The 57,671-nt window shown below is 44.5% G+C and carries 34 protein-coding genes and 2 pseudogenes (1 of these 36 only partly in view); 14 read left to right on the forward strand and 22 right to left on the reverse strand.

Going from position 1 to position 57,671, the window contains the following annotated elements; genetic code table 11:
* The 3 genes in view from A4V03_RS18230 to A4V03_RS18240 are tightly spaced (at most 37 nt apart) and all read left to right on the forward strand, a layout consistent with a single transcriptional unit that may run on beyond the window.
* Positions 1–91, forward strand: the final stretch of a protein-coding gene (locus A4V03_RS18230) for a succinate dehydrogenase/fumarate reductase cytochrome b subunit (RefSeq protein WP_004311073.1). It extends 614 nt beyond the left edge of the window; only the last 91 of its 705 coding nucleotides appear in the window; the start codon falls outside the window, past its left edge; the stop codon is at positions 89–91.
* 37 nt (positions 92–128) lie between these two features.
* Positions 129–2,108 carry a fumarate reductase/succinate dehydrogenase flavoprotein subunit gene (locus tag A4V03_RS18235; RefSeq protein WP_065539842.1) on the forward strand — a complete coding sequence of 660 codons (1,980 nt, stop codon included), beginning with the start codon at positions 129–131 and terminating at the stop codon, positions 2,106–2,108.
* Between the two features lie 36 nt (positions 2,109–2,144).
* Positions 2,145–2,900, forward strand: coding sequence for a succinate dehydrogenase/fumarate reductase iron-sulfur subunit (locus A4V03_RS18240; protein WP_004298485.1), 756 nt, complete (start codon positions 2,145–2,147; stop codon positions 2,898–2,900).
* A gap of 179 nt (positions 2,901–3,079) precedes the next feature.
* On the opposite strand, the gene A4V03_RS18245 is transcribed toward A4V03_RS18240, so the two are convergent.
* Entirely contained in the window at positions 3,080–4,855 is a 1,776-nt protein-coding gene (locus A4V03_RS18245; protein WP_065540500.1) for an oxaloacetate decarboxylase, read from the reverse strand.
* Between the two features lie 320 nt (positions 4,856–5,175).
* Positions 5,176–5,505, reverse strand: a pseudogene (locus A4V03_RS18250) (HU family DNA-binding protein); the annotation flags it as partial.
* Between the two features lie 185 nt (positions 5,506–5,690).
* Here A4V03_RS18250 and A4V03_RS18255 point away from each other — a divergent pair.
* On the forward strand, positions 5,691–7,442 hold the full coding sequence (locus A4V03_RS18255; RefSeq protein ID WP_065539843.1) for an AAA family ATPase: 1,752 nt from the start codon (positions 5,691–5,693) through the stop codon (positions 7,440–7,442).
* Between the two features lie 255 nt (positions 7,443–7,697).
* On the opposite strand, the gene dprA is transcribed toward A4V03_RS18255, so the two are convergent.
* Genes dprA through A4V03_RS18275 form a run of 3 tightly spaced genes read right to left on the reverse strand, consistent with a single transcriptional unit; the run spans position 7,698 to position 10,557 of the window.
* Positions 7,698–8,822, reverse strand: coding sequence for a DNA-processing protein DprA (gene dprA / locus A4V03_RS18265; RefSeq protein ID WP_065539844.1), 1,125 nt, complete (start codon positions 8,820–8,822; stop codon positions 7,698–7,700).
* A complete protein-coding gene (locus A4V03_RS18270) occupies positions 8,819–9,220 on the reverse strand; it encodes an acyl-CoA thioesterase (RefSeq protein WP_007757582.1) in 402 nt (133 codons plus the stop codon). The genes dprA and A4V03_RS18270 overlap by 4 nt, the downstream gene beginning before the upstream one ends.
* Before the next feature lie 47 nt (positions 9,221–9,267).
* A complete protein-coding gene (locus tag A4V03_RS18275) occupies positions 9,268–10,557 on the reverse strand; it encodes a peptidase U32 family protein (protein WP_065539845.1) in 1,290 nt (429 codons plus the stop codon).
* Between the two features lie 124 nt (positions 10,558–10,681).
* Between A4V03_RS18275 and dusB the strand changes: the two genes are divergently transcribed.
* On the forward strand, positions 10,682–11,677 hold the full coding sequence (dusB, locus tag A4V03_RS18280; RefSeq protein ID WP_065539846.1) for a tRNA dihydrouridine synthase DusB: 996 nt from the start codon (positions 10,682–10,684) through the stop codon (positions 11,675–11,677).
* 106 nt (positions 11,678–11,783) lie between these two features.
* Here dusB and A4V03_RS18285 read toward each other — a convergent pair whose 3' ends face one another.
* On the reverse strand, positions 11,784–12,749 hold the full coding sequence (locus tag A4V03_RS18285) for a phosphatase PAP2 family protein (protein ID WP_065539847.1): 966 nt from the start codon (positions 12,747–12,749) through the stop codon (positions 11,784–11,786).
* On the reverse strand, positions 12,740–13,747 hold the full coding sequence (locus tag A4V03_RS18290; protein ID WP_065539848.1) for an NAD-dependent epimerase/dehydratase family protein: 1,008 nt from the start codon (positions 13,745–13,747) through the stop codon (positions 12,740–12,742). The genes A4V03_RS18285 and A4V03_RS18290 overlap by 10 nt, the downstream gene beginning before the upstream one ends.
* A 224-nt stretch (positions 13,748–13,971) precedes the next feature.
* Between A4V03_RS18290 and rnr the strand changes: the two genes are divergently transcribed.
* The 8 genes from rnr to A4V03_RS18330 all read left to right on the forward strand — a co-directional run bounded on the left by rnr (position 13,972) and on the right by A4V03_RS18330 (position 30,584).
* Positions 13,972–16,128: a ribonuclease R gene (rnr, locus tag A4V03_RS18295; RefSeq protein WP_065539849.1), complete on the forward strand. Its 2,157-nt coding sequence runs from the start codon at positions 13,972–13,974 to the stop codon at positions 16,126–16,128.
* Positions 16,129–16,146: 18 nt separating this feature from the next.
* A complete protein-coding gene (locus A4V03_RS18300; protein ID WP_024986758.1) occupies positions 16,147–16,626 on the forward strand; it encodes a pyridoxamine 5'-phosphate oxidase family protein in 480 nt (159 codons plus the stop codon).
* 133 nt (positions 16,627–16,759) lie between these two features.
* Entirely contained in the window at positions 16,760–20,722 is a 3,963-nt protein-coding gene (locus A4V03_RS18305; RefSeq protein ID WP_065539850.1) for a hybrid sensor histidine kinase/response regulator transcription factor, read from the forward strand.
* Between the two features lie 523 nt (positions 20,723–21,245).
* Entirely contained in the window at positions 21,246–22,064 is an 819-nt protein-coding gene (locus A4V03_RS18310; RefSeq protein ID WP_065539851.1) for a glycoside hydrolase family 16 protein, read from the forward strand.
* Between the two features lie 20 nt (positions 22,065–22,084).
* Positions 22,085–25,273: a SusC/RagA family TonB-linked outer membrane protein gene (locus tag A4V03_RS18315; RefSeq protein WP_065539852.1), complete on the forward strand. Its 3,189-nt coding sequence runs from the start codon at positions 22,085–22,087 to the stop codon at positions 25,271–25,273.
* An 11-nt stretch (positions 25,274–25,284) separates the two neighbouring features.
* A complete protein-coding gene (locus tag A4V03_RS18320) occupies positions 25,285–26,961 on the forward strand; it encodes a SusD/RagB family nutrient-binding outer membrane lipoprotein (RefSeq protein WP_065539853.1) in 1,677 nt (558 codons plus the stop codon).
* A gap of 20 nt (positions 26,962–26,981) precedes the next feature.
* Positions 26,982–28,244, forward strand: a complete 1,263-nt coding sequence (locus A4V03_RS18325) for a hypothetical protein (RefSeq protein WP_065539854.1) — start codon at positions 26,982–26,984, stop codon at positions 28,242–28,244.
* A 45-nt stretch (positions 28,245–28,289) separates the two neighbouring features.
* Entirely contained in the window at positions 28,290–30,584 is a 2,295-nt protein-coding gene (locus A4V03_RS18330; protein ID WP_065539855.1) for a glycoside hydrolase family 3 N-terminal domain-containing protein, read from the forward strand.
* 283 nt (positions 30,585–30,867) lie between these two features.
* Here A4V03_RS18330 and cysK read toward each other — a convergent pair whose 3' ends face one another.
* The 10 genes from cysK to A4V03_RS18390 form a co-directional block, all read right to left on the reverse strand.
* Positions 30,868–31,815, reverse strand: a complete 948-nt coding sequence (gene cysK / locus A4V03_RS18335) for a cysteine synthase A (protein WP_065539856.1) — start codon at positions 31,813–31,815, stop codon at positions 30,868–30,870.
* A gap of 121 nt (positions 31,816–31,936) precedes the next feature.
* Positions 31,937–32,278, reverse strand: a complete 342-nt coding sequence (locus A4V03_RS18340) for a cupin domain-containing protein (RefSeq protein ID WP_024986753.1) — start codon at positions 32,276–32,278, stop codon at positions 31,937–31,939.
* 29 nt (positions 32,279–32,307) lie between these two features.
* A complete protein-coding gene (locus tag A4V03_RS18345) occupies positions 32,308–33,108 on the reverse strand; it encodes an alpha/beta hydrolase (protein ID WP_065539857.1) in 801 nt (266 codons plus the stop codon).
* Between the two features lie 409 nt (positions 33,109–33,517).
* Entirely contained in the window at positions 33,518–34,810 is a 1,293-nt protein-coding gene (locus tag A4V03_RS18350; protein WP_065537499.1) for an ISAs1 family transposase, read from the reverse strand.
* Between the two features lie 1,614 nt (positions 34,811–36,424).
* The gene (locus tag A4V03_RS18365; RefSeq protein WP_065540501.1) at positions 36,425–38,929 is read right to left on the reverse strand and encodes a glycoside hydrolase family 31 protein; all 2,505 of its coding nucleotides are present in this window, start codon (positions 38,927–38,929) and stop codon (positions 36,425–36,427) included.
* 36 nt (positions 38,930–38,965) lie between these two features.
* On the reverse strand, positions 38,966–40,744 hold the full coding sequence (locus tag A4V03_RS18370) for an endo-dextranase (RefSeq protein WP_065539859.1): 1,779 nt from the start codon (positions 40,742–40,744) through the stop codon (positions 38,966–38,968).
* Positions 40,745–40,758: 14 nt separating this feature from the next.
* A complete protein-coding gene (locus A4V03_RS18375) occupies positions 40,759–42,273 on the reverse strand; it encodes a SusF/SusE family outer membrane protein (protein ID WP_065540502.1) in 1,515 nt (504 codons plus the stop codon).
* 36 nt (positions 42,274–42,309) lie between these two features.
* The gene (locus A4V03_RS18380) at positions 42,310–43,773 is read right to left on the reverse strand and encodes a RagB/SusD family nutrient uptake outer membrane protein (RefSeq protein ID WP_369882224.1); all 1,464 of its coding nucleotides are present in this window, start codon (positions 43,771–43,773) and stop codon (positions 42,310–42,312) included.
* A 42-nt stretch (positions 43,774–43,815) separates the two neighbouring features.
* Positions 43,816–46,815, reverse strand: coding sequence for a SusC/RagA family TonB-linked outer membrane protein (locus A4V03_RS18385; protein ID WP_065540503.1), 3,000 nt, complete (start codon positions 46,813–46,815; stop codon positions 43,816–43,818).
* 212 nt (positions 46,816–47,027) lie between these two features.
* The gene (locus A4V03_RS18390) at positions 47,028–48,677 is read right to left on the reverse strand and encodes a DUF6377 domain-containing protein (RefSeq protein WP_065539861.1); all 1,650 of its coding nucleotides are present in this window, start codon (positions 48,675–48,677) and stop codon (positions 47,028–47,030) included.
* Between the two features lie 231 nt (positions 48,678–48,908).
* On the opposite strand from A4V03_RS18390, the gene A4V03_RS18400 reads away from it, so the two are divergent.
* Positions 48,909–50,636, forward strand: a complete 1,728-nt coding sequence (locus A4V03_RS18400; protein ID WP_065539863.1) for an ATP-binding protein — start codon at positions 48,909–48,911, stop codon at positions 50,634–50,636.
* 504 nt (positions 50,637–51,140) lie between these two features.
* Here A4V03_RS18400 and A4V03_RS18405 read toward each other — a convergent pair.
* The 5 genes and pseudogenes from A4V03_RS18405 to A4V03_RS18425 all read right to left on the reverse strand — a co-directional run.
* Positions 51,141–51,902, reverse strand: a pseudogene (locus A4V03_RS18405) (hypothetical protein); the annotation flags it as partial.
* 53 nt (positions 51,903–51,955) lie between these two features.
* On the reverse strand, positions 51,956–53,623 hold the full coding sequence (locus A4V03_RS18410) for an arylsulfatase (protein WP_065539866.1): 1,668 nt from the start codon (positions 53,621–53,623) through the stop codon (positions 51,956–51,958).
* The gene (locus A4V03_RS18415; protein WP_065539867.1) at positions 53,620–54,807 is read right to left on the reverse strand and encodes a family 43 glycosylhydrolase; all 1,188 of its coding nucleotides are present in this window, start codon (positions 54,805–54,807) and stop codon (positions 53,620–53,622) included. Before A4V03_RS18415 ends, A4V03_RS18410 begins: the two co-directional genes overlap by 4 nt.
* A 47-nt stretch (positions 54,808–54,854) precedes the next feature.
* Entirely contained in the window at positions 54,855–56,408 is a 1,554-nt protein-coding gene (locus A4V03_RS18420; protein WP_065539868.1) for a sulfatase family protein, read from the reverse strand.
* Between the two features lie 26 nt (positions 56,409–56,434).
* Positions 56,435–57,565, reverse strand: coding sequence for an alpha-L-arabinofuranosidase C-terminal domain-containing protein (locus A4V03_RS18425; RefSeq protein ID WP_065539869.1), 1,131 nt, complete (start codon positions 57,563–57,565; stop codon positions 56,435–56,437).
* Positions 57,566–57,671: the final 106 nt, after the last annotated feature.

Consider the following 57,671-nt stretch of genomic DNA (forward strand, 5'->3'; position numbering starts at 1 on the left):
TAACATCTATTCTACAATCGTTGTACTCGGTTTCGCACTGGTAGTAGTGGTATTCTTCGTGAAAACACTGATTTGTGGCGGTGCTTGCTAAATAGTAAATTGTAAATGATTAAATTGTAAATAATATTATGATCAAGATAGATTCAAAAATTCCAGAAGGCCCGGTGGCTGAGAAATGGACCAACTATAAAGCTCACCAGAAATTGGTGAACCCCGCTAATAAACGTCGTTTGGACATCATCGTTGTGGGTACGGGTCTGGCAGGTGCTTCTGCCGCTGCTTCACTTGGTGAAATGGGTTTCAGAGTATTCAATTTCTGTATTCAGGATTCTCCCCGTCGTGCACACTCTATCGCTGCACAGGGTGGTATCAATGCTGCAAAGAATTATCAAAATGATGGTGACTCCGTTTACCGTCTGTTCTACGATACTGTAAAAGGTGGCGACTATCGTGCCCGTGAAGCAAACGTATATCGTTTGGCTGAAGTGTCTAACGCTATCATCGACCAATGTGTAGCGCAAGGTGTTCCTTTCGCTCGCGAATATGGCGGTACACTGGATAACCGTTCTTTCGGTGGCGCACAGGTATCCCGTACTTTCTACGCTAAAGGCCAGACTGGTCAGCAGTTGCTGCTGGGTGCTTACTCTGCATTGAGCCGTCAGGTAAACGTAGGTACTGTTAAACTGTACACCCGCTACGAAATGCAGGATGTTGTCATCGTTGACGGACGTGCCCGCGGTATCATCGCAAAAAATCTTGTAACAGGCAAATTGGAACGCTTCGCCGCTCACGCTGTAGTAATCGCTACCGGTGGTTATGGTAACGCTTACTTCTTGTCAACCAACGCTATGGGTTGTAACTGTACAGCTGCTATCTCTTGCTACCGCAAGGGTGCTGTATTCGCTAACCCTGCTTACGTTCAGATTCACCCGACTTGTATTCCGGTACATGGCGACAAGCAGTCTAAGCTGACTTTGATGTCCGAATCTCTCCGTAACGACGGTCGTATCTGGGTTCCGAAGAAGAAAGAAGATGCTGTAAAACTCCAGAAAGGCGAAATCAAAGGAAGTGATATTCCGGAAGAAGACCGCGACTATTACTTGGAACGCCGCTATCCGGCATTCGGTAACCTGGTTCCGCGTGACGTTGCCAGCCGTGCCGCTAAAGAACGTTGCGACGCTGGTTTCGGTGTAAACAACACAGGTTTGGCCGTATTCCTCGACTTCTCTGAAGCTATCAACCGTTTGGGTATCGACGTTGTTCTTCAACGTTATGGCAACCTCTTCGATATGTACGAAGAAATCACTGACGTTAACCCGGGCGAACTGGCTAAAGAAATCAGTGGTGTGAAATATTATAACCCGATGATGATTTATCCGGCTATCCACTATACAATGGGTGGTATCTGGGTAGACTACGAACTGCAAACCACTATCAAGGGTCTGTTCGCTATCGGTGAATGTAACTTCTCTGACCACGGTGCAAACCGCCTCGGTGCTTCTGCATTGATGCAAGGTTTGGCTGACGGTTACTTCGTATTGCCTTACACCATCCAGAACTATCTGGCAGACCAGATCACTGTTCCTCGTTTCTCTACCGATCTTCCTGAATTCGCTGAAGCTGAAAAAGCCATTCAAGCTAAGATCGACAAGCTCATGAGCATCCAGGGTAAAGAATCTGTTGATTCTATCCACAAGAAACTGGGTCATATCATGTGGGAATACGTAGGTATGGGACGTACGGCAGAAGGCTTGAAGAAAGGTATCGCCGCACTGAAAGAAATCCGCAAGGAATTCGAAACGAACTTGTTTATCCCCGGTTCTAAGGAAGGTATGAACGTAGAGCTTGACAAAGCAATCCGTCTGTACGACTTCATCACTATGGGTGAGCTTGTTGCTTACGACGCATTGAACCGTAACGAAAGTTGTGGTGGTCACTTCCGTGAAGAATACCAGACTGAAGAAGGAGAAGCAAAACGTGATGACGAAAACTTCTTCTATGTAGCATGCTGGGAATATCAAGGTGACGATGAAAAGGCTCCGGTATTGCACAAAGAACCGCTGGTATACGAAGCTATCAAGGTTCAGACCCGTAACTACAAGAGCTAATCGGTGAAGTTAAACATTTAAAAGAATTAGAAGAAAATGGATAAAAATATATCATTTACACTGAAGGTATGGCGCCAAGCTGGTCCGAAAGCTAAAGGTGCTTTTGAAACCTACCAAATGAAAGATATCCCCGGTGATACTTCCTTCCTCGAAATGCTGGATATCCTGAACGAACAGCTCATCAGCGAAAGAAAAGAACCGGTAGTATTCGATCATGACTGCCGCGAAGGTATCTGCGGTATGTGTTCTCTTTACATCAACGGACACCCGCACGGTCCTGCAACAGGTGCTACTACTTGCCAGATTTATATGCGTCGTTTCAACGACGGTGACACCATCACTGTTGAACCTTGGCGTTCGGCTGGTTTCCCGGTTATCAAGGACTTGATGGTAGACCGTACGGCATACGACAAGATTATGCAGGCTGGTGGTTATGTAAGCGTACGCACAGGTGCTCCGCAGGATGCTAACGCTATCCTGATCGCGAAGCCTATCGCTGACGAAGCTATGGATGCTGCTTCTTGTATCGGTTGCGGTGCTTGTGTAGCTGCATGTAAGAATGGTTCTGCTATGTTGTTCGTTTCTGCAAAAGTTAGCCAGTTGAACTTGCTGCCGCAAGGTAAACCGGAAGCTTTGCGTCGTGCAAAAGCTATGTTGTCAAAGATGGACGAACTGGGATTCGGTAACTGTACAAACACTCGTGCTTGTGAGGCTGAATGTCCGAAGAATATTTCTATCAGCAACATCGCCCGCTTGAACCGCGACTTCATCATCGCAAAATTAAAAGACTAGAAATTGCTAGATTTCAATAGCGAGAGCTTAATTTGATTAATGACAGAATCCCCTGCCGGCTAGTCCGACAGGGGATTTCTTTTTATTATCTATGAATTGTCATTAATTACCACTATTATTAAAGAATCATTATGAGTCTTTATTAAGTGTCGCTTATACCCTAACTCTTTATAAAAGGCCTACGCAAAAATATCACTCCGTAAAATATAACCAATAACATCTCCTTTATGTACATTAGCACCTTGCTGTGCACATATCTCCACAACCCTTCCGGTAAATCCGGTCAGAATCTTTTCATATTCTCCCCACGGGGTAGAAAGATAACAAAAGACTTCGTCATGCTGATATTTACGTCCGATGAAAGGAGCAATGGATGGTCCCTCCACGGAAACTTCCCAAAGTACCTGCCCGTTATCAGGAGCAATGACCGGGTCTGCCTTGGCACGCTTCAATTTCTTAATTTCCTCTTCCGAATATCCGTTCTTTACCATTGCCGCATCCTTAGCATGTTGTAACTCTTCCTCGAAACGCTTTTTGGCAACCCCAGATTTATAATCACGATACTGGCGATCGTGCATGGCCAGTTCGAAAAGTTCCTCGTCATCCTCTCCATATTCCCAGCCATTTTCATCCATTTCCTTCCGATATTCATCCAAAGCATCCGGATAATTCAACTGCGGGTCGGTATCGACAAATTCATATCCTTTAGATTTCGCCAACTCTACAATCTCCGGTGCGAGCTTACCCGGAAGACGTCCACTTTTACCCAGAATCATATCCCAAGTGTGGTTATCTATCATTGTCCAGCGATCTTCCCCTTTTACCTGCTGCATAAGATTCATTAATGCAACATTCTTCACATACTGGCTGAAAGGAGTCACCAAAGGAGGATAACCCAGCTTAGGCCATACATATTCCACTTCATCAAAAAGCATCACAAGCAGATCATCCAGACTAAGCTCCGGCTCATTCTTACTCCTTAATATCATATTGATACCGGAATGCACTCCTTTCAAATCTGCCATCATAGACCCCATCATACCACCCGGCAAACCACATTTCAGTAGAAGTGAAGACATGTATTTATTGGTAGGATCCATAAAATAACCCAGAAAATCATCAATGAATTCTTGCGTCATAGCGCGAGCTTTCATATATGCTTTCATATTTATGTCGGGAACCTGGAAGCCTAAATCTTTCAACATAGCCTGCACAGAGATTACGTCCGGATGCACTTTGCCCCAAGACATCGGCTCCATAGCCACATCAATGATGTCCGCACCATTTTCGCAAACCTCAAGAATAGAAGCCATAGACAATCCCGGTCCGCTATGACCATGATATTGAATCAATATATCCGGATGTTTCTCCTTGATAGTCCTGACCAATTCTCCTAACATACCCGGACGACCGATACCCGCCATATCCTTCAAGCATATTTCAGGTGCACCGGCCTCAATCAGTTGATCGGCAATTCGGTCATAATACTCAACAGTGTGTACAGGAGAATAGGTGATACAAAGAGTTGCCTGCGGAATCATACCTGCTTCCAAAGCATATTTAATAGAAGGAATGATATTTCTTGTTTCGTTCAGTCCACAAAAGATGCGTGTGATGTCCACTCCTTGCGCATGCTTGACTTTATACATCAATTTACGAACATCTGCCGGAACCGGATACATGCGCAACGCATTCAATCCGCGATCGAGCATATGCGTTTGAATACCCGCTTCTTTAAAAGGTGCGGTAAAAGCACGGACAGCCTTATTAGGATTTTCACCGTACAACAGATTTACTTGCTCAAAAGCACCGCCATTCGTTTCAACTCTGGCAAAACAGCCCATCTCAATAATCAAAGGAGCAATACGGACAAGCTGATCAACCCGAGGTTGATATTTACCGGAAGATTGCCACATGTCCCGATAAACAAGACTGAATTTAATTTCCTTTTTCATCATAGCCAATAATAAGTGATTTTTTCTTCGGTTAACTTCACATATACAAATATAACGGATTATTTTGACATATAGTCAATAAAACGCCTTAATAAGCTTATCTAAAAAGATGTTTTATATCATAATGACAGAATAAAACAATACTTTACATGTAACTACCCTAAATAACAAATCAAATTGTTTTAGGTTCGCATTTATTCTTTTAAGAAATCCTTTATTAACATATACATAAATAGAAGATGCACAGATCACCGATCATAAATCGATTCTCTGTGCATCACTACTACTCTAAAGCCACTTGTAAGACAAAACCAACTAAATTATGCAGCCGGATCCGGTGCTTCCCCGTTATCTCCCTTACCATCATCGCCGGAATCAGGATTGCCACCATTATTACCACCATTACTACTTCCATCTGTATAATCCGTCTCAATTTCCACACGACAGGTGATACTCATATCTTCCAACGTATCCTTAAAGATTTTTCCCGGATAAAAGATAATCTTTCTTTGGATGATGGACTTCGATGAAATATCCTTCTCATCATCCGCACTCTTGGCACGGATAGTGGGACTGAAGATTTCGAACTCACCCAACTGAACGCTCTTTCCGTCGTCAATATCCTCAGCCATCTTGTCTACCAGACCACTAAAGAAAAAACATATTCTTTATCCTATTGGTGTGAGATTCCCACGATTTTCATTTATATTTGCTTTCCTATTAAGTTTCCCCAAATAGAAGTGTGCAAAGAAGTTATGGAATGTTTGTTTGGAGAAGTAACAAAAAGACCCTACCTTTGTTTGTATTCAAAGTGAACTTTTAAAAGGCATAAATTATGGAAGAATATATAGCACCGCGCAGAAAACGTATCCCATACGGTATGATGAACTTCGCAGTCATCCGCCGCGACGACTGTTATTATGTGGACAAAACCCGGTTTATTCCCATGATAGAAGAGGCAGACAAGTTTTTCTTCTTCATCCGCCCGCGCCGTTTCGGCAAAAGCCTCACAATAAATATGTTGCAGCACTATTATGATATACTTGCCAAGGATAAGTTCGAAGCGCTGTTTGGCGACCTTTACATCGGAAAGTACCCAACCCCTGACCGAAATAGTTATCTGGTGCTGTATCTCAACTTCTCCGGAATAGTCGGTGAACTGCACAATTACCGAAAAGGGCTGGATGCGCATTGTGGCACGACCTTTGAAAACTTCTGCAAAATATATGCCGACTATCTGCCACAAGATACGTTGGAAGAATTGCGGACAAAAGAAGGAGCAGTGGAACAACTGGACTTTCTCTATCAGGCATGTGCACGTGCCGGACAGAGAATTTATCTCTTTATTGACGAATATGACCATTTCACCAATGCCATCCTATCGGACATAGAAAGCCTGCACCGCTATACGGACGAAACACATGGCGAAGGTTATCTGCGCGCCTTCTTCAATAAAATCAAAGCCGGAACCTATTCCAGCATCGAGCGGTGTTTCATCACCGGCGTAAGCCCCGTGACAATGGACGACCTCACAAGCGGTTTCAATATCGGAACCAACTACTCGCTCACACCGGAATTCAACGAGATGATAGGTTTCACGGAAGAAGAAGTGCGCCAAATGCTCACTTACTATTCCACCACCAGTCCGTTCAACCACAGTGTAGACGAACTGATAGAAATAATGAAACCCTGGTATGACAACTACTGCTTTGCGGAAGAATGTTATGGCGAAACCACTATGTATAACTCCAATATGGTGCTATACTTCGTCAAGAATTATATCCAACGGGGCAAAGCCCCCCGGGAGATGGTAGAAGACAATATCCGTATCGACTACGAAAAATTACGTATGCTCATCCGGAAGGACAAAGAGTTTGCCCATGATGCCTCCATCATACAGACATTGGTGAGCGAAGGTTACGTCACCGGAGAACTGAAAAAAGGTTTCCCTGCCGTCAATATCACCAATCCCGACAACTTTGTGAGCCTGCTCTACTATTTCGGTATGCTCACCATTAGCGGCACGTATAAAGGAAGGACCAAACTCACCATTCCTAATCAGGTAGTCCGCGAACAAATATACACTTATCTGCTAAGTACCTACAACGAAGCCGAACTCAATTTCAGCAGTTACGAAAAAAACGAACTTGCCAGCGGTCTTGCCTACGATGGCGACTGGAAAGCCTATTTCGGTTATATTGCCGACTGCCTGAAACGCTACACTTCCCAGCGCGACAAGCAGAAAGGCGAATTTTTTGTCCATGGCTTCACGCTTGCCATGACGGCACAAAACCGTTTCTACCGTCCTATTTCCGAACAGGACACACAGGCAGGCTATGTCGACATTTTCCTCTGTCCGCTACTGGATATCTATTCTGACATGAAGCACAGTTACATTGTGGAACTGAAGTATGCTAAGTATAAAGACCCCGAAAGCCGCGTGGAAGAACTGCGACAGGAAGCTATTGCCCAAGCCAACCGCTATGCTGACACTGATACGGTGAAAAGAGCAGTCGGCACTACACAGCTTCATAAGATTGTGGTTGTGTACAAAGGAATGGATATGCCAGTATGTGAAGAAATTTAAAGCAACTCCAGCAATAAATCCATATAGAATCTCGAACATCATTGGGAATAGAAGCACATTGTGCTCGTTAACAGTGAAAATCCGTAAAAGAATTCAAAAGAGAAACAAATACAATAAAATTATTTGGAAAGGACAAGACAAAGGCTTACATTTGTCATGTGATTTTTTTCATAGTATTAGATTTAAGGTTAACAAAGGTTGGAGCAAGGCGTTGCTCCTTTTTTTATGTCTATATGTGAGATTAGTTCATGTGAGTTAATTCAATAACTGATACATTCCTCCTGCCAATACACGAATCACCCCTTTCATTTCCAGTTCGAAAAGAATAGCAGCCATCTTATTTACGGGAATATCTGCTTCTACCACAAGAGAATTGATTTGCAGATTTCCCAGTTTCTCCAAAATAGCGACTATCTTCTGTTCTTCTTCAGACAATTCGATAAAAAGACTACGTTGCACACTTACCTTTTCTGAAAGAGTCGTCGGCATATTCCAGCCCATAGCCTGCACAAAATCTTCGGCAGATAATAACAGGGATGCTTTATTATCCCTAATCAACCGATTACATCCTTTCGAATATTCATCACTCGTGCGACCGGGGAAAGCGAAACAATCGCGATGATAACCTTCAGCAAGTTCGGCTGTAATCAATGAACCTCCCTTTTCTGCCGACTCAATGACGATGGTAGCATCACACATACCGGCAACAATACGGTTTCGACTGATAAAATTATGGCGATCGGGATTCGTTCCGGACAGAAATTCGGTCAGTAATCCCCCTCTTTCAAGCATATCGACAGCCGTTTTCCGATGGACATGAGGATAAATACGATCCAACCCATGAGCTAAAACACCTACCGTAGACAGTTCATTAGCCAACGCTTCACGATGCGCATGAATATCGATTCCATAAGCAAGGCCGCTGACAACCAGCACATCAGGACAAAGCGTTTTCAAATCCCGCAAGAAGGAGGCACAGATGTGGGTTCCATAATCCGTGGCATTGCGGGTTCCTACCATATTTATTACATGAAGGGAATTTAGATCGGCATTTCCTTTAAAGAAAAGAACAACAGGGGCATCTTCACATTCCCGCAAACGGGAAGGATAAGCTTCATCATAAAAGGACAGACAGGAGATCCGATTCTTCCGGATAAATTCATATTCCTGTTCGGCGCGGGCAATAGCTTGCGGACAATCCAATGCCTCTATCACCCGTTGACTTACTTCAGGAATACGTTCCGGTATTTCTTTGCGCAGGCGGAAAACATCAACGGCATTGCCCATTCCGTCTATCAGACGTTTCGCCCCTATGTGCCCGATACCTGGCACCATTGTCAGAGCAATACTATAAATTTGTTCTTCTTCGGAGCTGTTCATTTCAGGTAGGGGGCAAAAACATTATCGAACAATTCGCTGTCACTTAAACGTCCGTTTACCACACATACCGTTTCAACAGTGGATTTCACTACTACTTTATTATCATTCTTACGGAAGATATCCTGATAAAATACATATTTGATACCTTCCTTTTTCATATATAGTTTCGAGACAAACTCATCTCCGCTTTTCAATGGAGTCTTGAATGCCATACTAATGCGTGCCACTACCGGATCGACTCCTTGCTCATGAAGTGCAGCAAAACTGACACCCACCGAAGTTAAAAATTCATGACGGGTATGTTCCAGATAGTGCTGATAGTTAGCATTATTGACAATACCTTGAAGGTCACATTCGTAATCGCGAACCTTCATTTCCAATTCATAGATATAGTTCATTTAATTTGAGAATTAAGGATTAAGAATTGAGGATTGAGAGATAACGGTCAGCCTCTTTTTTGCTCAATATCGAGCCCTTTGAACTTCTTCAATTCTTCGGTCGATACCAGTTTATACAGCTTGTCACTGGGACGTATCTTATCCGATTTCATGGAGAAATGCTGTCCTTTCTTCACTGTTTGCACAGGTTCCAAGTCAACACGGGCTTCTTCCAAAGTCATAAATAGGGCACCGGTAGTCGGTCCTGTTATGAGAAGCTTATCGCCTACACTTACTTCAGCAGCTTCTACCAGGAATTCGGAAACTCCGATATTAGAGAAGTATTTGATACCCTTACCTACATAAATCTTACGTTCCGTAGCTGCCGAACCATAATTCCTGGTCCATTCGCCCAAACGCTGTCCCAAGTAATATCCATCCCAAAAGCCACGGTTGAATACGGTTTTCAGGCGTTCATCCCAAGCCGCAATCTTTTCGTCGGTGAATGTTCCATCTAAATAAGCCTTGATAGCTTCTTTATAACATTCAACCACCGTACGTACATACTCAGGTCCACGGGCACGACCTTCAATCTTGAATACACGTACACCGGCATCCAACATTTTATTCATAAAATGGATGGTCTTCAAGTCTTTGGGAGACATGATATACTCGTTATCAATATCCAATTCCACATCCGTTTCCTTATCACGAACCGTGTAAGAACGGCGACATACCTGCATACAAGCACCGCGATTGGCAGAATGATTCATCTCATGCAAAGAGAGATAGCATTTACCCGATACTGCCATACAAAGCGCACCGTGGCAGAACATTTCGATACGAAGTTGTTCGCCGCTCGGACCACAGATATGTTCTTCCTGTATCTGACGATAAATCTCGGCTACCTGCTCCAGATTCAACTCACGGGCCAATACTACCACATCTGCGAATTGCGCGTAGAATTTCAATGCCTCCGCATTGGAAATATTCAATTGAGTGGAAAGATGCACCTCCTGCCCTATCTGACGGGCATAATTCATCACTGCCACATCAGCCGCAATCACCGCAGAAATTCCGGCTTCCTTGGCTGCATCGACAATGGTATGCATCAGAGGGATATCTTTATCATAGATAATCGTGTTGACCGTCAGATAACTCTTCATCCCGTGCTCATCACACGTACGGGCTATTTCCCGCAAATCATCAATGGTGAATGTATTAGCCGAACGGGCACGCATATTCAGGTTTTCTATACCGAAATAAATAGAATCGGCACCTGCCTGAATGGCCGCAGCAAGAGATTCGCGCGACCCCACAGGAGCCATTATTTCAAAATCTTTCAAACTAAGACTCATAGAATATATACTTATTTGTATCAGTTAAGCAAATGAATGCGTACAAAGGTAGGCTTTTTTCCGTATTTTTGCAGCGAAAACAAGAAGTTACTTCAATCATAAACAATAAATAGCAGGCTCGTAAATGAAAATAGCCCATATAGATTTAGGAAAAAGCCCTATCTTACTTGCCCCGATGGAGGATGTAACCGATCCGGCTTTCCGCCTGATGTGCAAGAAATTCGGAGCAGACATGGTGTATACCGAGTTTGTATCGAGTGACGCACTGATACGTGCTGTCAGCAAGACTGCACAGAAACTAAGTATCAGCGATGCAGAACGTCCTGTCGCCATCCAGATATACGGAAAGGATACGGAGACAATGGTGGAAGCTGCCAAGATTGTAGAACAGGCACAACCTGACATTCTGGATATTAACTTCGGCTGCCCGGTGAAAAGAGTAGCTGGAAAAGGAGCTGGAGCAGGTATGCTACAAAATATCCCCAAGATGCTGGAAATCACCCGTGCTGTAGTGGATGCGGTGAAAATACCCGTAACAGTGAAGACTCGTTTGGGATGGGATGCAAACAATAAAGTAATTGTAGAATTAGCGGAACAATTGCAAGATTGTGGCATAGCCGCATTGACTATACATGGTCGTACCCGCGCGCAGATGTATACCGGAGAGGCAGACTGGACACTGATAGGCGAAGTGAAGAATAATCCGAGAATGCATATTCCCATTATCGGTAATGGAGACGTGACCAGTCCTCAACGCTGTAAGGAGTGTTTTGACCGTTATGGAGTAGATGCTGTAATGATCGGTCGCGCCAGCTTCGGTCGTCCATGGATATTCAAGGAAGTAAAACACTATTTAGAGACAGGTGAAGAATTACCTCCACTTAGTTTTGAATGGTGTATGGAAGTACTTCGTCAGGAAGTGGTAGACAGCGTCAATCTGCTTGATGAGCGTAGAGGCATTTTGCACGTACGCCGTCATCTGGCCGCAAGTCCTCTATTCAAGGGAATCCCTAACTTCCGCAACACACGTATTGCGATGTTAAGGGCAGAAACAAAAGAAGAACTTTTCCGGATATTTGATGAAATCACTTCCCAACGCAAAGAAAATCCGGAAACTTAAATCAACACCTATTATACCTATTCTTCAGGAGCTTGTACTTGTTCCTGAAGAATAACCTGGTGTAATCAAATAACATGATGTAATTAAAAGTCAAGGTCTTTGGTTTCTATTTAAACATCGGCTGCGCAAACCACTTTTTAAACATCCAAGTTACGACCACATACAACAGGAATGCAGAGAAGAAACCAACAACGGCATCAATCACATAATGCGCCTGAATATATACGGTAGCCCCACAGAGCAACATATAGAAAGGTATAAGACAAGCAAACAGCTTCTTGCTGCCGCGCCAAGCCATAATCATCAGAATAGTAGAAATGCCTACATGCGAACTGGGAAATGCCGCCGTAGGACGTTCACCCACTTGCTGCGAGCTTTCCACCAGACTATAAAAGAATCCGTGCTGATAGCCCGGCCCGGGAAGTAACTCCTGATTATAATTGAAATAATCACCGATAGCAGGAAAAATACCTTTAGATACATTATCAATACCAATGGCAGGAAAATAAAATTGAGGGCCTGCAACAGGAACGAATATATAAATCAGATAGTAAATAAAGAAAGAAGTGACAAGCACAAAAGACATCTTTTCGAACCACTCAAACTTATAAATGAAATAGAATAGAGTCACAATCAGCATCATCGGATAATAAAAGAAATATCCCATATTGAATGCCTCGCTGACTATAAGATGTGGAAACGTATGGCAGAACCAAATAGCAGGCTGCCCATTGAAAATAAACTGCTCGGCAGTTGCAAATACATGATCTAAATTCGGGAAGAAACGATTGAATTCGAAAGTATCCGGATACCAGTAAGACAGCAGGCTCATCTGAATGACAATACGCACAAACGCCGAAAATTTACAGGGAGCAAGACGATAAAGATACATCAATAAAAAAGTCATAGCCGCGATCATCGCCCTATCCAGCAACATGTGCCATGGATGATCCATCCGCTGAAACAGGAACAGAATCAATATGGAAGTCAACAGATTATAAATCAATGTAATCTTTTCCACAGCAAACAACCCTTTCCGGGTTTCTACGCGCTTAAATAAGTCTAAAGCCATCCTTCATTTTTATACCAGGCAATGGTTTCCCGAACTCCCTTTTCCAAATCATACTCGGGCACATACCCCAGTTCATCCATTACCGGGGTTATATCGCATTGCCAGTTGCGTTGTTTCATTATCTTATATTTATCCGAATTCAGAGTACTGCTCCTCCCGGAACGTGTAGCAATGAATTCAGCGAACAAAGATATAACTTTTAGCACAATTAATGGACATTTCAAGTGAAGAACAAACGGATTACCCAATTCTTTTTGTATCAAATCCGAAAAGGCACGGCTTTTATAAACTTTCCCATCTGTCAAGAAATACGCCTTACGAACCACTTTTTTCTCTATTCCCAGGAAAATAGCCTGCACAATATCTTTCACATACACAAAGGTCAAGTCCTGACGACGGAAACCGACCGAGAAATCAACATGTTTCTGAATAGATTTCGCCATCAGATAGTAATCGGCTTCACGAGGTCCATAGACCCCTGTAGGACGATAAATGACATAAGGGAAGCCGGGCATACTCTGAATATACAACTCCGCTTTCAGTTTGCTCAATCCATAAGCAGTATTGGGCATCGGAGAGTCGTCCGCTTTTATCGGAGTATAGTCTTTCTCACGTACAGGTCCGAACACACTCAATGTACTGATATAGATAAACTGTTTCGGAACCATATCCAGCTCCTTCAACGTATCGATAAAATATTTGGTCTGAAGATAATTCACATAGTCAAAAGAGTTCTTGTCGGGGCATTTTGTAACACCGGCACAATGAATGATATAATCAAATTTGTTGTAAGTGCCTTTATGACCGGAGAGTTGGGCACGAAGTTCATCAGGGTGCGCAAAATCCAGTTCCAGAAAGTGGATTTCCCGGTTTTTCAAATACTGCTTGCTACTCGTAGGACGAATCCCGGCCCACACACCAAACTTTCGCTTCAACGCTTCCTCCACGATGAAACTGCCGATAAAACCACTCGCGCCTGTAATTAAAATACTTTCCATTATTACTTTTCAGATCCTACATGAATATTAATTGAAAGAATATGATGCCACAAAGATACGATAAATATAAAATAAAAATCTTCCAAAGCAATATATCTCTATCAAATTAAATACTTTACAGAAAAGCAAATCAAAAAATAAACAGACCTTGACAACAAACTAACCAAAAATTTGTTTACTTTGTATCCTATCAATGATTGAACTACTAATAAATTCCATATAATATGGCAAAAAAGAAAGAAAAGAAAGAGAAAAAGGCCGGCAAAAGAATGAGTAAGAAAGAGCTGGCAGCATTATTAATAGACTTTTTCCATGCCAAATCCAGCGAGACCTTGAGTATGAAATATATATTTTCGGAATTGCGTCTCACTACCCATCCGCAAAAAATGTTATGCGTCGATATATTACATGACCTTTTAGCTGACGATTATATTTCTGAAATAGAAAAAGGAAAATTCCGTCTCACCAATCATGGGACAGAGATGGTAGGCACTTTCCAACGGAAAAGCAATGGCAAGAATTCCTTTATTCCTGAAGGAGGAGGCGAGCCGATATTTGTAGCCGAACGCAATTCGGCACATGCCATGAACAATGACAAAGTAAAGATCACCTTCTATGCCAAACGGAAAAACAGAGAGGCAGAAGGAGAAGTGATAGAAATACTGGAGCGTGCAAACGATACTTTCGTCGGCACACTGGAAGTGGCCAAGTCATACGCATTCCTGGTGACAGAGAACCGTACATTAGCCAATGATATTTTCATCCCGAAAGATAAGCTGAAAGGCGGAAAGACCGGAGATAAAGCCATTGTGAAAGTAACCGAATGGCCGGACAAGGCAAAGAATCCTATCGGACAAGTAATAGATATATTAGGTCAGGCCGGCGACAACAACACAGAGATGCACGCCATTCTTGCGGAGTTCGGTCTGCCGTATGTATATCCGAAAGCAGTAGAGAAAGCTGCGGACAAGATTCCTGCCGAGATTTCAGCAGAAGAGATTGCCAAACGCGAAGATTTCCGTAAGGTAACAACTTTCACCATCGACCCGAAAGACGCCAAAGATTTTGACGACGCACTTTCCATCCGCAAGCTAAAGGACGGATTGTGGGAAGTAGGCGTACACATTGCCGACGTGACACATTACGTAAAAGAAGGCAGCATCATCGACAAGGAAGCAGAAAAGCGGGCAACTTCCGTTTATTTGGTAGACCGTACCATCCCGATGCTTCCCGAACGGCTGTGTAACTTCATTTGTTCACTCCGCCCGAACGAAGAGAAACTAGCTTTCTCCGTTATCTTCGATATTACGGAAAAAGGAGAAGTCAGAGACTCACGCATCGTACATACGGTTATCAACTCCGACCGTCGCTTCACCTACGAAGAGGCGCAACAAATCATAGAAACAAAAGAAGGAGACTTCAAAGAAGAAGTACTCACATTAGATACGATTGCCAAAGCACTGCGCGAAAAACGCTTCTCTGCAGGAGCCATTAACTTCGACCGCTACGAAGTGAAGTTCGAAATTGACGAAAAAGGAAAACCAATCAGCGTCTACTTCAAGGAGTCAAAAGATGCCAATAAACTAGTGGAAGAATTCATGTTGCTCGCTAACAAGACCGTAGCAGAAAAGATAGGACGTGTGCCGAAGAACAAGAAAGCCAAAGTGCTTCCTTACCGTATCCACGACCTGCCCGATCCGGAGAAGTTGGAGAACTTGTCACAGTTCATCGCACGCTTCGGCTACAAAGTGCGTACAAGCGGAACGAAGACTGATATTTCAAAATCCATCAATCATTTATTGGACGACATACACGGAAAGAAAGAAGAGAACCTGATAGAAACCGTATCCATCCGTGCCATGCAGAAAGCACGTTACTCAACCCATAACATCGGCCACTACGGACTAGCATTCGAATATTACACTCACTTTACTTCTCCCATCCGCCGTTTTCCGGACATGATGGTACACCGTTTGGTGACGAAGTATATGGACGGAGGACGCAGCGTATCCGAAGCTAAGTACGAAGACCTCTGCAACCACAGCTCGAACATGGAACAAATTGCAGCCAATGCCGAACGTGCTTCCATCAAATATAAACAGGTGGAATTTATGAGCGAACGTCTGGGGCAGATTTACGACGGTGTAATCTCCGGCGTAACCGAGTGGGGACTTTATGTAGAACTGAACGAGAACAAATGTGAAGGTCTGGTGCCTGTCCGCGACTTGGATGACGACTACTACGAATTCGACGAGAAGAACTATTGTCTTCGCGGACGCCGCAAAAACAAAACATACAGTTTGGGAGACGCTATTACTGTTCGGATAGCTCGTGCCAATCTGGAAAAGAAACAATTGGATTTTGAATTGATAGAAAAGTAAATTCACCAAACAGCCATTATGAAAACTGTCATTATTGAAGATAAACAACGAATCGAGTCCATTATTCTCCATTGCGATGCCTGTTTTGTAGGCATTACTGATTTGGAAGGTAATCCCTACGTAATCCCGATGAACTTCGGCTATGAGAATGGCACCCTATACCTTCATTCGGGTCCTGAAGGCAGCAAGTTGGAGATGTTGGAACATAATAATAATGTATGCATCACTTTCAGCGTCGGTCATAAACTCGTATATCAGCATGAGAAAGTAGCCTGCAGTTACAGCATGCGTTCCGAAAGCGCCATATGCCGTGGAAAAGTGACATTCATAGAAGATATGGACGAAAAACGCCGTGCACTGGATATTATCATGCGTCATTACACGGATAGTGAGTTCAGCTATTCCGATCCTGCGGTACGTAATGTCAAAGTATGGCAAGTACGTATCGATCAGATGACGGGAAAAGTCTTCGGTCTGCGAGCCAACGAAAAGCCATGAAGCGGTTTTCCGGTTTTCGACAATACGGCTTTACATAGGAACATTTACTGAATATTCCTTCTAATTTCACACCCTATCCTGTTGGGATTTTCTAAAGAAACTTTATCTTTGTGATGTCAACAATTAAAAGAATATGGTTCGTTTTAATCTTGTTATCACCTTACTACTAATGATAAGCATGGCTGTCAAAGCCGAACTGACCAACCGGATGTTCGATGTCAGGCATGTAGGCTATGCAGAAGGCCTTAGTAGCCAACGTGTTTTCTCGATTGTCGAAGATGGAGACGGCGCTATGTGGATTGCTACAAAAACCGGAATAGACAGATACAACGGTCATACGGTAAAGAACTATGATTTGCCGGGCAGTTTCTATTATGGCGATCTTGCCGGACGCAGACTTTACTTATTGTACGACGCACAACAAGGACTGTTTGCCTACGACCATACCGGACGAATTTACCAATACTCCCCCATCCAGGATCATTTTGAACTAGTCCTCCACCTGGGACAATTGATTCAGGAAGAAGTCATCTTGAACAAACTCTGTCTGGATAGTGACGGAACCTGGTGGATGGGAGCGGATAAAGGACTATACAAGCAAGAAGCGGACCATCGTATAGTTGCCGTACTGAAAGGACAATATGTCAACGACATCGCATTGGCCGGCGAGTCGCTTTATGTGGGTACTTCTAACGGAGTCTGGCAACTGTCACACGCCCTGCCGGATAAGAAACGCCAACTGCTGGAGGGGTGGAATATACAAACATTGTTCTGCGACAAACCGAAGAAAGAACTCTGGATAGGCACATTTGGCAGCGGTTTGTCGGTGATGAACCTCGACACTTCCAAAGTGCTTGCGTTGGAGGGACAAGGGAGCACGTTCCTTCATCCGATACGGGCAATTACAGACTATGATGTACATACCATACTCATAGGCGTGGACGGTGGCGGTGTGTATGCGATAGACAAGGATACCAAGCAAGCCCGTTTACTGATGAATACCAAAGATGACACAGATACTTACCTGCGCGGAAACGGTGTATACGCCGTAACCAGAGACGATCAGGGCAACATCTGGATAGGCAGCTATACGGGAGGCGTATCCGTGGCTATCCTGCTGAAACATCCCATTTCGATATTCACACACGAAAAAGGAAATACCCATTCTCTCATCAGCAACAATGTAAATGATATTGAAGAAAACCCGGATGGCAGCCAATGGTTTGCTACCGATGATGGAATCAGCATCCGGAACACCCTGTCAGGCACCTGGAAACACGTGCTGAAAGAAATCGTAACCATTTCTCTCTGCACATCCGAGAATGGGAACGTATGGGTAGGAACGTACGGAGACGGAGTGTATCTATTGGATAACAACGGACGCGTGTTACGCCATCTCACCAAGCAACAAGGACAATTGACCACCAATTATATTTTCTCCGTCAGACAAGACATGGAGGGAGACTTATGGATAGGAGGTCTGGACGGATGCCTGATCATGTTTGAAAAAGAAAAAGGCAGCAGACGGTCTTTCGACGTGAATTGGGTACAGTCTATTGAGCCTATCGACCGAAACCGGATAGCGGTGGCTACCGTCAACGGCTTCTTTCTGGTGGACAAACATACAGGGAATATACAGCACTATGCCAATTCCCAGGAATTTCACAATCAGAATGTCAGTGCTTATATCATCTCTATGCTGTTCAATGACGACGGAACCGTGTGGCTGGGAACCGAAGGGGGAGGATTGAACCTATATGACATGAAAAACCGGACGGTAAAGACTTTCACTGTTCAAGAAGGATTGCCGTCCAACGATATATATAGTTTGCAGCGAGACGACAAGAAACGCTTGTGGGTCAGCACCGGAAAAGGAATTGCCTTGATAGACAGCCTGCACGTGTCGAACCTCAACTATGCAGGCAACATAGACAAGGAATATAACAAATCCTCATTTGCCCGGTTGATGAACGGCGAGTTTGTGTATGGTAGCACGGATGGCGCTGTCTTTATCATGCCACTCGACATTTCAACCGTAGACTACTGGACGCTCTTGCGTTTCACGGGGCTGACGGTTGATTATCAAAACGCCAAGGAAGAAGAATCGTTGAAACCTGCCATCCATGATATGCTTGCCGACCGTGCGGTGCAGCTCGGCTATAAACACAACTCGTTTACCGTTTCTTTTGAATCTATCAACTATCGTTTCCAGCGCGACATTGTCTATCAGCATATTTTAGAGGGGTATGACAATGACTGGAGCCAACCATCTGCCGAGGGGAAGGCATCCTACACCAAGGTATCACCGGGCACTTATCTTTTTAAGGTGCGCAGCCTGCGGCGCAGCGACGGAAAAACTATCGCCGAAAGCACCTTAGAAGTGAAAGTGAACCAGCCATGGTGGAACTCGTGGTGGGCTTGGACTGTTTACCTATTTATAATAGGCTTCGTTTTCTATTTCATCCTGCGCTATAAGAGCAATCAGCTCCAAAAGAGATATGACGAAGACAAAATACGTTTCTTTATCGACACGGCACACGACATTCGCACGCCGGTGACGCTTATCATGGCACCTCTGGAGGATTTGAACCGGGAACAGGATCTCTCAGACAAAGCCCGTTATTACCTGAATCTGGCCCATGAAAGTACCCGGAAACTCCATTCGCTCATCACACAGTTGCTCGAATTTGAGAAAGTAGACGCCCACAAACCATCTTCTTCATCGGTTCCGCTTTGTCTGAATGAAGTTTTGCTGAAAGAAGTCTCCGTCTTCCGGTCCTTTTGCGAGAAGAAGCAGTTGACACTGAATCTGACCCAACCCGACGAATCTGTTTTCGTTGCGGCAGACAAACACCTGATAGAGATGTTGCTTGACAATCTTCTCTCCAATGCCTGCAAATACACCATGCCTCAGGGAGAAATCAGTCTGGATTTGAAAACCACGAAGCGCAAAGCCGTCCTTTCGTTGAAGGATAACGGAATAGGCATACCGAAGAAAGCGAAAAAGCATATCTTCTCCGATATTTACAGAGCCGAGAATGCCCGGCAGTCACAAGAAGAAGGAACCGGATTCGGACTGTTGCAGGTGCAGCGCATTGTAAAAATGCTGCATGGTAAAATCACGTTCTGTTCCGAGGAGGGCAAAGGAACTACTTTCACCGTCACATTGCCGCGAACTACCACCATAGCCGAACCCATGTCGCATGAGCCATCCCTCGAACACCTTGCCGACACATCGGATAATAACAGCCCCGAGACGGATAAAATAAAAGATCCGGACGACCGGAATACATTGCTCATTGTAGAAGACCACGAAACTCTCCGTCACTACCTCCGTCAGACCTTTGAACACCTCTATCGGGTGATTGATGTTGCCGACGGACACGAAGCTATCGCCTGTCTTGCCAATGAATATCCGGACATCATCCTCTCCGACGTCATGATGCCCGGCATACGGGGTGACGAACTTTGCAGAATGGTCAAGGAAAATCCTGACACATCGGGTATTCCCGTCGTTCTGCTGACGGCAAAGGCTAACCACGAAGCAATAGTGGAAGGATTGAAGAAAGGCGCGGACGATTATATCCCCAAACCATTCAGCACAGAGATACTGAAACTGAAAGTACAAGGATTGATTGACAACCGAAACAGGCAACGACAGTTTTTCATGCGGCAAGCCATCGCTCAAGTAGAAGCGGGCGGCAAACGCGACGACAATGAAAACAATGAAAGTGTCGACAACAAGAACGTAACGACAGCAAGCGAAACAATGACCGAAGGCGACCGCCGGTTTATCATGAAAGCTACCCGGTTTGTTCTTGAACATTTGGATGAACCCGATTTCAACATCAATCTCTTGTGCCATGAAATGGCAATGAGCCGGACACTGTTCTACAGTCGCCTTAAGTCACTGACGGGAAAAGGACCGCAAGAGTTTATCCGTATCATCCGGTTACAGAAAGCTGCCGAACTGCTGAAAGAAGGTAAAAGCGTAACCGATGTCGCCGCCGAAACCGGATTCGTCAACACAAAGTATTTCAGTTCATTGTTCAAGAAACAATTCGGGATGCAGCCGAGTAAATATAGTGGTAAGTAGACAAGCATTAATGTTCGGTTTTTGAATTAAAACTAGCTCGTTTCTACACGTTTATGAATATATTTTATTCATTACCCCAATATGAAGAATCAGCCTTCTTATTACTGATAAACCACCGTCTTATCGTATCCTTCATTTCTATTTATTAATCGCCGACTGGGGTTGTCCATCTGGCTGACTCTAGTCGGCTGCTTGGACAACTCCAGTCGACCAGGTGGACAACTCCAGTCGGCTTCTCAGATACAAGCCGTTCAATTGACCAAGATTGACAATGCCGATGCGAAGGTTACAGGTTGTGAAAGTACATGCAAACTGTGGGGATTACCTCATTCTTTATAACAACAATCTTCGATAAAAAATGGGTAAGACAACGTCCGTTCGATAAAAATCAGCGGATTTGTCAGCAATCAAACCTAATATGTCAGCAATCTGACCATCGCATCAGCCGGATATTAACATCTTTGCACCAAGCTTTACAAGTATAAAGCACAATCTTACGTTTAATCTTTAAAATGCTAAAACGATGAAAAAAGTAGCACTAGTCCTATTTTTATCCGTTTGCTTCGCGCAACAATCCTGTTCGTCGGACTCTATTGGAACGGAACCGGAAGAAAATCCACAAGACATTCTTTTTTTTAAAGACGATTTCAACTTTTTCGACGAAAAAGTATGGACAAAAGAAACTCATGAACCCGGCTGGACCAATCAGGAGCTGCAAGCATACGATGCCGCCCATGTATCGGTTGGAAAGGACGGGAACAAATCGGTTCTGATTCTTACCGCCGAACGCAAAGGAAATAAAATCTATTCAGGCAGGGTCAATTCAAAAGGAAAAAAGAGTTTCAAGTATCGCAAGATAAAGGCAAGCATCAAGCTTCCCCAAACCAACGGCGGGCTGTGGCCTGCGTTCTGGCTGATGGGAGACAACGACAAAGAATGGCCGGCATGCGGAGAAATAGACATTATGGAAATGGGAGAACAGAGCGGAATGGCTGCGGGCGATTCGGAAAAACAAGTGAACACCGCCATTCACTATGGTCCCAGCGTAGCGGCTCACGAACAGCAATACTACAAAGCCAATGTTGCCAACAGCCTGCAAGACGGCAATTATCACACCTACTCTCTGGATTGGGATGAAAACAGCCTGACAATATCCGTCGACAACGTCAAGTTTCATACGTTCGACATTAGCTCGAACACATACTTTCATGACAACTTCTACATCTTGTTCAACCTCGCTGTGGGAGGTGCGTTTACAGGGATTACCGACATTAATAAACTGACGGGCCTGAAAGACGGTGAGAAAGTGAAGATGTACATCGACTGGGTGAAAATATTATAGGAATCTTAAATATACATGCTATGAATATGGAAAAATGTAAGTATCTACTGTTTTGCGGAACACTCGCCCTTTGGATGGCGGGAGGTTTCCAGCAAGTGTATGCAGCAACGGAACCAAGTTCCCAGGCTATTCAACAACAAAGTAACAAGGTAACCGGAAAAGTGAGCGATGCCACAGGGCCCATCATTGGGGCTTCCGTAGTGGAGAAAGGAACTGCCAACGGAACGATTACCGATCTGGATGGAAATTTCAGTTTGAATGTAAAAGCGGGAGCTACGCTCGTTGTCAGCTATGTGGGTTATAAATCCGAAGAGGTAAAAGCGGAAAGAGGTCCTTTGAACATCACCTTGAAGGAGGATGCCAAAGCATTGGATGAAGTCGTAGTTACCGCCCTTGGCATCAAGAGAGAGCGCAAAGCGTTGGGCTACGGCATTGACGAAGTGAAAGGCGAAGCCTTGACCAAAGCCAAAGAAACGAATGTTATCAACTCCATGGCAGGACGTGTGCCAGGCTTGGTAGTCAGCCAGACTGCCGGTGGTCCTTCCGGTTCTACGCGCGTTATTCTGCGAGGCAGTACCGAAATGACCGGCAATAACCAGCCTCTTTATGTAGTGGACGGTGTACCTCTGGACAATACCAACTTCGGCAGTGCCGGTACAAACGGTGGCTTCGACTTGGGCGACGGTATTTCGAGCATCAATGCCGATGACGTAGAAAACATGTCGGTATTGAAAGGCCCTGCGGCGTCCGCACTTTATGGTAGCCGTGCCAGCCACGGTGTTATCTTGATTACAACCAAGCGCGCCAACAAGGATAAAATCAGCGTGGAATATAACGGAACGCTGACTTTCGACACCCAACTTGCCAAATGGAACGATGTGCAACAAATATATGGTATGGGAAGCAACGGCACTTATAGCTATGATGCCATATCCAACACAAACAAAAGTTGGGGCCCCAAAGCAGACGGTTCAAACATGCTGAAGTATTTCGACGGCGTGGAACGCCCTTTCCTCATTGTCCCCGACAATACGTCCAACTTCTTCCGCACGGGTATCACCGCCACCAACTCCGCCATTGTAGGTGTGAACAGCGGAAAAACCGGAATTCGCTTTACCTATACGGATATGCGCAATAAAGACATTGTTCCCCAAACGCACATGAGCCGTGACATTTTCAACCTGCGTGCCAATACGTCTGCGGGCAAGGTAGACTTGGATTTCAGCGTCAACTATACACGGGAAGACGTGAAGAACCGTCCGGCACTGGGCGACAGCAAGTCTAATATCGGTAAAAACCTGATGACCCTCGCCACCACCTACGATCAGGAATGGCTGAGAACCTATCAGACTGCCGACGGCGAATATTCCAACTGGAACGGCATGGATCCCTACAACGTGAATCCGTACTGGGATATCTATAAGAACTTCAATAAATCCAAGAAAGATTTGTTCCGCATGAACGGCAAGGCCGTATGGAACATCGACCCACATCTGAAACTTCAGGCAACGTTGGGCGCCGAACTCAACTGGTTCACGTTCGATGATTACAAAGCGCCTACCACTCCCGGATTCGAAGCCGGAAGACTTCAAAACAGTGCTTTCCGCAACCGCATGTACAACTTTGAAGTGTTGGCTCTCTACAACAACCATTGGGGTGATTTCGATTTCAACGCTACATTAGGCGGCAATGTATATAAGGTGAACAACCAGACTACCGTTACCACCGCTCAAGACATGAAGATACGCGATGTCCCTTCACTGACGAGCTTCAACGAAATCAGTGTAGTGCCCGGCAGTTACCGCAAACAGATTAATTCGGTTTACGGAGCAGTGAACGTGGGATGGAGACACATGCTTTACCTCGATGCCACGTTGCGTGGCGACCAATCGTCTACCCTTCCCATTGGCAACAACATGTATATGTATCCTTCTTTCTCCGGTAGCTTTGTATTCTCCGAGCTGACAAAACTGGGCGACCTCCTGCCTTACGGAAAGGTGCGTATGTCATGGGCGCAAGTAGGTAGCGATACCGATCCTTATCAATTGGGACTCGTCTATACGAAATCCAAATATGCGTATCCCGGATATACCATCGGATATATCGATAACGGAACCATCCCCAACAAAGACTTGAAACCAACCAAAACAAACTCCATGGAAATGGGATTGGAATTGAAATTCCTGAAGAACCGTATCGGACTGGATTTCACCTACTATTCTCAAATCAGTAAAAACCAGATTATGGGAATGGCAAGTTCCTGGACAACCGGTTATAACTATCGCCTGATTAATGCCGGCAAGATAGAAAACAAAGGTATTGAGATTGCCCTCAGCACACGACCGATTCAAACACGCGATTTCTCCTGGGACATTAATCTGAACTTCTCCAAGAACAGCAACAAGGTAAAAGAACTGGATGGCAAATCGGATATGTTTGAACTGGAAAAGGCGTCCTGGCTCGACGTTCAGATAGCCGCTAAGGTAGGTGAGAACTTTGGTTCTATTGTAGGCCCGGACTTCCAACGGAACGAAAGGGGAGATATTCTGATTGACCCGCAAACCGGTCTGCCGCAATATGACAAGAGCAACCACGTACTGGGTAATGCCTCTTGGGACTGGACAGGTGGATTACTCACCAACTTTACCTACAAAAATCTTTCGCTGGTAGCGGTATTCGATGTGAAAGTAGGCGCCGACCTCTATTCCATGTCTGCCCGTGCTGCTTACGAATCAGGTAAAAGTCCGGAAACATTGGCAGGCCGCGACGCCTGGTATCGCTCGGAAGAAGAAAGATTGGCAGCCGGCATTGCAAAAGGATCCGACAACTGGAAGCCGACAGGCGGATTCGTGGCTCCGGGTGTCATCGACAACGGTGACGGAACGTATCGCCCCAACGACATCTACATCAATCCGGAAGACTACTGGATGAGCGTTTGCCGTAATGCGCCTTCTATGTTTATTTACGACAACTCATACGTGAAATGCCGTGAACTGACGTTGAGTTACAATGTGCCCAAATCCTGGCTGAAGAATGTAGTAAGCGGACTGACCGTTTCGTTCGTTGCCCGCAATCCGTTCATCGTATGGAAAAATATCCCGAATATCGACCCGGATTCAAACTACAACAATACCACCGGTATGGGACTTGAATACGGTTCGTTGCCTTCACGCAGAAGCTATGGTTTTAATGTAAATGTGAAATTCTAAAAAGATATACCATGAGACAATCTAAATACATCACAATCATCACGATGGCATGTGCCCTGTTTTTCGCTTCTTGCAGCGATGAATACATGGAAAACATGAATACCGACCCTTCCAAGGCCGCTACCATCGACCCGAATGCGCAGCTCACCACTGCCCAACTGCAAACGTACGGAGACCTTAGTATGATGGAAATCTACCGTAACTACCATTATGCATTCACCCAACAACTGATGGGATGCTGGAACACCACCAACTACGGCGGTCGCCATACGCTAGACAATAATGAAATGAGCCGTATCTGGACATCGTTCTACACTCAATCCCTGAAGAATATCATTGATGCTCAATATCGCACAGCCGAAGATGCAGAGAAAGTGAACATCAACTCTGTGCTCCGCATTTATCGGGTTTATCTTATGTCTATCATCACCGACACTTACGGAGACGCTCCTTTCAGTGAAGCCGGCCTGGGATTCCTCGAAGGAAAGTTCAATCCGAAGTATGACAAACAGGAAGATATTTACAACGCTTTCTTTCTGGAGCTGGAAGATGCCGTCAATAAAATCGATCCGACCAAAGATAAAGTGACAGGTGACCTCATCTATGCCGGTGACGTAACTAAATGGCAACAACTGGCAAACTCGCTTCGCCTTCGTTTTGCCATGCGAATCTCCAATGTCAATCCAACAAAGGCGCAAACGGAATTTGAAAATGCTTTGGCTGCCAATGGGGGTGTAATAACGGACGCCTCAAGCGATGCGCTCATCAAATACATGACAATCGCATTTAGTTTCGGACAAGAAGCTTACTCTGATTATCGCGGAAATTCATTGTCACAGTTATTGTTCGGCAACGACCCCGCCAATAATCCAAGTTACCTCTGCTCCACTTTCTTTAATCAGTTATACAATTCCGGTGATCCCCGTACATTCAAAATTTCCCGTTGTTATTATGACGGCTTGATGAGTGCCACCAGTCCCGACAATCGTGTCGACATCACCCAGGAGATGATTGAAAAAGGGATTGATTTCAGTCCGCGCGACCCGGGTGCCTACTCGTGGGAGCCATGGCCTACAGGATACGACAGCGATATTTGTAAGGAATTAGCCGTTAACAACCCTTCTGTTACAGCAACCATGGCTCGTGAGGTGGAACCCAAACTTGCCAATAATTTCCTAAAAAGCGACAATCCGGGCGTAGTGATGACCTCTGCAGAAGTGAAATTCCTGATGGCGGAAGCTACCGTGAAAAAATGGAATGTCGGCAGTGTGTCAGCAGAAGATCTTTACAAGCAAGGAGTGCGTGCGGCTATGGATTTCCTGACAGACAACTACGGTTGCACGGCTACTACTGATGCAGAGTTTGATACATTCATTCAAGATAAAGGGGCGTTCGGACATACGGACAATCAGAAACTTGAAGCTATCAATACACAGGCCTGGATTCTTCACTTCACCAATCCTGCCGAATGTTGGGCAAACGTGCGTCGTTCCGGTTATCCGAAGTTGAAATCACCGGCAGAATATGGGTTCGGACAATACCTCACCGGTGGAACGGAAATTCCGGTACGTCTCTGCTACCCTGTATTGGAATCTTCCTATAATAAGAAAAGCTACCATGAAGCCATTGAACGCATGGGAGGAACAGATAATTGGCACAGCCTTCTGTGGTGGGATACTGAAAACTAACTATTAAACAATCATCCATTATGAAAAAGATATATATTGCACTATTTGCCCTACTCGCTGTAGGCTCCACATTTACTGCATGCACCGAGGAAGAGCCGTTCGCTACGGTGACGGAAAATGATGATCCGCATATCCTTGCCCCAGTGTTCCCCGACAGGACGAACGGCCAATTGGCTACATTCGCCAACATCAGCCGGGATGCGAACTTATCCATAGCGCTGACCGTGACTCCGAAAGATTACACCACAGTAACCTGGTTCATTGATGGGCAGGAAGTAGAATCGGGTACCGACTCCGACAAGGAAATCAACCGTAGTCTGAAAGCCGGTACGTATAATTTGAAAATAGAAGTGGAAACTGTGAAAGGGAAGAAGACTTCCCGTGAAGGATTAGTGGTGGTCAACCCATTGGCTGATGACCCTCAATCTAAAGAAGTAGCCTTTGAGAGAATGGTATCTCCCGGCAAGACTGCCCGTTTATATGGCAGTAATCTACAGAAGGTAACGGCCATCCTCTTGGGAGGAAGCACGATTACCGCTCCCACTTATGTTGAATCGGCAGACGGGGACTATCTGGAATACACCGTCCCGACAGGCGTAAACGAAGGCAATTACCGCATCGTTTTGCAAGATGCTGACGGCAATGAATATGGAGCCGACATGGTGAAAGTAACCAATGCTTCCCTTATCATTGCGGGAGCTAACCGGGCTACTGCCAACGTAGATTGGACCATTTCCGGCATCAATCTCGAAAACATCGCTTCTCTAACCATCGACGGGCAGACGGTATCTCAATTCAGCAACCAATCCTCTACAGAAGTTACGCTGACTTGTCCGAATTTGTCTGATGGAAGCTATACGCTGACAGGCAAAACCCGTAGCGGAGAGGCGGTACAGTTCTTAAACGACAATGTTACGACTACCGAACAGACTGTGACCGTATCTACCGAAATAACGCTTTGGTCAGGACACCATTACGTTTCGTGGGATAAGCCGGACGGTGACCCCAACAAGAGTTTCGGTTTGATTCCAATGGATGTGTTTGCCGATATCACAGCCGGGTCGATATTGAAAGTAGTCTACTCCATAGAACCAACCGCCGAATATCATCAGATGAAACTTGCCACAGGCTGGTGGACTGACCTGACAGATAAGATAGAATTTACGGAAAACGGTGAATACACACTAATACTGACACAAGACATCTTGAATAAGATTCAAAATGAAGCCGGATTCTTATGTGTAGGACATGGCTATTATGTAGACCTGGTAACCATAAAGTAATGAATACCAGATTGAATAAATAATACTACTTAAAAACAAATCATAATGAAACTCAGAAATATTATATTAATGACCGCATCTGTCGCAATGACTGCCTGTTCCAAACAGGCAGTTCCCACTGCCATTCCTGAAGACGCAAGAATAGAACAACAAGTGGAAGAGCTTCTATCAAAGATGGACCTCGATGCCAAGATTGGGCAGATGACCGAGCTTGCCATTGATGTATTAGGAGAGACGATAAATGGTGAATTCCAATTGGACGAGGCAAAACTCCACAAAGCGATTGCTGAATACAAGGTAGGTTCGTTTCTCAATGCTCCCGGCCCGGTAGCACAAAGCCCTGAAAAGTGGAACGAGATTATCGGTCGAATACAAGAACTGTCGATGAAGGAGATTGGCATTCCATGTATCTACGGTCTGGATCAGAATCATGGTACTACCTATACATTGGGCGGCACGCTCTTTCCTCAAAATATCAATATGGGTGCTGCCTTCAATCCGGATTTGACCTACGAAGCGGCACGTGTAACGGCTTATGAAACAAGGGCTGGCAATTGTCCCTGGACATACTCTCCCACCGTCGATATGGCACGTGATCCCCGTTGGCCACGTGTATGGGAAAATTATGGAGAAGACTGTTTAGTCAATGCCATTATGGGCAGCACTGCTGTCCGAGGCTTCCAAGGAGATGATCCAAACCATATTCCCGCCGACCGAATCGCCACCTCCGTGAAACATTACATGGGATACTGCATGCCACGCACCGGCAAAGACCGTACACCGGCTTATATATCGGTTTCCGAACTGCGTGAGAAACACTTTGCACCGTTCAAGGCTTGTGTGGAAGCAGGTGCACTGACTATAATGGTCAACAGTGGTTCCATCAACGGAAAGCCTGTGCACGCCGACCGCGAACTCCTTACACAATGGCTGAAAGAAGACTTGGGATGGGACGGAATGTTAATCACCGACTGGGCGGACATCAACAATCTTTATACCCGCGAACATGTGGCGGCAAACAAGAAAGAAGCCATCGAAATGGCAATCAATGCAGGTATAGACATGGCTATGGAACCGTATGATCTCAATTATTGTACACTGCTAAAAGAGTTAGTGCAAGAGAAAAGAATACCCATGAGCCGTATTGACGATGCCGTCCGCCGGGTGCTTAGACTTAAATTCCGTCTGGGGCTGTTCGCTCATCCGAACACTTTATTGAAAGATTATCCTCTCTTCGGCAGCAAGGAGCATGCACTTATCGCACTTCATGCAGCCGAAGAATCGGAAGTATTGCTAAAAAATAAAGATCATATTCTTCCGCTTCCTCAAGGGAAAAAGCTACTGGTAACCGGTCCGAACGCTAACTCTATGCGCTGCTTGAACGGTGGCTGGAGCTATTCGTGGCAAGGACATCTGACCGACAGATTTGCTGACAAATATAACACCATTTACGAAGCAATCTGCAACAAATTCGGAGCCGGTAATGTCCGTCTGGAACAAGGCGTAACCTACAAACCCGAAGGTGCTTACATGGAAGAAAATGAACCGGAAATTGAGAAAGCTGTGGCCGCTGCCCGCAACGTGGATATTATTATCGCCTGCATCGGTGAAAATTCGTATTGCGAAACACCCGGCAATCTTTCCGAACTTGCCATCTCTGCCAACCAAAGCAAACTGGTAAAGGCACTTGCCGCTACGGGAAAACCGATCATCCTGATACTCAATGAGGGTCGTCCCCGCATTATCAACGAGTTGGAACCATTGGCTGATGCTGTTATTGACATTCTGTTACCCGGAAACTATGGTGGTGACGCATTAGCGAACATTCTGGCAGGAGACGTGAACCCCAGTGCCAAGATGCCTTACACATATCCTCGACACGAAGCAGCACTGACTACCTACGATTATCGGGTGAGTGAAGAGATGGACAAAATGGAAGGAGCTTACGACTACAATGCGGTAGTCTCCGTTCAATGGCCTTTCGGATACGGATTGAGCTACACCACTTTCGAATACAGCAACTTCCAAACGGACAAATCTTCGTTTACCGCAGGAGATGATTTGCACTTTTCCATAGACGTAACCAATACCGGTAAATATGCCGGAAAAGAAGTTGTCATGCTATTCAGCAGTGATCTTGTGGCTTCACTTACTCCCGAAAACCGCCGGTTACGAGCCTTCAAAAAGGTGGAACTACAACCGGGCGAAACCCAAACTGTCACTCTATCCATCAAAGGCAGCGACTTGGCTTTTGTCAATTCCAACGGGCAATGGGTACTGGAACAAGGGGATTTCCGTATGCAATGCGGAAATCAAGTAGTGACTATTACTTACAAATAGGCATTTATAAGTAGATATTTATAGGTAAATATTTATAAGCAGGTGTTTATAAGTAAATGTACATTGTTAATGTATACACTCCCGACAATAACTCCATGAGACACTGCGTTATTTCGGTGGTGAACTCAAATTATCATCTATCCGGTTGAACAGCCTCAAACGGCTGTTCAACCAAATTTAAACAACCGCTCCTCTTGATCCAAACGAGCGTATGTCTACAATAAAAAGACAATCGTTTGAGTCCAAAGGGGCGGTTGTTTTTATCTGAAGGAAAAAGGTATTATTACAAAGGATATTCCTCAAAAGCATACAAAATGGTAGATAAATAACGTTCGCCTGTATCAGGTAATAATGCAACAATCATTTTCCCGGCATTTTCCGGTCGCTTCGCCAGTTCCGTAGCAGCATATACGGCTGCTCCTGAAGATATGCCTACCAACAAACCTTCCTGTTTGGCCAATTCACGACTCGTACGAATGGCATCGTCATTCTGCACCTGAATAATCTCATCTACGACAGAAGCCTTGTACGTTTTAGGAACAAATCCTGCACCGATTCCCTGAATCTTATGCGGCCCTGGTTTTCCTCCCGAGAGTACCGGAGAATCAGAGGGTTCTACTGCCACGATCTTTATACTCGGATCACGCATCTTCAACGCTTCACCTACACCGCTAACTGTCCCGCCAGTACCTACTCCCGCCACAAAGATATCAACTTTCCCCTCGGTATCTCTCCATATTTCCAGACCGGTAGTCCGTAAATGCATGGCGGGGTTAGCAGGATTCTCGAATTGTTGCAAGATGACAGCTCCCGGAGTGACCGCTTTCAGTTCTTCAGCTTTGGCAATGGCCCCTTTCATGCCATCGGCACCGGGAGTCAATACTAATTCCGCCCCTAAAGCTTTCAGAAGATTACGCCGTTCGATGCTCATGGTATCGGGCATCGTCAGAATCAGTTTATAGCCTTTAGCTGCCGAAACAAAAGCCAATCCCACACCGGTATTCCCGCTGGTCGGCTCAATGATAGTTGCTCCGGGATGCAAAATTCCTTTCGTTTCTGCATCCTCAATCATAGCCAATGCTATGCGGTCCTTCACGCTTCCTGCCGGATTGAAAGATTCAATCTTTACAATCAGACGAGCTTTCAGGTCGTTACTTGTATTATAGTTACTAAGTTCCAATAACGGAGTGTTACCTACCAAATCCGTCAATTTCCTTGCTATCTTTTCCATATATATCTGTTTTAAATTTCTCTTGTTTCAATATATGACAAAGATAGTGCGGATTCTGTTCAGGGAAAATACCACAGATGTGGTAATTTCATACCATATCTGTCTGACTTCCTGCCAGATATTATATTAAGAAATCAGCTCTCACAGGGCTGAATGTATCAATTAATACACCTGCTTCCAGGCAAACACATCCATGAGACTGGTCAGGTTCCACATAATAACCATCACCTGTAGAAAGAATTTCTTTCCGATCTCCAATGGTCAATTCAAACTTACCGCTTGCAACATAAGTAGCTTGGCTATGATAATGTTGATGCATAGAACCGACGGCGCCTTTCTCAAATTCCACTTTCACCATCATCAGTTGCCCGTCATACCCCATTATCTGGCGGCGGATTCCCGGAGCCGGTTTCTCCCAATCCAATTCTTTTTCAAACAGAAAAGCATCACTGCGTGTTTTCATCTTCCAATCTATTCTTATTTATAACTATATTATTTGAATCTCTTCACATAATCTGCAATCAGATAACATGCCGGGCCGAGCACCTGACCATGATCGAATCCTTGCATTTCATACAAAGTCACCTTCTTGTTACCTATACTTTTCAAGACAGCTTCCAACAACGCATTTTCTTCATACCTTGCCGCCATTTCCAGATGCTTGTCCCCCGTAATCAGCACAAGAGGAGCCGTTTCCTTACGAGCCTTATTTACCGGAGCATACTCGTCAACCACCGGAATGCCGTCAGGCAAACCGCGTTCCTTACGAATAGTGAAATGTGTCACCGTCTGACCACTCACCGGAAGATAAGCAGCTACACTATCGGCATCTGCTCCGTATGCTGCCATGTATTTCTTATCCATTGCCAGAATCAACGAAAGATAACCTCCCGCAGAATGACCGGAAACAAAAATATGATCCCTACGACCACCATACTTTTCAATATTCTTGAAAACCCATGCCACAGCTTCAGCCGCATCTTCGATGTAAGCCGGATTCTTTGCTTTCGGACTCAAACGGTAATTCACCGCCACTACTGCAAACCCTTGTTCTCTCAGTTCTTTGGGGACAAATTTATTTCCACCTTCCATACCACCACCGTGAAACCAGACGATAGTTGAGAAATCCTTCTTGTTTTCAGGATAATAAATATCCAGTTTACAACGTTCCAGACGATAGGTGTCCGTTTCGGAACCGGAGATATAAGATATATCTTTGTCGGTACGATAAACATTTTGTGCTTGAGCAATGCAAGTACAAAGCAAAAAGAGAAGAAGGCAAATCTTTTTCATGACTTTATTTATTTTCAATGGTTCAATATTATATTAACTATCAGCCTAAACAGTTCGTTCTTTTCTTCAGACGGGAACAAAGATAAGACCTTATTCCAAAAACATAAGCAAAAAAGACTAAGAAAAGAAAGTTGTATTACCTGAAGCACTAACTATTGATTAAAAAGGAAAGTTCTTCCAACTTGAACAAACGCTATTCAGAGCCTGTTTAAATTCTCTTCAGTCATAATTTTATAGCTGATATTTCAACTTACCCCGGCTCTTCTTGTCGCGTCCGTCTGTAGTTGGCGGAAGGGGTATTAACAGTTGCGCTCTTGGCTATTAATAGAAAACTTCCCGCCCATTAAGTATAAAGTTCCTTCGGACAGGAAGGAAACTTTCTTTTCATTCGACAGGGAAAACGCACGATTTAAAAGGCTTTAATAAAGGTATCTATCAAATTAGTTAAGTACTCATCACTCCATCCTGCCTTCTTCCTTTTCCTATTGACCGAAGTCTTCTTGTCTTCATCCTGATAATTCTTCAAAATGGTCAATGCCATTTTCGTTAAAGTGGAAAAGTTTTGTGCCGAATTCATCATTTTTCTTCCATCATCTTCATTAAATGTAACATCCAATTGCCAATGCAATCCATTTTCTACCGCCCAATGCTTTCTCTTATATTTAAGAATAAGCTCTGGATTGTTCACTAATGAAGAGATGAAACAATGTTTCTCATTTTGTATTTCTCCTGTGGCTATATTTATTTTCTCGGTCTTTATCATTCCATAAGTCCTAAGATTCTTCCAATCGCGATAACAGAACCCTAATCTACTGGGCTCAGAGCAGGATATGCAGGTCCTTGTCACCATAAATCCATGACCTTCTGTGGTTTCTTCAGCTCTTTTGATAAAATCATTTTTTCTTCCGGAAATTAGCAAGTACTCCGCATCGTTTTCGATATTTTCCCTTAGTTTTAAATGGTTGTCTTTCACCTCTAAAAGATAATCGGCTTGTTTCTCTACTATTTTTTCTACAATTTTCTTTTGGGTACCAAGTGCATCGATGGTAACTACATCTCCTTGTCGTATATCAATGTCGTCCAGTAATTTGGGTATTGCTACTATTTCATTCTCTTTTATTGAGACCCGTTCCTGCCCTAATGACAGACTCATATCAGAAAGAAAGGCACTGACAACATGAAGTTTGGCTACTGATGCCTGCTCCTTTGTTATTTTACCCGCTGACTCTTGTACCAGTTTATCAGCATTGATGGCACCACGGATCGTTTTTCCGTCAATAGCTATATGTCTATTCGTATAAAGATCATTTCCCTCATTAATTTGAACTTTCGACCAGTCACAATCTTCTATGGATGGTGAATCCCCCCTCATATTACGGGCCCATTCTCTGTAACAACTCTCTAATTTTTCCGTTTTTATGATACAAAAAAATCGGCGTAATGTATCATGTGACGGGGTAGTTTCTAAGTCCGGTATGAATCTTCTAAGAAAATCTTTCTTATAACGGGCGAAGTCTGCTATATCATTCCAACTCTGACAATCACAAAAAATACCTGATAAAGTGACAAGCATTATCAATTTGCCCGAATAAGTGACTTTATTCTTTTCACGTGGGTCGATTGTATCAATAGCTTCAGACATACTGGCCATATGACGCGCCAATTCGTCATTTATTAAAAAATCTTTTGCAATCTTATCCATTACTATTTATTATTTAGGCGTGAAGATAATGAAATACTAGAAGGTATACAATATAAATAATCAATATATCAATTGAAGAACCACGAAGATAAAAAAAAGGATGAAACCAATAGGTAACATGACAATGGGAAGTTGTGACATGTCTATAGGAGGAAAAGAAAGTAGGAAGACTTTATTTATTAGATATAAAAGAGTTTTGCCATCAAATAAGTTTTGAGAAGAAAAGATAAATGCTGGTTATTAGATAATTAACGATCGTGCGTTTTCCCTGTTTCATTCGATGCAAACTATAAACGCAAGCTTTGATTATATAATTGCAAGCTTCGTTTTTATAATCAAAGCCTTTGTTTTTATAAACGAAGCTTGCGTTTATAGATTACGGTTAACGAAAAATAAGTTTACATGCTGATAATAAGAAGTTTACAATTAATGAAAGAGAACTTTTCTATTAATGAATGAAAAGTGGGTTATTAAGAGCCTGCTCCGAGTTTTGCCCGACACAGTTTTGAGAGTTGCTCTCGAGTATATTTTCTGTTGTTGTGAGGAGCATGACGGAGACTATGTGACGAATAAAAACTGGTCGGTAAAGCCTATCTAACATAATCTCAGGAAAATCTAAACAGGCTCTCAATCTGCCACTTCAAAATGAAAAATCACTTATTGATATTGTTTATATAATTGCATTTCATCCATACTACATTATAAGCACCCACCGTCTTTAGCCGAACATTCAGCACCGAACGCCCTTCCATCAATAAGCGTCTTTTAAATAATTATACACTTGATAATATATACTTTCAATGTTCTATTTTTAATATTATACAAGGAAATGGCCAATTAGAAAATAACGAACCGGAAAATAAACTGCATAAATAAATGCATGAGCATACAAAAAGATGCCTAATATTGCATAAAAGCAAACAGGATATGCATCTTTCTCTATTCAGAAACCGCTCATTACTTTAAAACCAACGAAGTGTTCCTCGGTGTGCATCGACTTGTTCCTCACCGGGGAAGCTATCGCTCCCCAGTGAAGGAGATAAAAATGGACTATTAAGAAACATTTTTTTCTCTAGTTTACCATAATATATCGGAAAGGAAAAAACAATAAAATGATTAGTTATTCGGGCATCTGTTCTCCAAATAACAAAAATAATCAAAAATCTATCACACTTCGAATAGAATATTTTCAAAACAGCAGAAAGGGAGAATCACGTAATCACAAATGCAGGACATTTTCCTGCTTTTCTTTACCAAACTGCAATTCACGTCCTTCTTCCAATGATTAAATATTCCTTTTTTAAGAATCATCGTTTTTTAAGAAGGTTATTGATTCCTTCAGAAGGCTCTTTCGACTTTTATCCTTCAATAGCTCTTTTGTCTTATCCGCCAAAAACAGGGGGATATTAATCAAATTACCATCTTGTTTCAAATTCAGCATTGAATAGCGAATCAGGTAAGCGGGTTGGAAAAGCTTCTCATAATGAATCACACTTTTGATATCAGAAATGTGATAACTTACACATTTCTGATATGAGTTTCGTGCGAATCTACACATTATCCATATAAAACGAAAGAAAAACTCTGAATATTAGCTTGCCAACAGCTCCCTGTTTATTTAAAAGTAATCATCAACTGTTCATCAACACCTTTATCAGGTATTCTCACACTACAGATACCTGCCTCCTTATCCCAACTCCACGCTACAGTTTCAGTGTCATTCTCCAGATTTTCTTCCAAACGTTCCGGTTTAGTTTTCTTTATCTTCTTTCCTTTGACAGTTACCTCTTTCGGAGCTTTCGCAGAATAAATACGGAACAACAGATTTCTCGGACCGGGAACGGTGTAGCCTTTTCCTTCACGGGCAAAGACGGTCAGTTCATATCCATTTGCCAGAGTGCTGCAAATAATCGGTGTTTTGACAAATTCATGACGCTGGTACCCTAAGTTTTCTCCTTCATCTTCGTAAAGGGTAAAGGCAGCCTGTGCACCTTCTTGTGCGGGGAAGATTTCAAAAGTAAGTGGATATACCGGTTTCTCATGGATGTAGTTCATCACCGGCATCGTAGGGATGATGGAACCTTGCTTCACAAACATGGGAACAGAGGACAAGGGAGCGTCAACGGTAGTCCATTGCTCTCCGGTGTAGACCGTCTGCTTGTTGTTGTAGTCTATCCATGTACCTTCAGGAAGATACACGTTCTTTGTGCGGGCACCTTTCTTCACCACGGGAGCCACCAACAATTCACGACCGAACAGGAATTGGGCATCCGTGGAGAAAGTTTCCATATCCATTGGATATTCCAGAAACAGAGGTCGCATGATAGGCAATCCTGTATCATACGCTTCGCGGGCGTAAGTGTAGATATACGGTAACAAACGATATTTCAGTTCGATAGCCGCTTTCGCGTTCTTTTCCGCTTCCGGTCCGAAAAGCCACGGTTCCACCGGGTTATCTCCCTCATGGTGGATACGACTCAAAGGATTGAATGCACCGAATTGAATCCAACGGGTATAGAGTTCCGCCATAGCCGGATAATCCTCAATGTCTCCACAGTAACCGGTGATATCACAGGAAGAAAACGGGATTAATCCCAACCCTGCGGAAAGCATTACAGGAATCTGATTGGCCAACTGTCCCCACCCTTGCAGTACATCGTCTCCGTTTCCGCTGTCACCCGTCCAGCCGAACGTATAACGTTGCAATCCGGCATAAGCAGCACGGGTCATTTGGAAAACACGACGGTCCGGATTCCTCTTTTCAAATTGCTCCTTCACCACTTTGTCCCAAGTCAGTCCGTAGACATTATGGATTTCATCATGCATACCGAGATGGTGCTTCATCACCAGGCGTTCCGTCTGCTCTTCATTGCTCCATGCAGGTTCGCCCATGTCGGTCCAGAAGCCGGAGATACCATCGTCAATCGGTTTCTGCTGATAAGTTCCCCACCAGTCGGCTACGGCAGGCAAGGTAAAATCCACCACTCCGCAGTTTCCACCCCACGGCCAGGGCATATCGTAGCTTTTACCGTTCGTATGGTCCTTTACAAAATAGCCCAGGCGGTCTGCTTCTTCCCATTGTTTTTTGTTGGCTTGTGCAATTACCGGATCTTGAGATACGACTACCTTAAAACCCATCTCTTTCAAATCCGAAAGCATCTTTTTGGGGTTTTCATAGTTTCCTTTGCGCCATTCGAAATCCTGCAAATATTCTGTCCAGCCGATATCCTGATAGATAATATCACAAGGGATTCCCCGTTTCCGGTAGCCTTCGGCTATCTCACGACTTAGCTTTTCACTTGTCAACAGACCGCGGCATTGAGCAAAACCCAACGCCCATTTCGGCGGCATGATAGGTTTTCCGGTCAGTCCGACGTATTGACTGATGATTTCTTTATAGTCTTTACCGAAGATAAAGTAATATACCATTTCCCCGTTCGGCGCTTCAAAGCTGTAATAATCACGGCTTTCCGTTCCGAATTTAAATTCCGTCTTATAGGTGTTATCAAGGAAAATACCATATCGGTAATTGCTCATAAAGAAAGGAATACTCTTGTAAAGAGGATCTTCTACCACGCTATAACAAGGTTTGTCGCTATTCCACATCTTATAAGACTCGCCACGACGATCCATCTTTCCCGCTTTCTCACCAAGTCCGAAGAAGTGCTCGTCACGACGAAGCACTTTATATTCCACCTTCTTCGTCCCTTCACTGACATGGCCTTTATCGGCATAATCACTAAACAAGAGTTTCTGATATTTATCGAATATCTGAAGACTCATCGGAGATTTATTCACCCGGATACGCAACTTCGGAGTAAATATCTCGTAACAGGCCGCCTGTTCATCCACATGAATAGTTCCTACCTCTTCCAGTTCTTCATTAATCACTGCAAACGAAGCATTTCTTCGTTGCAACTGCCCGTCGGGTGAGAACCAGATTTTCACGACGGAAGAGCTGCAAAGTTGCAATTGCAAGGCGGCACTGTCCGCCAGGTGAAAAGTCACCTGACGTCCCTGCTGTGTAAAAGAAGTGCATGTACGTGTCTCATTTTCCGCCCAAACCCATGTTGGAAATACCAGACACAACACCCATACCCATAATTTATATCTAATCATCATACCTATCATTTTAGTTATTCTGTAGCAGCCGCTTTATTCAGCCACAATCATCGTCCAATATTTCAGGGAAGGCAATGTGAATGAGACAATCCCGTTCTCCTGTGTAAAGGGCAATTCCTGCAAAGCTCCTCCATGTGCATCCGGCGACGCTACCCACAGCTTATTCACCTTTGCCGACAGATTCATTTGCAAAGCTGCTTTTGTAATCAGAGCCGGTTCCGGCATCGTACCGTCCACATCTCTCCAGCTAAGACTGTTCGCTTGCGAGAAATTAAGAAGATGTATCACTTGCTTGCCACCTACCTGCTTGGCATAAGTAGTAACTGATCCCTGTTGAGGAGGCCAACTATTCAGTCTCATTTCGCCATTAGTACAATTCATGGAAACACTATTCTCCGTACCGCCGTCACGAAGCAGGTTTTGATAAGAAGTCAGGAAATCATAATAACGAACCATCGCTGTTTTCAGTTCTTCGCTCATTGTCAGGTTCTCATTCGGAAAGTACTCTTTGCACAACATGTGATCGCCTCCCAACTCCAGGTGCGAACCACCCAAAGCAAACATGACAGCATCTGTCAATAAGACACCCGGCGTATTAAATTCCCCCCGGTTATCCGCTTTATTATAATTCATATAAGCTGCAAAAACCGTATTCAACTGATAATTGCCATAGACTCCATTTTCATAAAGAATGGCTTTCAGATTGGTAAAATCAGCCTCATCCGCCCACACTTCATTATAGAAGAAATCAACTTTACCTGTCTCTCCTATCTGACGGGCACCGTAACGGCTGACCGCATTCATCACCAAACTCTTGTCCGGATGAGCCTGCTTCGTCGCTTCAATAAAAGAAGCATATCCCTCACGCAGATTGACCGGAATACCGTTGTAATTGTAAAGCGTGCCGCGTCGTCCCAACTGGTCTATCTGATAGCCGTCGAAGGCAAAGTTCGCATATACATCATCATTCCTCTCATTCAAATATTTCTGCCATTCCTTATTAGAAGGATCTACCAGATAGATATTACTTTTCCATCCGCCCGGCAGATCATGACTGTCTTTAGTAGTGTGAGAAGCATCCTTAAACAAATACCATTCCTCCTTCACCCCGTCCGTAGCAGCATCCTTCAACGCTCCGAAACAAAGATTGTAAAACATAGACTTCATACCGAAACGATGCTGCGCTTCAATGTAGTTTTTCACTGAACTTGTATAAACCTCCCGGTTAGCGATGTCCATATATACTTCGTCCAACTGTGTGCGTGTACCGCCCAACGGCCAGTGATGCTTATTATGCCAGTCCTGAAACTGTACCCAATTGATGTGATGACGATTCAGATACGCCATCTCTTCCTGTGTCTTTTCAGCCGTCTTCTCCCGACTGAAATCAGCGACAAAACCATAACGTGGAAAACGTGCCGGATCACTGGATACATCTACCGCAATCGTACCGACAATCACATCTGTACCATTCTCCTGACGGTACAGTTCCGCCATATATCCTTTGAAATCAGTAATAGGCGGTTGCCATGTCCAACTGTTACCATTTACCGACTCTTCTCCGACAACCTCCCCTAAAAGACGATAACGAACTTTAGTTCCGGCAGGCAACGCATCTTCTGCTGTAAATACCACTTTCTCCCCCGGTTTATAGAAAGCCTTATCCGTAGACAGGTCCACACTTAAATCCGATGTTACCGGAGTCACTTCGGTAACACTGCCCGAAGCTCCTCCATTCTCCTGATTCGACTCATGATCGTCACTGCAAGCCATACACAGGAAAGCAGCCACCAAATATATTATTTTCTTCATCTTGAATTCTTGTTTTATTGTTTCACAATCGAAATCGTCTCTTTCAACTGGTCAATCGTAATCCGATAAGAACCGGCTTCCTGAATATTCCACTTATTATCCAAACTACCCAAATCTGCATCCGGATACATACTGCTCAACTCCGCATCCGACTTAGCAACAAACAATGCCGTCTCTACTTCCCCCGTCGGAGCCTTGTTGCTCTTATCCGCCATAAACCAATCCCCGTTCCAGTCTGACTGCTTATCGCAGGAAATCTTCATCTCACCTGTTTTCAGCGTACCGCTCCAGGTAAAGATGTAAGGACTGTCGGCACTCTTCGTCATCGGAGTAGCATTGCCTAAATCCCATCCGTTCGGAGTTGCCTCACCCACCAGATACAGCCCTTCGTAAGGAGTGAACGGACGCATCAGCATCTTTTCTTTTCCTTTACCTGTGTAGAACCAGACTTTATAAGGCTTGCCACATTCAGCTTCCTTCATCTGCCATTTATTATCGGCACCTCCAAGCACTACGGATGTCGAAGTGTACGGAGCATTAGCCATGGTAGGATGGAAGAAAGCATCCGACTGACCGAAATCTGTCACAGAAGCGAATTTAAAATCTCCGTCCGCCTTCCAGGGAATCACAGCTCCATAATGGAACAGATTCATTTGAACAGCATCTTTAGATAGTGCTTCAAATCCCCAACCATTGTTACCCGTAAACGAACCGACAATGAAAAACTCTTCAAATCTCCAGCCGATATCTTCTGTTTCAGTAAGCGTCAACGTCAAGTCGAGCAGGTTTGCTGTTACGATATAAGTTGCTTCTTTACTGATTGTGAACTGTTCGTCCGGTTGGTCATCCGATGTACGGTAGGTCAGTTTGAATCCTTCTCCGGCTGTAGCATCGCGGTTGTACGACGGCAGGAATTCTCCTAAGGTCGTTATAAACTTAAACGATCCGGTATTCAGCTTTCCTGTCCATGTAAATTGTCCGTTATCCGTACGTTCCATTGCCGTTGCGTTATCGGCGCTCCATCCGTTCGGAGCAGCATCACCAATCAGGTAAAGCGTGGTAGTAACCGGCTGGTAGGTAGTCACTGTAAAGGCAGTCGTCGCACTTTGTTTCTGATCTTCCATTCCGGCAACAACCGCTGTGATACGTGCTTCTAACTCCGCTTTCACGGCATAACCGATACCGAACTTCGTATTCAGGAATTGATTGAGTTCTTCCGCTTTCTTAGTCCATTGATACGTTCCCGTACCTAAATCCACCGAATAAGCATTTGCAAAGTCCGTTCCGGCTTTCGCCAGTTCCAGCGTATAAGAGATACGGTTACCGCTTCCATAATTCGTTCCGGTAGTCCATGAAAGCGCCAGCGCCTCCTGACTATGGTTCTTTTCGTTCAACACCAACTCCTGCTGATTCACCGAAAGGGTGAGGGTGTCATGTCCTTTATCTGTCTCCATATAATCCTCGGTACAGGCAACCATCGTTCCACCGATGAAAAGAGAGCATAACAATTGATATATATATTTCTTCATCATATTATTTGTCTAAATGAATGATTATAAAACGGATTAATAACCGGGATTTTGAGTCATCAGGTGATTGGAGTCCATCTCCGTCTGCGGAATAGGCAACAGGAGCCGTTCTTTGGTCACATTATTCTTACCGATAGATTTCAGGAATGTCAATGCATAATTTCCATTATCAACCCGGATCATATCGAACCAGCGGTGTCCCTCAAAAGCAAGTTCCATCCGGCGTTCGTGAATAATCTTTTCTCTCATTTCGGTCTGCGTCAGAGTAGTCGGCACATCTCCCAGTCCGGCACGCTTACGAACGATATTCAATGGTTCGGCAGCCTGATCCGGATGTCCCTGCTCATTCAATGCTTCCGCTTTCTTCAGTAAGACATCCGCATAACGGTATACTACAAAGTTGTTGGGGTTGGTATTATACTCCGGAGAAACGGTTTTCGACACAAGGAACTTACGGACGTTATAACCCGTATTCGACCAAGAACGTTTGTATTCCATACCATCAAAAGCAGGACAGCCCTGATACAACACAGTAATGTCTTTCCGCAAGTCACCGTCCTCGTATTGCTTGACAAACTCTTCCGTAGGCAAGTTCCATCCATAAGCACCGGCTACCATACCCGAATTACGTGGTCCCATGAAAGTAGACAACCAGGATGCTTGATTATCGCCGCCCCAAAAGTCATATTCCGTACTACCGGAGTATTGCACTTCGAAGAGAGATTCCGCACCATTATTGATCGTCGCATTAAAGTTATCGGCATAATTGCATTGAGTCAAATCATATCCCATTGCAGCAATGTTATTGCACAAGGTCACTACTTCATTATAATAGTCGCGATGATTAGGAGCCAGTGTCAGGTAAATATCCGCCAGCATCGCCATTGCAGCCTCTTTGCAGGCACGTCCCCTGTCAGCATCTCCATAACTGCTCTTCGGAGGAAGCATATTCACTGCATTTTTGCAGTCGGAAAGAATTTGAGCATATACCTCATCTACCGTATTACGGGCAATATCCGCAGATTCTCCCGGTTCAAACGGCTCCAAGCGCAAAGGCACCCCTCCGTACAAACGAACCAGAATATAATAATAATGTGCACGCAGGAAATAAGCCTCACCCATGCAACGGGTCTTTATCTCATTGGAGATAGATGCTGAAGGCAAATTGGAAAGCACGATGTTGCAACGTCCGATCCCAACCCACGGAGAACGCCATACATACAAGGCAAAGCCGTTGTCGCTCTGGGTTATGAAGTTGGAAGCTTGAACAGTCTCCAAACCGTCAGTACCTCCTCCGGCTCCTACTTCACTGTTGCCTGCGATGATATCGAGGCTCCAGATACGTTGGTTGTACATATTCGACGATTGCAAGGTCTTGTAGCAGGCAGTAGTCAGTGCCACAGCAATCTCATTCGTCACTTCCGACTCGGGATCGACGCCATATTTGGGATATTTATCCAAGAAATCGTTGCACGATGTCAATGCCAGCACGGCAGACATAAATACCAAAGTTATTATCTTTTTCATATTCTTTCTCCTGATTTAAAAGTTAAAGTTCAAGCCCATACTGAAGGTACGTGAAATCGGGTAACGGCTGCTGTCGATACCATTAATATCCACTTCCGGGTCGAAGCCGGAATATCCGGTGATAGTTGCCACATTCTCGCAAGAGAAAGAGATGCGGGCATTTTCCAGTTGAATCTTTTGCATCCACTTTTTGGGCAGTGTATACGAAAGCGTGATATTCTTCAGACGGAGATAGGAACCGTTTTCCACAAACCTGTCGGATACACGGCAGTTCTGGTTCGGGTCTCCCCAAATGGCGCGGGGCATAGAGTTGCTGGTTCCTTCACCCGTCCAGCGGTTCAATACGGCTGTGGTCTGGTTGTAAGCGGCTGCCATTCCTTCGTTGTCAACATTGTTGGCGTTATAAATCTTGTTTCCCGATACGCCTTGCAGGAAAACGGAGAGTTCCCATCCCTTATAAGAGAAATTATTGCTTAAAGAGAAGAACCAGTTCGGATTCGGGTTACCGATAACGGTACGGTCTTCATCGTTGATGACTCCATCGTTATTCAAATCCCGGAAACGGATATCCCCCGGAGCTGCTCCCGGTTGGGTGGCATGGCGTTTTACTTCCTCCCAGTTTTGGAAAAGTCCGTCGGTCACGTATCCGTAGAATACATTGATCGGATAACCGGCTCTAAGCATAGTCACGTATGAGTTACCCAGCTGATTGATAAACATCGGGGTTTCGCTGTTCAGGTCCAGAATTTCATTCTTGTTATAGGTAGCCGTTAAAGCAGATTCCCAAGAGAAAAGACCTTTCAGATTGATGGTGCGCAGGGTCATTTCCACCCCTTTGTTGCGCATCTTGCCGGCATTGGTAAAGGTTTCAGTAGTATCTTCAAAACCGGAGGTGATAGGGATGGAAGCTTTCACCAACATGTCTGCCGTCTTCTTGATGTAGGCATCCAGCGAAAGGTTGACACGTGAATTGAACAGGCTCATATCCACACCGAAGTTGGTTTGGCGTACCTCTTCCCAATGAATACTCGGATTGGAAAGGGTGGTAGATACCAAAGCGGTGGAGTTGTTGTTGCCGAAAGGATAGACTCCTGTATTGTAGGAAGCCACAAAGCCGTAGTTACCGATTTCCTGATTACCGGTCACACCGTATCCGATACGCAGTTTGAGGTCATTCACCGGAGAGTTGTCTTTCGGGAACCATTCTTCCTGCGAAATACGCCATGCCAGAGAAACGGAAGGGAATGTTCCCCAACGGTTGTTCTTACCAAAGCGGGAAGAACCGTCACGGCGCACAGTGGCTGTAAGCAGGTATTTATCTTCGTAAGAATAGTTGAGACGTGCCATCAGAGAGAGCAGTGCCCAGTCGCTCTGGCTGCCACCGATGCTGTACATCTTCTCGCCGTTGTCCATTTCATGGATATTATCAAACATGAAGATATTCTTTTGAGCATTCAGGTAATCATAGTTGTTCCACTGGGCGGAAGAACCTGCCATCACCCCTACACGATGTTTTTGGGCGAAAGTATGGTCGAATACAAAATAATTATCCCACAGGTAAGTAAATGATTTGTTGTCACTCTTATAGCGGGAAGATTCTTCTACCGGATTCGGTTTCCAGTCGTAAGCCGGAGTAAAGTTGTCGACAAACCAGAATTTGGCGTCATAACCGAAGGTGCTTTTCAACTTCAACCATTTGGTAAAGGCAATCTCTCCGGTGATGTTTGCCAGAAAGTTATATCCTTTTGTCTCGTTCGTCATCATATACAACGTACCGATCGGATTGCGGACACTCCCATACCATTGCGCTTCCTGTCCGGGACCGCTCCAGCTACCGTCTTCATTCTTCACCGGCTGGGTGGGGAGTGCTTTCATCGCATCTCCGATGCTATAGCTTCCTCCTTCTTTCACATCCGTACTGAATGTCAGGTTAGTAGTGAACTTCAACCATTTATTGACCTGGGCATCACTATTTGCCTGAAAGTTGAAACGACGGTAATTAACGCTTTCCACGATACCGGACTGGTCAAGAAAACCGCCGGATACATAGTAATGTGCCTTTTCCGTACCACCGGAATAGCTAACCGAATAGCTTTGTTTCACTCCCGTACGTAGCATCTCATCCAGCCAGTTCGTTCCTGTTCCCAATAAAGAAGGGTCTGCCCAATAAGGGTTTGTATTATCATCATTATTAGACAGCATATCATTGCTCAAAGCGGCATATTGCGCAGCATTCAGCATATCGGGCACTTTAGTGGCATTCTGGATAGCCCAGTTTGCGTTTACCGTTACTTTTCCGGCACCTTCGGCACCACGTTTGCTGGTAATCATCACCACACCGTTGGCACCACGGGAACCATAGATAGCTGTTGCCGAAGCATCTTTCAATACGTCTACCCGCTCCACATCGGCCATATTCAAGGAAGACAATCCCAAGTCGGTAGGAATTCCGTCAATGACAATCAGCGGGTTACTGTTGTTGATCGTACCCAAACCGCGGATTTTAATGGTGACATTATCACCCGGCTTACCGGCATCGATAATCTGCACACCGGATACTTTTCCCTGCATTGCCTGACCGATATTAGCTACCGGAGAGTCTTTGATGTCCTTCACTCCGACAGAAGCTACGGCACCAGTCAGATCGCTCTTTTTCATCGTTCCGTAACCTACCACTACAACTTCGTCCAATACTTCCGTATCTTCCTGCAAGGTTACTTTCAACGAGTTTTTCCCGTTCACCGGAACAGTCTGCGTTTTATAGCCGACAAAAGAGATAGTCAGCGTGCTGTTAGCCGGAACGCTTAATGAGAAATTACCGTCTACATCGGTTATCGTACCATTCATTGTACGTCCTTCCACCACACTGGCACCGATCACCGGTTCACCCGTGGCATCTACTACATGTCCTTTTATTGAAATCTGTTGTGCGAATGCACTAAGAGATAGGAACAAGCCCCACATTATTAATAAGAGGCGGCGTTCAAAGCCTTTCGACTTCATACTCTGTTTCATGTACATTAAATTAAAGTTAATATTAGGGTTACTTTTGTTTTCGTTCTCTGTATCATTGCTGAAATGACCGTGAAACAAAAGTATCCACATTTCATACTGCTTCTTAAAGCAGATAGCAAAAATATAGTGACTTACACAGTATCTCACAGCATAAACCACTAAATATAAAAACTTTATAAAATAGAAGTCAGACTAAAAAAGTAGTGATTTTCTTATTCTTCCACCTTCCCTATTTGCATTACGTTAGTCTCAAATTCATCTCTTTCTCCCAAAGCTTTGTTACGGACACGGGTCCGGTAATTATAAATGGTAGTCACGGAATAACGGAGGAATTGCGCTATCTTGGTACTGTCCGTAATCCCCAGCCGGATAAGGGCAAAGATACGGAGTTCGGTGTTCAACAGTTCTCCCGGTTTGGGTTGCATGGGTTCTGTGAGCAGCGCATTAAATTCCTCCACAAAATTGGGGAAGAGTTGCAAGAAAGTCATGTCGAAGTTCGCATAAAACTCTTTCAGTTCTTCGTCAAGGAATTGAGAAGATTTAATGGCTTTATATAGTTCTTCCACTCTTCCGGCAGCGGCAATTTTATTCAGGGAACGACGGTATAAATCCATCTTGTCGAGATAAGTGGAGCATTGGTCCATATATCGGCCGATATATTCCTCCTTGATATAGTTGGCTTCCGAAAGCGTATGGTTCATCTCTTTCAGTTGCGAGTTGGAGTCGTGAAGTTCTTCGTTCAGTTCTTGCAACAACGTATTGGTATCGACCACTTCGCGACGTGCGGCAGCAACCTTTTTCATCTGCTTGTAAACGAAGAAAATGGCAACCAACAAAAATACGGAAAGCAAACTGATACAAATCAATGAGACTTTCATCTCCTGTTGCTGCCGTTTGGTTTTCAATTGGTAAGCCTGGTCAATGATAGGAAAGACCTGCGAGATTTCTAACGTACGAAGGCGGGCATTACAAAGAGTGGCATCCTCTAAGGAGCATTTCAGGTAATTGTAGGCACGGTCAATATCCCCTTCATCGTAGACAAGGGAAGCGAGTTTGCGCAAAGATACATATTCCTTTACTGCCGATTTCAGGTCGGCAATGGCCGAAAGGGCCAGGTAATGTTTTTGCCCCTGCTTGTCGCCTTTCAACCGGTAACCTTCGGAGAGAGTATAAGTAAGCATTGCTTTTGAATGGTCATCCAAAGAAGGTTTGTTGTAATATTCCATCAGCATACGGATGGCTTCATCGTATTGAGCATGTACGATACACTTATCCGCCATCACCAATACGTGCCCCAAAGAGTCGGAAGCGTTGACCTGCAGCAGAGAGTCACGATACAGATCCGTCATTCGATAATACTCTTTCTTGGCTTTCTCCGTAACGGCATAGTCTCCCATCAATCCGTAAATAGTGCGATACAAATGGTAATAGTAACCATAGAGATAATCGGGCAGCGTTTTCTTATCAATCTGCCCCAATAGTTCCAACGCTTCTTTATACATTCCGGTAGTTCCCATCACTTCCGCCATATTCATGGCAGCATCATCCAGATAATCCAGTTTATCCATGCGATGCGCCAGTTCCTCTTTCCGTTGGGCGTAGACAAAAGAAGAGTCCAGATTATAAGCCCGGTATTCATCGAAAAGACGTCCGCAAAAACCATATCGTTGTTCATCGGAAGTAGCCTCCGCCAGCAATTTCTTCAGGTCAGCGATACGCGCCTCCTTTTCCGCTCCATAGGTCTGATGGTTTTTAATGATACCATCAATCTCACGAAGTAACGCATCGGTACTCTTATTATCTTTTGCATAAAGCAGACCGGAAAGGACGATTGTCACAAAAATCAGAATCACTTTTTTCATAATGCCGTATGTATTATCAATGCAAAGATAAAAGTCTTTCAGAAACTTCCGGCTTTCAGGAGAAAATTATTGCAGACGGAATGAATAATCTTATTCTTCAAGAGGGCTTATATTCATCACTCTGGTGCGGCAACATCCCCAACTTTCTTTCCCTTTCTTTGTTCTTTCTGCGGGAATATGCTACTTTTGCATTATCTCATAAATATTGAGAACTAAAGAAAGGAACAAATTATGGAAGAAGTAAAAAGAATCCCTTACGGAGTTTCCAACTTTGTGGAAGTGGTGGAACAGAATCAATATTACGTGGATAAGACTATGTATCTGCCGTTGTTGGAAAAACAACCTAGTAATTTGTTCTTTATCCGCCCCCGCCGTTTCGGCAAGAGCATCTTTCTGAGTATGCTCCGAACTTATTATGACATCGCTCAAAAAGAAAAGTTCGAAAAACGTTTCAGCAATTTATGGATAGGCAGTCGTCCTACACAGTTGCAAGGGACTTTCCAAATACTCTTTCTTGATTTCTCCAGAGTGGGAGGGCTCGACAGAACGCTTGCCGAGAACTTTGATGATTACTGTTGCGGCGGACTGGATGATTTCGCTTCTATCTATGAACCCTATTATTATCCCGGCTTTGAAGAGGAAATGAAAGCCCAATACGGCACTACCAACAAACTGAATTTCCTCGATCGCAAGGCACGCAACAACGGCTCCAAGCTTTATCTGATAGTGGATGAATATGATAATTTCACGAATGTGGTGCTAAACGAGCAAGGCGACAAAGTCTATCACGCCCTAACCCATGCCAGTGGCTTCTATCGCGAAATCTTCAAGAAGTTCAAAGGCATGTTCGAACGCATCTTCATGACCGGTGTCAGCCCCGTAACGCTGGACGACCTGACTAGCGGATTCAATATCGGCTGGAATATCAGCACCAAACACCAGTTTAACATGATGTTGGGATTCAGCGAGACCGATGTACGCGAAATGCTCCAATACTATAAGGATGCCGGGCAGTTGCCGGGCAATACGAATATAGATGCGATGATAGAGGAAATGCGACCGTGGTATGACAATTATTGCTTTGCCGAAGAAAGTTTGGAGCGTGACCCGAAGATGTTCAACTGTGACATGGTACTCTATTATCTACGCAACTATATGGATTTGGGCAAATCCCCCAAAGAAATGATAGACCCTAATACCCGCACGGACTATAATAAGATGAAAAAACTTATCCGGCTGGACAAGTTGGACGGTAACCGCAAAGGAGTGTTACGTAAAATCACCGAAGATGGGCAGATTGTCACCACGTTGACAACTACCTTTCCCGCTACCGATATTACCAAACCTGAGATTTTCCCCAGTCTGCTTTTTTATTATGGTATGCTTACCATTACTGCCACTCGCGGCAACTATCTGGTGTTAAGTATTCCCAATAATAACGTGCGTAAACAGTATTACGAATTCTTGTTGGAAGAATATCAGGACAATCGACATATTAATCTGAACGACCTTGGCCTGATGTATTACGAAATGGCTTACGACGGCCATTGGCGTGAAACGCTGGAATTTATCGCCCATGCCTACAAGGAAAACTCTTCCGTGCGCAGTGCTATTGAGGGAGAGCGCAACCTGCAAGGCTTCTTTACTGCTTACCTAAGTACGAATGCATATTACCTGATAGCCCCGGAAGTAGAATTGAACCACGGTTATTGTGATCTGTTCCTGATGCCCGACCTGATACGCTATGACGTGAAGCACAGTTATATCATCGAACTAAAATATCTCTCTGTCAAAGACTCGGAAGCGAAAGCCGAAGCCCAATGGAAAGAAGCTGTAGAGCAGATAAAAGGTTATGCTGCCGGTCCCAAGGTACGCAGGATGATATACGACACCGAATTGCATTGCATCGTCATGCAGTTTCGCGGATGGGAGTTGGAACGGATGGAAGAAGTCATATAGAAGCTCTGCTTGATATAATTATTCTGAATACACAAATGTTCATTTCTCATAGTGTCTTTCCAGTCAACCTATAACAAGAATAAAAAAACAACTAGTCAATCATTATCAGGGAAGTACATGTTCTTTTTGTCCCATATATTGTGGGAAAGTATTCCCTACTAACTGGGAAAAGATTCCCTCATTTTGTGGGAACAAATTCCCATAATATGAGGGAATACTTTCCCACAATATATGGGACGATCGGAACTAGTTTATCTTCAACTAGAAAAAGGAAGAAGACAGTATCTTGACTATGAGAAATACCTTGAAATACTATGAGAACAAGGTGAATTTTAAGCTAAAATAGAAGGTATGTTATGAGAAACACCATGTTAGAAAGTATTTCTCATAAGCTACTTATCTAATTCTTTGTTGTTTATCAGTCATCAATGAGAATATGAGAAATAAAAATGAAAAATCGTTTGCAGAACAATAGAAACAGACAAAAGAAAAACAAGTCTGTTAATAAGCCCTCAACCCATAATCGAATCTCATCTTCTTGCTATCTTTCACTTCGATTTTCAACAAATTACTTCCTTTCCGCAAGTAACGGCTGTAATCGCTGATATTGTATTGATTATATTGCCTGGTCTGCTTTGCCTCCTGTGCAAAGACTTCTACACCATTCAGCCAAACTTTGGCTTCTCCGGCAACATTCAGCCATAAAGACAGATGATTGAAATCCTTATCCACTTTAAAAGTAGCTTCTGATACTACCGTAGAACGAGGGGGACAGTCGAAAGGCAAAGAAGTCATCTTCAGCTCCTGACCGTTCAGACTGACAAGGCAGGTATTCTTGCTTCCGTTCTGACCATCTGCAATCAAAGTAACAGCTTTCGCAGGGGTGATTTAATTCTCCCAGTACGGAAATGCGGTTGCCGTTGTTCTCCGGCAGAATCATGGAAGTGACAGGATAATTATGTACGTCGTACATGTCGCCTACGCCTCTGTCCGTCCAGCCGGTCACTCCGTTTATCAGGCTTTTCTGCACTCCGGACAGAGATGATTCAATCGCAAACGGGACCAGGATTTCCCCTTCAAAGGAAACATTCTTCCGAGACGTGTTCTGATCCGTTACGGCATACTTCCACAATCCGTTCAGATTGATCCATTCGGCCCGTTGCAACTGTGGTCTGGGATAAGTTTGCCACACATTTCCGGTGTCACCTGTTCAGCCCATACTGTTTTAATTTTATCTCCTTTAGGCTCCCATGCATGGGTAAACACCTGCTACATGGCTCCTAAAGCCAGAGTTAGTAAGATTCTCTTATCCATAAGCATTAGCGGGTTTTATATTCTTTAAAATCTTTCCGTCGATTCTTATTGTAGGTATTCCACATTTTCTGGAAATACAAGACATCACTCTTGTCCGCCCATTCGAAATAGGCTGTTTCCAATTCTTTTGCCATTTCAGGATATTTACTGATCAGGTTGTGCTGTTCGGTACGGTCTTCCTTGATGTTGTACAATTCCCATTCATCTCCTTTGAAGTTGGCGGAAACCAGCTTCCAGTCGCCTTTACGCACCATGCGGTTGCCTTCATGTTCCGCATAGATGTATCTTTCGGGCATCTTCTTTCCTTTCACAATCGGAAGGATAGACTGACCTGCCGTAGGCAGAATCGCTCTTCCCTGATATTCTTTCGGATAAGTGGCTCCTGCCAGTTCCACACAAGTAGACATGATATCGGAGAATTGTGCAGGCTGATGATTCAGTCCGCCTTTGTTCTTCACATGATTACCCCAGGAAATGATACACGGAGTGGAAATACCTCCTTCATGTGCATAATGTTTATAGAGTGTGAACGGCGTGCAGCAGACATTTGCCCAGCCTGTACCGTAATGATGATAGGTTCCGGGCAAACCCATTTGGTCGAGTTCTTCTCCGGTATGGGTATGGTATTCGACTCCGGTCTGTTTGTCGAAGCCAAATTCGTGCCATTCGGCACAAGCTCCGTTATCGGACATAAACATGATAAACGTATTGTCCAACTCACCGTTCTTTTTCAATTCATCCACTACCCGGCCGATGTTCGCGTCCATCACATCTACCATAGCGGCAAAAATGGACATACGCCGTGCGAGGTCGGTCTGCTGATCTTTCGTCAATGAGTCCCATGCCGGTAGCGGATGCGTTTCATCTTCAAACAGACTTTCGGGAACTACGCCGCGCGGACTAAGTGCCGGTTTGCCTTGCATGAGTTTCAGGTCAACAATCCGTTTCCAGCGAGCGTCACGAATCTTGTCCCATCCCTGCATATAGAGAGACATATATTTATCGGTCACTTCTTTCGGTGCGTGCAAAGGGAAATGGGGAGCGTTATAAGCCAGATACAGGAACAACGGTTTCTTCTCCTGATGTGCCTGGTCGATGAAGTCAATCGCATAATCCGTTATCACATTCGTTGCATAGAAAGTTCCTTCTTCATAGTGTCTGGGGGTACGGTCTTTCGGCAAACGGGTATATACTGCCGGATTCCAGAAAGAATTAAATCCGCCCAACAAACCGTAATACTCCTGGAAACCACGAAGAATAGGATTCGACTTATTCCCCAAATGCCACTTTCCCGACATCGCCGTAAAGTATCCGGCATCTTTCAGGACTTCCGCAATCGTGACGTTGTCCGAATTGGAACGGAAACCGGAATATCCTTTCGGCCAGGCAGGATGACTGCCGTCCATGTGTCCCAATCCCGTCTGATGCGGATAAAGTCCCGTCAACAGGTTGGCACGCGACGGGCAACTGCGTGCACTGTTATACATCTGCGTCATACGGACGCCATTCTTTGCCAGTTTATCCAACACCGGTGTATGAATCTCGCCACCGAAGCAGCCGAGATCGGAAAATCCCAAATCGTCAGCCAGTATGATAATAATATTCGGTTTGTCCTGTGCATACGTCATCGGGACCAGAGCCAAGCTGCCTGCTATCAATAAAGAAGTTTTCATTTAGTATTATAATTAAAGTTGGGTTTGAATTTACCATTCTCATAGATCATCGGAATTAATCCGGGACGGCACGTCACTTTATATTCCGCCGCCTGTGCCCCACGCGGATTGAAGAACATGGTAGCCCACCAGTTTCCATCCTTATCCTGAAAAAAGTTGTTGTGTCCTCCTCCCGTGATGGCATTGTAGCGCTCGCTATAGGGACCATACACATTATCGGCTGTCGAGATGATGCAGTCGTAACTATAACGTGTCTTCGGTGAGGTTACTCCCTTTTTCTCTATATAGGTATCTCCCTCCGACGTACGGTGCGACCATATAGCCTGTACGAGGTGATATTTGTTATCATATTTGAAGATAAACGCTCCTTCAATATACGGTTCCGGATTATATTTTTTCTCTTTCAATGTTTTCAGTTCCTCGGCAAATCCGCTCATATCCGGTTTCATACGGGCGATATAATGGTTGTGCCCGACAAAGTAGACAGTGCCGTCCGTATCTTCGAACAAACTTCCGTCGATGTTCGGGAAGATGGCTTTGTCTTTATTACCTTCGATATTCTCGTACGGTCCTTCCGGTTTTCCGGTCTTGCTCCGCAAAATGAAGGAACCTCTCCCGCCTGCCGACTCATTCATGCAGGCAACGATAAACCAGTTCTTCGCGCTTTTGATATAATGCATTTCCGGCGCCCACACTGCATGGAAGCGGTTGTCCATCGGATCACCGTTGATGGATTTTTTCTGATATTTCTCTCCTGCTTTATATACCTTCGGCTTTTTTTGCCAGGTTCCGTCTTTTTCCATCGACCATATTTGTCCTCTGGCTTCCCAGGACTTCATATCTTTGGAACGCCACAGGTACAAACCGTCGTTCCAGTCCCAGCAATGCCTCTGCCCCGGAAAGTAACGGTCGGGGGTAGAGGTCGTTCCTGTGATATAATAATAACCGTCGGGACCCAGCGTAGCCCAAGTGTCCCTCATCCAATAATCAAATGCCGGCTTTACAGATGTCGGAACACGTAGTTCCGGAGCGTTTGTATCTGCCGTTCCATATAACTGTGCTGATGCTGTAGAGATGGAAATAAATCCTGTAAACAAGATCAATCCTAATCGCAAAATCAATTTCATATATTTCTGTTTTATGTTTACGGATACAAAAATAGGCCGTTGCGGGGCAGACTTCATGGAATCATGTTTTTAATATCCGTAGGTATGTACAATCTTCTTATTTTTTAGTGTTCCGGATGGAGATAATTAAATGGATTCTGTTTAAAATGGTAACGTCTTTGCGGGAGAGGCAGCGGGTCCTGCAAACGCAACTCCCATGCCAGTAAACGGGTCAGAAGTTCTGTTTGAATTTTGCTGTATTTCTTCTCGCCAAACAGATTATGAATCTCCGAAGGATCTTTCTTTAAATTATAAAGTTCTCCGTTGCCATAATGATTCATAACCAGTTTCCAATCATCCTTTCTTATCATGCGTGAGGTACCGCTTTGCGTCCAGGTATTCAGTTCGTCAAAGTGGGCTATTTTGCCGGGAGTCAATGCTCCTTCCTGTTCAAAAGTCAAGGAGGCATCCAGTCCGACATCAGCTCCTCCGAAGCCTTGTTGTACGACCATGCTGGAGAATTCTTCTTTAGGGTAAGCTTTTCCGGTCAGCATCGGCCACAAGCTACGGCCCTGAACTCCTGTCGGTATTTCGGCACCGATGGCAGAGCAGAAGGTGGGGAAAAGGTCGGCTATCGATACGTGGCCATCCATAGGGGCAGGCTGGTTCTTGATGTGGTATCCTGCCCATACCATCGGGATACGTGCGAGGCTTTCGGAAAGTCCGGCTCCTTTACGGATCAATCCGTATTCTCCCCAATAGTCACCGTGGTCGGAGAGTACGACAAAGAGGGTGTTTTCATATTGTCCGCTGGCTTTCAATGATTCGATCAGTCTCTTGATCTGATCGTCTATCAACCGGATCATTCCGATATAGTTGGCACGGATTCGAGGCATGTCTTGTTCCAGGTTCGGGCAGGACGCGTCTTCCAGTTGCGCCAGAATACGGTATTTCTCTCCTTTCTTTGCCAAATCCTTACGGGAGGTCTTTAAGACGGGAAGCTTATCGGGGGAGAACATGGAGTAATAGGGTTCACATACCTGATAAGGGTTGTGAGGTTCTGGAAAAGAGACCCATACGAAGAAAGGATTTTCTTTCTGTTGTTTAATCCATGCCAGTGCTTCGTTCACGATTTTGGTGGGATGCTGTTCTTCCAGCGAGATGGGAGATGGCTCTAACCATTGCCCCCTGGCTTGCTGATTCAGGAAACGGGCAGTCTCCTTCTCTGCGGGAGTCGTCTTTTTGTGCTTTCCCCAGTGTCCGTATTCAGACCAGAAATCGAAGTCGGCAGGTTTCAGGTAAGCGTGATTCTTGCCGACCAATGCTGTTTTATATCCGTTTTCTTTCAATACGCCCACTAAGTCCTGTTGATAGGAAATGTCAGGAATATTGTGATTCGTGCGTACGTGAGTGGCGGAAGGAAAACGCCCGGTAAACATGGAACAACGTGCCGGAGAGCTGGCCGGCATCACAGTGTATGCCTTATTGAACCATACATTCTCTTGCGCCAACCGGTCGACAAAGGGAGTCACTTCCAGCGGAAAACCCTCCCTGCCGCACAAATCGGCACGCTGCTGATCAGTCATAATAACCACAATATTCGGTTTGCCGGTTTGCGCCTGGGCTGACATAGCCAAACCTTGTATGGCAAGTCCTGTGATACAAAAGATTGTTTTCATTTTATTTATTTCTTATTTAAAAGATCCTATTTAAAACGATATACAACCATGGAAGCGGCCTCCAGTTCGAACGGTTGATTCAGGTCCAGCCCGATTTCCGTCTCTACCGGTTGGACTTCATTCGGGGTAAACGGTGTGTTCTCTTTTCCCGGAACCAGTACCAGGCTTGTTTTATGTGCCTTGACGGGACGTTTGAAGCCGGAAACTTCCGGTTGTAGAGTGACTTTTTTATTCTGCAGGTTTATCAGTTTCAGGATATATTGTTTGCTGGCCGTATCATATCCCATCGTAACAAAGATATTCTGCAAACCTTCTATATCCTTGACCGCTGCATCCAGACACACGTCAAACGTGTTATCCCTGAACATCTTCGCCAGGTAGAAGAAGGAAGTCTTTACGCTACTGTCTACTCCATTAATCAACATCGGCAGGAAGATACGGTGTTCCAGAAAGTCCCAATGCCTCATCACCGGACGTTCGGCAAACAAGGGATTCAGATCGCCGTTGCGTTCTATTGACATACGGATGGCTCCGGTAGCCAGCAGGTTATAAGGATATTTTCCGCTAATACCCAATTCGCCGATAAATAGATCGGCAACACCCCGTTTGTAGTTATCAAAACGATAAGAAAGGCGGTAAGACGTATCTGTCTTCAGGTTCATTCCATAATATCCACGGTTGAGAATCAGGGCATCCGGGTGGTTCGCAATGTCTTCCGTGACATTAACCAGCATCGAATACTTATTTTCTTCGCTCATTGGATTTTCATCCGTGCGACTGATAAATACAGGAGTATATGATAACGGATAAGACATCCATCCAATCAACGGATCGGCCTGAAACACTTTTTTCTCTTTAACGCGGGAAGCCGGAACATTTTCATAAAGACCGTTCTTCACAGATAATCCGGCAGGAGGTGTAGCTTCTTCAAACGAACGGTTACGTATCAGTTCGGCGTGCAGAGCACCCTCGCCCATCATTCCTATTTCCTCATAATGGAAACCGTACTTTACGGAAGCCACTTTGTGGGTTTTCGATTTATTGATATACAACGTTCCATCGAAGGAAGACGAAGAGGAACTATTCCCATATACCAGAGGCAATGTGAAAAACAGACCGATACCCAACGTAAAGGATTGGAATGTCGAATGATTCATAGCATTTGTTTTTAGAGTTTCACATTGCAAATGTGGTCTTTTCTATCCAAGAAAAACAGAAAAATAATGCTTAATACCTGCAATCATGTATAAAAATCTGTAGCGA

The sequence above is a fragment of the Bacteroides caecimuris genome, from assembly GCF_001688725.2.
GTDB classification, from domain to species: Bacteria; Bacteroidota; Bacteroidia; order Bacteroidales; family Bacteroidaceae; genus Bacteroides; species Bacteroides caecimuris.

Coding starts and splice junctions, on each gene's coding strand:
- A4V03_RS18235 (WP_065539842.1), top strand. CDS start 129: ATGATCAAGATAGATTCAAAAATTCCAGAAGGCCCGGTGGCTGAGAAA.
- A4V03_RS18240 (WP_004298485.1), top strand. CDS start 2,145: ATGGATAAAAATATATCATTTACACTGAAGGTATGGCGCCAAGCTGGT.
- A4V03_RS18245 (WP_065540500.1), bottom strand. CDS start 4,855: ATGAAAAAGGAAATTAAATTCAGTCTTGTTTATCGGGACATGTGGCAA.
- A4V03_RS18255 (WP_065539843.1), top strand. CDS start 5,691: ATGGAAGAATATATAGCACCGCGCAGAAAACGTATCCCATACGGTATG.
- dprA (WP_065539844.1), bottom strand. CDS start 8,822: ATGAACAGCTCCGAAGAAGAACAAATTTATAGTATTGCTCTGACAATG.
- A4V03_RS18270 (WP_007757582.1), bottom strand. CDS start 9,220: ATGAACTATATCTATGAATTGGAAATGAAGGTTCGCGATTACGAATGT.
- A4V03_RS18275 (WP_065539845.1), bottom strand. CDS start 10,557: ATGAGTCTTAGTTTGAAAGATTTTGAAATAATGGCTCCTGTGGGGTCG.
- dusB (WP_065539846.1), top strand. CDS start 10,682: ATGAAAATAGCCCATATAGATTTAGGAAAAAGCCCTATCTTACTTGCC.
- A4V03_RS18285 (WP_065539847.1), bottom strand. CDS start 12,749: ATGGCTTTAGACTTATTTAAGCGCGTAGAAACCCGGAAAGGGTTGTTT.
- A4V03_RS18290 (WP_065539848.1), bottom strand. CDS start 13,747: ATGGAAAGTATTTTAATTACAGGCGCGAGTGGTTTTATCGGCAGTTTC.
- rnr (WP_065539849.1), top strand. CDS start 13,972: ATGGCAAAAAAGAAAGAAAAGAAAGAGAAAAAGGCCGGCAAAAGAATG.
- A4V03_RS18300 (WP_024986758.1), top strand. CDS start 16,147: ATGAAAACTGTCATTATTGAAGATAAACAACGAATCGAGTCCATTATT.
- A4V03_RS18305 (WP_065539850.1), top strand. CDS start 16,760: ATGGTTCGTTTTAATCTTGTTATCACCTTACTACTAATGATAAGCATG.
- A4V03_RS18310 (WP_065539851.1), top strand. CDS start 21,246: ATGAAAAAAGTAGCACTAGTCCTATTTTTATCCGTTTGCTTCGCGCAA.
- A4V03_RS18315 (WP_065539852.1), top strand. CDS start 22,085: ATGAATATGGAAAAATGTAAGTATCTACTGTTTTGCGGAACACTCGCC.
- A4V03_RS18320 (WP_065539853.1), top strand. CDS start 25,285: ATGAGACAATCTAAATACATCACAATCATCACGATGGCATGTGCCCTG.
- A4V03_RS18325 (WP_065539854.1), top strand. CDS start 26,982: ATGAAAAAGATATATATTGCACTATTTGCCCTACTCGCTGTAGGCTCC.
- A4V03_RS18330 (WP_065539855.1), top strand. CDS start 28,290: ATGAAACTCAGAAATATTATATTAATGACCGCATCTGTCGCAATGACT.
- cysK (WP_065539856.1), bottom strand. CDS start 31,815: ATGGAAAAGATAGCAAGGAAATTGACGGATTTGGTAGGTAACACTCCG.
- A4V03_RS18340 (WP_024986753.1), bottom strand. CDS start 32,278: ATGAAAACACGCAGTGATGCTTTTCTGTTTGAAAAAGAATTGGATTGG.
- A4V03_RS18345 (WP_065539857.1), bottom strand. CDS start 33,108: ATGAAAAAGATTTGCCTTCTTCTCTTTTTGCTTTGTACTTGCATTGCT.
- A4V03_RS18350 (WP_065537499.1), bottom strand. CDS start 34,810: ATGGATAAGATTGCAAAAGATTTTTTAATAAATGACGAATTGGCGCGT.
- A4V03_RS18365 (WP_065540501.1), bottom strand. CDS start 38,929: ATGATTAGATATAAATTATGGGTATGGGTGTTGTGTCTGGTATTTCCA.
- A4V03_RS18370 (WP_065539859.1), bottom strand. CDS start 40,744: ATGAAGAAAATAATATATTTGGTGGCTGCTTTCCTGTGTATGGCTTGC.
- A4V03_RS18375 (WP_065540502.1), bottom strand. CDS start 42,273: ATGAAGAAATATATATATCAATTGTTATGCTCTCTTTTCATCGGTGGA.
- A4V03_RS18380 (WP_369882224.1), bottom strand. CDS start 43,773: ATGTCTGCCGTGCTGGCATTGACATCGTGCAACGATTTCTTGGATAAA.
- A4V03_RS18385 (WP_065540503.1), bottom strand. CDS start 46,815: ATGAAACAGAGTATGAAGTCGAAAGGCTTTGAACGCCGCCTCTTATTA.
- A4V03_RS18390 (WP_065539861.1), bottom strand. CDS start 48,677: ATGAAAAAAGTGATTCTGATTTTTGTGACAATCGTCCTTTCCGGTCTG.
- A4V03_RS18400 (WP_065539863.1), top strand. CDS start 48,909: ATGGAAGAAGTAAAAAGAATCCCTTACGGAGTTTCCAACTTTGTGGAA.
- A4V03_RS18410 (WP_065539866.1), bottom strand. CDS start 53,623: ATGAAAACTTCTTTATTGATAGCAGGCAGCTTGGCTCTGGTCCCGATG.
- A4V03_RS18415 (WP_065539867.1), bottom strand. CDS start 54,807: ATGAAGTCTGCCCCGCAACGGCCTATTTTTGTATCCGTAAACATAAAA.
- A4V03_RS18420 (WP_065539868.1), bottom strand. CDS start 56,408: ATGAAAACAATCTTTTGTATCACAGGACTTGCCATACAAGGTTTGGCT.
- A4V03_RS18425 (WP_065539869.1), bottom strand. CDS start 57,565: ATGAATCATTCGACATTCCAATCCTTTACGTTGGGTATCGGTCTGTTT.